Source organism: Pseudomonas sp. 65/3-MNA-CIBAN-0223 (assembly GCF_040310425.1).
Taxonomy (GTDB): Bacteria; Pseudomonadota; Gammaproteobacteria; order Pseudomonadales; family Pseudomonadaceae; genus Aquipseudomonas; species Aquipseudomonas gregormendelii.
Window position 1 is genome coordinate 1 of sequence record NZ_JBEOPV010000022.1, and the last position, 57,671, is coordinate 57,671.

At 60.3% G+C, this 57,671-nt stretch carries 47 protein-coding genes and 1 pseudogene (1 of these 48 running past the window's edge); 18 read left to right on the forward strand and 30 right to left on the reverse strand.

Annotated elements, in window-relative coordinates; translation table 11 throughout:
* Positions 1-835: 835 nt before the first annotated feature.
* Positions 836-1,088: pseudogene (locus tag AAEZ09_RS29550) on the reverse strand (hypothetical protein).
* Between the two features lie 609 nt (positions 1,089-1,697).
* On the opposite strand from AAEZ09_RS29550, the gene AAEZ09_RS22715 reads away from it, so the two are divergent.
* Positions 1,698-2,135, forward strand: a complete 438-nt coding sequence (locus AAEZ09_RS22715; protein WP_350600834.1) for a tetratricopeptide repeat protein — start codon at positions 1,698-1,700, stop codon at positions 2,133-2,135.
* A 198-nt stretch (positions 2,136-2,333) separates the two neighbouring features.
* Complete coding sequence (locus tag AAEZ09_RS22720) at positions 2,334-2,744, forward strand: pilin (protein WP_350600835.1); 411 nt, start codon at positions 2,334-2,336, stop codon at positions 2,742-2,744.
* Between the two features lie 572 nt (positions 2,745-3,316).
* On the opposite strand, the gene AAEZ09_RS29555 is transcribed toward AAEZ09_RS22720, so the two are convergent.
* A complete protein-coding gene (locus tag AAEZ09_RS29555; RefSeq protein WP_502947589.1) occupies positions 3,317-3,487 on the reverse strand; it encodes a hypothetical protein in 171 nt (56 codons plus the stop codon).
* Positions 3,488-3,654: 167 nt separating this feature from the next.
* Between AAEZ09_RS29555 and dusA the strand changes: the two genes are divergently transcribed.
* Together dusA and tal are read left to right on the forward strand one after the other, a co-directional pair.
* Entirely contained in the window at positions 3,655-4,650 is a 996-nt protein-coding gene (gene dusA, locus AAEZ09_RS22725; protein WP_350600836.1) for a tRNA dihydrouridine(20/20a) synthase DusA, read from the forward strand.
* Positions 4,651-4,925: 275 nt separating this feature from the next.
* Positions 4,926-5,852, forward strand: coding sequence for a transaldolase (gene tal / locus AAEZ09_RS22730; RefSeq protein WP_045062488.1), 927 nt, complete (start codon positions 4,926-4,928; stop codon positions 5,850-5,852).
* 84 nt (positions 5,853-5,936) lie between these two features.
* On the opposite strand, the gene rssC is transcribed toward tal, so the two are convergent.
* The 3 genes from rssC to AAEZ09_RS22745 all read right to left on the reverse strand — a co-directional run bounded on the left by rssC (position 5,937) and on the right by AAEZ09_RS22745 (position 8,667).
* Complete coding sequence (rssC, locus tag AAEZ09_RS22735) at positions 5,937-6,419, reverse strand: anti-sigma factor antagonist RssC (protein ID WP_007935262.1); 483 nt, start codon at positions 6,417-6,419, stop codon at positions 5,937-5,939.
* Positions 6,419-7,600, reverse strand: a complete 1,182-nt coding sequence (rssB, locus tag AAEZ09_RS22740) for a two-component system response regulator RssB (RefSeq protein ID WP_045062484.1) — start codon at positions 7,598-7,600, stop codon at positions 6,419-6,421. The genes rssC and rssB overlap by 1 nt, the downstream gene beginning before the upstream one ends.
* Before the next feature lie 377 nt (positions 7,601-7,977).
* Positions 7,978-8,667 carry an MlaA family lipoprotein gene (locus AAEZ09_RS22745; protein WP_045062482.1) on the reverse strand — a complete coding sequence of 230 codons (690 nt, stop codon included), beginning with the start codon at positions 8,665-8,667 and terminating at the stop codon, positions 7,978-7,980.
* A 197-nt stretch (positions 8,668-8,864) separates the two neighbouring features.
* Here AAEZ09_RS22745 and pcrP point away from each other — a divergent pair, with 197 nt between their 5' ends.
* Both pcrP and AAEZ09_RS22755 read left to right on the forward strand, forming a co-directional pair.
* Positions 8,865-9,485 (forward strand): HAD superfamily inactivated hydrolase PcrP, encoded by a 621-nt coding sequence (gene pcrP, locus AAEZ09_RS22750; RefSeq protein WP_350600839.1) that lies wholly within the window; start codon positions 8,865-8,867, stop codon positions 9,483-9,485.
* Positions 9,486-9,610: 125 nt separating this feature from the next.
* A complete protein-coding gene (locus tag AAEZ09_RS22755) occupies positions 9,611-9,874 on the forward strand; it encodes a DUF4404 family protein (protein WP_045062476.1) in 264 nt (87 codons plus the stop codon).
* Positions 9,875-9,974: 100 nt separating this feature from the next.
* Here AAEZ09_RS22755 and queF read toward each other — a convergent pair whose 3' ends face one another.
* Together queF and copI are read right to left on the reverse strand one after the other, a co-directional pair.
* The gene (gene queF, locus AAEZ09_RS22760; protein WP_350600840.1) at positions 9,975-10,805 is read right to left on the reverse strand and encodes an NADPH-dependent 7-cyano-7-deazaguanine reductase QueF; all 831 of its coding nucleotides are present in this window, start codon (positions 10,803-10,805) and stop codon (positions 9,975-9,977) included.
* A gap of 164 nt (positions 10,806-10,969) precedes the next feature.
* A complete protein-coding gene (gene copI / locus AAEZ09_RS22765) occupies positions 10,970-11,485 on the reverse strand; it encodes a copper-resistant cuproprotein CopI (RefSeq protein WP_350600841.1) in 516 nt (171 codons plus the stop codon).
* Between the two features lie 155 nt (positions 11,486-11,640).
* Between copI and AAEZ09_RS22770 the strand changes: the two genes are divergently transcribed.
* Positions 11,641-12,321 (forward strand): heavy metal response regulator transcription factor, encoded by a 681-nt coding sequence (locus AAEZ09_RS22770; protein ID WP_205893792.1) that lies wholly within the window; start codon positions 11,641-11,643, stop codon positions 12,319-12,321.
* The gene (locus AAEZ09_RS22775; RefSeq protein ID WP_350600843.1) at positions 12,321-13,670 is read left to right on the forward strand and encodes a heavy metal sensor histidine kinase; all 1,350 of its coding nucleotides are present in this window, start codon (positions 12,321-12,323) and stop codon (positions 13,668-13,670) included. Before AAEZ09_RS22770 ends, AAEZ09_RS22775 begins: the two co-directional genes overlap by 1 nt.
* A 113-nt stretch (positions 13,671-13,783) precedes the next feature.
* Here the strand turns inward: AAEZ09_RS22775 and AAEZ09_RS22780 are convergent, their stop codons facing one another.
* From AAEZ09_RS22780 to AAEZ09_RS22790, 3 genes are all read right to left on the reverse strand, one after another.
* Positions 13,784-15,028, reverse strand: a complete 1,245-nt coding sequence (locus AAEZ09_RS22780) for a lipoprotein-releasing ABC transporter permease subunit (protein WP_045062469.1) — start codon at positions 15,026-15,028, stop codon at positions 13,784-13,786.
* A 63-nt stretch (positions 15,029-15,091) separates the two neighbouring features.
* Entirely contained in the window at positions 15,092-15,775 is a 684-nt protein-coding gene (gene lolD / locus AAEZ09_RS22785; RefSeq protein ID WP_163019364.1) for a lipoprotein-releasing ABC transporter ATP-binding protein LolD, read from the reverse strand.
* A gap of 7 nt (positions 15,776-15,782) precedes the next feature.
* Positions 15,783-17,033: a lipoprotein-releasing ABC transporter permease subunit gene (locus AAEZ09_RS22790; protein WP_350600844.1), complete on the reverse strand. Its 1,251-nt coding sequence runs from the start codon at positions 17,031-17,033 to the stop codon at positions 15,783-15,785.
* 94 nt (positions 17,034-17,127) lie between these two features.
* On the opposite strand from AAEZ09_RS22790, the gene AAEZ09_RS22795 reads away from it, so the two are divergent.
* Together AAEZ09_RS22795 and AAEZ09_RS22800 are read left to right on the forward strand one after the other, a co-directional pair.
* Entirely contained in the window at positions 17,128-17,709 is a 582-nt protein-coding gene (locus tag AAEZ09_RS22795; RefSeq protein WP_045062464.1) for a PilZ domain-containing protein, read from the forward strand.
* A gap of 14 nt (positions 17,710-17,723) precedes the next feature.
* Positions 17,724-18,446, forward strand: coding sequence for a glycerophosphodiester phosphodiesterase (locus AAEZ09_RS22800; RefSeq protein ID WP_350600846.1), 723 nt, complete (start codon positions 17,724-17,726; stop codon positions 18,444-18,446).
* A gap of 42 nt (positions 18,447-18,488) precedes the next feature.
* Here the strand turns inward: AAEZ09_RS22800 and sthA are convergent, their stop codons facing one another.
* Entirely contained in the window at positions 18,489-19,883 is a 1,395-nt protein-coding gene (sthA, locus tag AAEZ09_RS22805; protein ID WP_045062459.1) for a Si-specific NAD(P)(+) transhydrogenase, read from the reverse strand.
* Positions 19,884-20,068: 185 nt separating this feature from the next.
* On the reverse strand, positions 20,069-21,127 hold the full coding sequence (locus AAEZ09_RS22810; protein WP_350600847.1) for an FAD:protein FMN transferase: 1,059 nt from the start codon (positions 21,125-21,127) through the stop codon (positions 20,069-20,071).
* Positions 21,128-21,323: 196 nt separating this feature from the next.
* On the opposite strand from AAEZ09_RS22810, the gene AAEZ09_RS22815 reads away from it, so the two are divergent.
* Complete coding sequence (locus AAEZ09_RS22815; RefSeq protein ID WP_045062457.1) at positions 21,324-22,622, forward strand: MFS transporter; 1,299 nt, start codon at positions 21,324-21,326, stop codon at positions 22,620-22,622.
* Between the two features lie 13 nt (positions 22,623-22,635).
* Here the strand turns inward: AAEZ09_RS22815 and AAEZ09_RS22820 are convergent, their stop codons facing one another.
* From AAEZ09_RS22820 to AAEZ09_RS22840, 5 genes are all read right to left on the reverse strand, one after another.
* Positions 22,636-24,045 (reverse strand): efflux transporter outer membrane subunit, encoded by a 1,410-nt coding sequence (locus AAEZ09_RS22820; protein WP_350600849.1) that lies wholly within the window; start codon positions 24,043-24,045, stop codon positions 22,636-22,638.
* A gap of 39 nt (positions 24,046-24,084) precedes the next feature.
* Positions 24,085-26,235, reverse strand: coding sequence for a glycosyltransferase family 2 protein (locus AAEZ09_RS22825; protein ID WP_350600850.1), 2,151 nt, complete (start codon positions 26,233-26,235; stop codon positions 24,085-24,087).
* A gap of 1 nt (position 26,236) precedes the next feature.
* Positions 26,237-27,481, reverse strand: a complete 1,245-nt coding sequence (locus AAEZ09_RS22830; protein ID WP_350600852.1) for a hypothetical protein — start codon at positions 27,479-27,481, stop codon at positions 26,237-26,239.
* Positions 27,478-28,683: an HlyD family secretion protein gene (locus AAEZ09_RS22835; protein WP_350600853.1), complete on the reverse strand. Its 1,206-nt coding sequence runs from the start codon at positions 28,681-28,683 to the stop codon at positions 27,478-27,480. The genes AAEZ09_RS22830 and AAEZ09_RS22835 overlap by 4 nt, the downstream gene beginning before the upstream one ends.
* A 519-nt stretch (positions 28,684-29,202) precedes the next feature.
* Positions 29,203-30,666: a glyceraldehyde-3-phosphate dehydrogenase gene (locus tag AAEZ09_RS22840; RefSeq protein ID WP_045062443.1), complete on the reverse strand. Its 1,464-nt coding sequence runs from the start codon at positions 30,664-30,666 to the stop codon at positions 29,203-29,205.
* A gap of 363 nt (positions 30,667-31,029) precedes the next feature.
* Here AAEZ09_RS22840 and mfd point away from each other — a divergent pair, with 363 nt between their 5' ends.
* From mfd to AAEZ09_RS22855, 3 genes are read left to right on the forward strand one after another with little or no spacing between them, the layout of a single operon-like run.
* On the forward strand, positions 31,030-34,479 hold the full coding sequence (gene mfd / locus AAEZ09_RS22845) for a transcription-repair coupling factor (protein ID WP_350600854.1): 3,450 nt from the start codon (positions 31,030-31,032) through the stop codon (positions 34,477-34,479).
* A 10-nt stretch (positions 34,480-34,489) separates the two neighbouring features.
* On the forward strand, positions 34,490-35,056 hold the full coding sequence (locus AAEZ09_RS22850) for a CsiV family protein (protein ID WP_122838167.1): 567 nt from the start codon (positions 34,490-34,492) through the stop codon (positions 35,054-35,056).
* Positions 35,057-35,067: 11 nt separating this feature from the next.
* Positions 35,068-37,761 carry an SNF2-related protein gene (locus AAEZ09_RS22855; protein WP_350600855.1) on the forward strand — a complete coding sequence of 898 codons (2,694 nt, stop codon included), beginning with the start codon at positions 35,068-35,070 and terminating at the stop codon, positions 37,759-37,761.
* A 142-nt stretch (positions 37,762-37,903) separates the two neighbouring features.
* Here the strand turns inward: AAEZ09_RS22855 and AAEZ09_RS22860 are convergent, their stop codons facing one another.
* From AAEZ09_RS22860 to psrA, 3 genes are all read right to left on the reverse strand, one after another.
* On the reverse strand, positions 37,904-38,641 hold the full coding sequence (locus tag AAEZ09_RS22860) for an S-methyl-5'-thioinosine phosphorylase (protein WP_045062436.1): 738 nt from the start codon (positions 38,639-38,641) through the stop codon (positions 37,904-37,906).
* Positions 38,642-38,653: 12 nt separating this feature from the next.
* The gene (gene nagZ, locus AAEZ09_RS22865; protein WP_045062434.1) at positions 38,654-39,664 is read right to left on the reverse strand and encodes a beta-N-acetylhexosaminidase; all 1,011 of its coding nucleotides are present in this window, start codon (positions 39,662-39,664) and stop codon (positions 38,654-38,656) included.
* A 158-nt stretch (positions 39,665-39,822) separates the two neighbouring features.
* Positions 39,823-40,530: a transcriptional regulator PsrA gene (gene psrA, locus AAEZ09_RS22870; RefSeq protein ID WP_350600857.1), complete on the reverse strand. Its 708-nt coding sequence runs from the start codon at positions 40,528-40,530 to the stop codon at positions 39,823-39,825.
* 229 nt (positions 40,531-40,759) lie between these two features.
* Here psrA and lexA point away from each other — a divergent pair, with 229 nt between their 5' ends.
* Both lexA and sulA read left to right on the forward strand, forming a co-directional pair.
* The gene (gene lexA / locus AAEZ09_RS22875; protein WP_045062428.1) at positions 40,760-41,371 is read left to right on the forward strand and encodes a transcriptional repressor LexA; all 612 of its coding nucleotides are present in this window, start codon (positions 40,760-40,762) and stop codon (positions 41,369-41,371) included.
* Positions 41,372-41,381: 10 nt separating this feature from the next.
* Positions 41,382-41,855, forward strand: a complete 474-nt coding sequence (sulA, locus tag AAEZ09_RS22880) for an SOS-induced cell division inhibitor SulA (protein ID WP_045062425.1) — start codon at positions 41,382-41,384, stop codon at positions 41,853-41,855.
* A 94-nt stretch (positions 41,856-41,949) separates the two neighbouring features.
* Here sulA and AAEZ09_RS22885 read toward each other — a convergent pair whose 3' ends face one another.
* The 7 genes from AAEZ09_RS22885 to AAEZ09_RS22915 form a co-directional block, all read right to left on the reverse strand.
* Positions 41,950-42,183, reverse strand: a complete 234-nt coding sequence (locus AAEZ09_RS22885; RefSeq protein WP_045062423.1) for a hypothetical protein — start codon at positions 42,181-42,183, stop codon at positions 41,950-41,952.
* 106 nt (positions 42,184-42,289) lie between these two features.
* Entirely contained in the window at positions 42,290-42,814 is a 525-nt protein-coding gene (locus AAEZ09_RS22890; protein WP_350600858.1) for a DUF6586 family protein, read from the reverse strand.
* 226 nt (positions 42,815-43,040) lie between these two features.
* The gene (topA, locus tag AAEZ09_RS22895) at positions 43,041-45,671 is read right to left on the reverse strand and encodes a type I DNA topoisomerase (RefSeq protein ID WP_350600860.1); all 2,631 of its coding nucleotides are present in this window, start codon (positions 45,669-45,671) and stop codon (positions 43,041-43,043) included.
* 114 nt (positions 45,672-45,785) lie between these two features.
* Positions 45,786-46,022, reverse strand: a complete 237-nt coding sequence (locus AAEZ09_RS22900) for a DUF1653 domain-containing protein (protein WP_045062415.1) — start codon at positions 46,020-46,022, stop codon at positions 45,786-45,788.
* A gap of 99 nt (positions 46,023-46,121) precedes the next feature.
* Complete coding sequence (gene fadA, locus AAEZ09_RS22905) at positions 46,122-47,297, reverse strand: acetyl-CoA C-acyltransferase FadA (protein ID WP_045062413.1); 1,176 nt, start codon at positions 47,295-47,297, stop codon at positions 46,122-46,124.
* 32 nt (positions 47,298-47,329) lie between these two features.
* Positions 47,330-49,477 carry a fatty acid oxidation complex subunit alpha FadB gene (gene fadB / locus AAEZ09_RS22910; RefSeq protein WP_045062410.1) on the reverse strand — a complete coding sequence of 716 codons (2,148 nt, stop codon included), beginning with the start codon at positions 49,475-49,477 and terminating at the stop codon, positions 47,330-47,332.
* A 532-nt stretch (positions 49,478-50,009) separates the two neighbouring features.
* Positions 50,010-50,447: a hypothetical protein gene (locus AAEZ09_RS22915; protein ID WP_350600862.1), complete on the reverse strand. Its 438-nt coding sequence runs from the start codon at positions 50,445-50,447 to the stop codon at positions 50,010-50,012.
* Between the two features lie 121 nt (positions 50,448-50,568).
* Here AAEZ09_RS22915 and AAEZ09_RS22920 point away from each other — a divergent pair, with 121 nt between their 5' ends.
* Positions 50,569-51,009, forward strand: coding sequence for a universal stress protein (locus tag AAEZ09_RS22920; protein ID WP_045062405.1), 441 nt, complete (start codon positions 50,569-50,571; stop codon positions 51,007-51,009).
* A gap of 168 nt (positions 51,010-51,177) precedes the next feature.
* Here the strand turns inward: AAEZ09_RS22920 and AAEZ09_RS22925 are convergent, their stop codons facing one another.
* Entirely contained in the window at positions 51,178-53,097 is a 1,920-nt protein-coding gene (locus tag AAEZ09_RS22925; RefSeq protein WP_045062403.1) for an ATP-binding cassette domain-containing protein, read from the reverse strand.
* A gap of 213 nt (positions 53,098-53,310) precedes the next feature.
* On the opposite strand from AAEZ09_RS22925, the gene AAEZ09_RS22930 reads away from it, so the two are divergent.
* Positions 53,311-55,239 (forward strand): transglycosylase SLT domain-containing protein, encoded by a 1,929-nt coding sequence (locus tag AAEZ09_RS22930; protein WP_045062401.1) that lies wholly within the window; start codon positions 53,311-53,313, stop codon positions 55,237-55,239.
* 68 nt (positions 55,240-55,307) lie between these two features.
* Here the strand turns inward: AAEZ09_RS22930 and AAEZ09_RS22935 are convergent, their stop codons facing one another.
* Together AAEZ09_RS22935 and AAEZ09_RS22940 are read right to left on the reverse strand one after the other, a co-directional pair.
* A complete protein-coding gene (locus AAEZ09_RS22935) occupies positions 55,308-56,351 on the reverse strand; it encodes a Fic family protein (protein ID WP_350600864.1) in 1,044 nt (347 codons plus the stop codon).
* A gap of 68 nt (positions 56,352-56,419) precedes the next feature.
* A protein-coding gene (locus AAEZ09_RS22940; protein WP_194690443.1) for an ABC transporter transmembrane domain-containing protein crosses the window boundary here: on the reverse strand, positions 56,420-57,671 show its 3' portion. The gene runs 524 nt beyond the window's last position; the window shows 1,252 of its 1,776 coding nt (coding positions 525-1,776); its start codon lies beyond the right edge, outside the window — the gene reads right to left on this strand; its stop codon occupies positions 56,420-56,422.

Sequence of the window (57,671 nt, forward strand, 5' to 3'; positions counted from 1 at the left end):
TTTCGACCGACGCATGTTTTTTTGAACCTCAAGTAACGAGGGCATGAAAAATCGGTGGGTACTTCAGACCTTCCCTAGGTATTTTTTGGCGCCATGAACTGACCTGTATTAAGCAGGAGCGAAGGGGGGTGATGCAAGGGCGAAACAGCGGCGGTTTTGGCCATTCTTGCAGAGCCCCGAAGAACCCATCAACGAGGAGTTCGTCATTTTGGCTTTCCAATACTTGCTGAGGTATGCTGTGTGTCGGCAGTAGTTCGGGGAAACGCTGCTCAACGCACGCGCAAATGTCTCTAACTTAATCCCGCAAGCTTGACTATATCGGGAAATAGACCGGTAGATTAATGCACCTGACAACGTTAGCTTGCCTCGCGGTCACTCCAGTTTTGGGTGCCTATCTATTTATGCCTGCAGCCTGTTTTCCCCCGCCTCTCGTATAGCCCCCCCGCAACAACTCTCCCCCTCGTCAAGGGGGGGGTTAGAACAGCAAATCACGTCATTCTCTTCTCCAGCAGGGATTATCCGATCCTCGAGATTACGCAAGGTGCACTTCCGAGCAACCAAGGAACGCCCAACACTACTCGCACGCAGGTAGACAACAAGAAAAAATATAATTTTTGGGTAGTTTTATCATTGGTATCCACCCCCATTTTCATCCAACAATGAGCGAGTTCTTGAGAGCACCAGGGCAACTCACTACGAACGAATGTCAGTCGAATCACTGCGCGTATTTCGGGCCCAGCCTGGGTTCTGCCTCTTTGTGACGGAAATGGGGCAGAAATGGGGACGGATCTATTTTTCTTCTTCAACTCCTGTGAAAGTTTGGCAAATAGCGGATTCAGAGACGAGAACCTCCGGCGAAGAATTCTTCTTGAGTTATCTCATCGCCGAAACGAAGCGCTTCATTGAACAGGCGTTTGTCGGAAGGTACTGGCCGGCTAATTTCGCAACTAACGTAAAATCGCACAAAACTTGTCTTGAACGATATCCTCGCGACAGGTGACTTCTTCGTACGGATACGCCACGAAGATATTTTCTATTTCAAAACGCTCGCCCTTACTAACCCCATTTAAACCTCTTACCGCGCTCAGTACGTCTTACTTTCTCAGCAATCCATTGCCAAGGGCATCCCCAAGTCCCAGCAGCAAAACCTTGGTAAACCACCGGCGCCCTAGCCCTTTCGATTCCAGATCCCCCAATGCCTTCAGCTGTTGCCAGACCCACAACGCTCTCCCGCCGTTTTTTCGTTGCGAGGATGATGGGTTGGATCGGTTAATGACAAGGGTCTTTGAAATAAAGGCTTGCAGCAATAATGCATTTCCCCCGTACCAATTCTGTACCAACGAACCCTTTCTTTTGACCTCTATGCCACAGACAAATGCCTTTACATCCGGCAAATAACGGCCAGAAGCTCCCATTTGAACTGGGGCGCTTTCGCCCGCGACGGCCCCTCCCCTCACGAGTTTCCATGGTTAGCTTGAGGACCAGCATTCTCCGCCGCTGGGGCATCGGCAGGATTATTGCGTCCATTTCATTTCAAATCCTCCCCCCAAGTCGACAACTCGCCTATTGTTGCAAGACGACATTCTGTTCGGCAGGAGCGGGTCTCAATACCGTTACTGCTTGCAACCAATCGCTAATGCCCATTTCAACCCAAAGGAGAAATTATGCGATCGATAGGTCTTGATTCAGCAATAGCCATGAGTGAACACAGCAAACGTACTTGGTGGCGCAGAGTGTCCGCCAATGTCGTAGGCCGTACCGGCAGCGACCGGGGAAGAACGATGGTTGCCCTGGATGACGTCCTTCCCTTCATTTCAGTCCAACTCACCCATGAGGACATTGATCTCATCATTTCGGCCGATGCGGGAAACGCCGATGCGCAAAACGATTTGGCTCAGATGTTCGATGAACATGGAAAGCATGAAGTTGCGTTGTATTGGTGGCGCGCGTCAGCCGATCAAGGGCATTCTGACGCCATGCAATATCTTGGCAACTGCTTCATATGCGGCAATGGCGTCTCCAAAGATGAGAACACTGGAATCATGTGGATCGCCAAGGCCGCTTCCTTCGGACATGTGGTGGCCGGAGGCCAAATAAACTCCCTTCTACGGTTTGCAAACACTAGAGCACGCTGAATTCGACATTCTTTGGCACAACCCTGGCTGTGCCAATGCCCAGTATGGCGTAATCAGTCCTATGCCAAGTTGACTTCGTTTGGACGCAGATTTGGTTTTTGCAGGGATAATGCTGCTCGCTGAGACTGGCATAGCCCTTGCTTCACAACAACCAGCAACACTATTTCTGCCGTTAAATTGACCTAAGGGATGTCCTAAATGAAATCTGCACAACAGGGTTTTACGCTCATCGAACTCCTAATCGTCGTTGCGATCATCGGGATTCTGGCCACATTCGCTATTCCGGCTTATTCGGATTATGTGGCCAAAGCCAAGGTCGCTGCGGCAATTGCTGAGATTTCCCCGGGGAAAACCGGGTACGAGATGATGGTAAATGAAGGGAATGTGGCCAACATTACGCCGGCTGCAATCGGACTACAGGCCAGCACTCCTAACTGCACAATAACAACCACACAGGCAGCAACCGGCATTGGCACAATCGCCTGCGCCATCAAGGACAACATTGCCGCAGTAGGTAACGTTATTTGGGCGCGAGATGCTGCCGGTGCGTGGACCTGTACGTACAGTGGCGTTGCGAAATATGCCAGCAAGGGCTGCCCTAAAGTATAACGTGCCAAATAGTTAGTAGCGACGATGCACGCTCAACAGCAATAACTGGTCAAGCGGGTCCGCATAAGACCAATAACGCTCCTCCCGACACCATCTTGGTGTCGAGAGGAGCTTTCGCTGCGGCAGTGGGCTAGCCGCTCGCGATAAATAATGAATTAGAAATTTAGTGCAACCCGCCTGCTGCCTGTAGCTAGCCCGTTGATGGATTGGCCGCACCAATCTCCTTCCCTTAAACAAAGGGCCTCAAGGTAGCTGAAGGATCCCGGTACCATTTGCTTACCAGTTCTCTGTTCAAGCGCAGGTCTCTACCCATCCGTTACTTTCCTGTAGCAGAAATCAAGCAACCAGTTTAGGTTCCAATCCCGAGCACTGTCATTGAATAACTAAACCTAGTATGTATACATACTAATACAACCAGCAATTAGACTGGAGAAATGGAGGAGAAATGGGGACCGGGGACGGATCTATTTTCTTCCTCAACCCCTGCGAAAGCTCGGCAAGTAGAGGATTCAGAGACGAGAACGTCCGGCGAAGAATTCTTCTTGAGTTATCTCATCGCCGAAGCGGAGCGCTTAATCGAACAGGCGATTGTCGAAAGGTACTGGCTGGCTGCTTTCGCAAGCACCGTAAAATCGCACAAAAACTTTTTTTGAACGATGATCCCAGCGATACATCACTTCCTGGTAAGGATACGCCAAGAAGATATCTTCTCTTTCGAACCGCTCGCCTTTACTAATTCCCATTGAGGCCTTTTACCGTGTTCGGGCATGCCTTGCTCTCTCAGCTATCGACTTTTGCCCAGATCATCTGAGAATGATTTCACCTAGTATGCCCGTTTTGGCCTCAAGCCTCAGCGGCGCAACCCTGATAAACTGCCGGCTCCCTAGCGCTGCCAATTCCAGATTCCCTAATGCCTTCAGCTATTGCCTCACCCACACCGCTCTCCCGCCGCTTCTCCGTCGCGCCCATGATGGATTGGACAGACCGCCACTGCCGCTTCTTCCTGCGTCTGCTCTCCAAACACGCCCTCCTCTACACCGAGATGGTCACCACCGGCGCGCTCCTCAACGGCGATCACGAGCGGTTCCTTCGTCACAATGAAGCCGAGCACCCGCTGGCCCTGCAACTGGGCGGTAGCGTCCCCCTGGACCTCGCTGCCTGCGCACGCATGGCCCAGGAGCACGGCTATGACGAGGTGAACCTGAATGTGGGCTGCCCGAGCGATCGGGTGCAGAACAACATGATCGGCGCGGTGCTGATGGGGCATCCGCAGTTGGTGGCGGATTGTGTGAAGGCGATGCGGGATGCGGTGTCGATTCCGGTGACGGTGAAGCATCGGATCGGCATCAATGGCCGGGACAGCTATGAGCAGTTATGCGACTTCGTTGGCACCGTGCGGGATGCCGGGTGCACAAGTTTTACCGTGCATGCGCGGATTGCGATCCTGGAGGGGTTGTCGCCGAAGGAGAACCGCGATATTCCGCCGCTGCGTTATGACGTGGCGGCGCAGCTGAAGACTGACTTCCCGGATCTGGAGATCATCCTTAATGGCGGGATCAAGACGCTGGAGGCCTGCCATGAGCATTTGCAGACCTTCGACGGGGTGATGCTGGGGCGTGAGGCATATCACAATCCTTATGTGATGGCCGAGGTGGATCAACAGCTGTTCGGCAGCACTGCGCCGGTGATCAGCCGGGCTGAGGCGCTGGCGCAGTTGCGGCCGTATATTGCGGCGCATATTGCTGCGGGTGGGTCGATGCACCATATCACCCGGCATGTGCTGGGGTTGGGTACGGGATTCCCTGGCGCGCGCAGGTTTCGGCAGTTGTTGTCGGTGGATATTCACAAGGCCAAGGAGCCCTTGGCGTTGCTGGATCAGGCGGCGGAGTTGCTGGAGGGGCGTTGATGCGGGGGGGGGGCTGATCGCAGCCGTTTTTAAAAGATCGCAGCCTCGTTTCACTCGACAGCCCCTACGCTTCTGCGCTGCTACGGCTTTTACTGCTTGGTCAGCCCGGTTGAACCAGTTCCGCATTTCGGCATCGTATTTATCAACACCGCGCCCCACCTTTCAAACAGCCGTTTTCAGGTTGTTGCCGCTGGGGCCTTCGATAGGTACACGCGCCCTTGAGTGGCTGTCAGCGCTCGGGTAATGTCATCAGATCCAAAGGACAGAGCACGCCCATGACTTCCAAGCTGGAACAACTGAAACAAATGACCACCGTCGTTGCCGACACTGGCGACTTCGAAGCCATTGCCCGGGTCAAGCCGGTAGACGCTACCACTAACCCTTCGCTGCTGCTCAAAGCCGCCGCAATCTCCGGTTATGCCGAGTTGTTGAATGCGTGCGTGCATGACTGCAAAGGTGACGTAGGGCTGGCGAGCGATCGTTTTGGCGTCGCGGTCGGGCAGGAAATTCTCAAGGTAGTACCGGGGCGGATTTCCACTGAAGTGGATGCGCGCCTGTCGTTCGACACTGACGCGGTATTGAAGCGCGCGCACCGTCTGATCGAGCTCTATGACAAGGCAGGCGTGGGCCGTGACCGCGTGCTGATCAAGATCGCTTCCACCTGGGAGGGCATTCGTGCCGCCGAGAAGCTGGAGAAGGAAGGCATCCAGACCAACCTCACCCTGCTGTTCTCGTTCGCCCAGGCAGCGGCCTGTGCCGACGCGGGCGTGTTCCTGATTTCGCCGTTCGTGGGCCGCATCTACGACTGGTACAAGAAAGCCAATGGCAGCGACTACACCGGCGCGGACGATCCGGGCGTGCAGTCGGTGACCCGTATCTACAACTACTACAAGGCCAATGACTACAAGACCGTGGTCATGGGTGCGAGCTTCCGCAACCTGAACCAGATCGAGCAACTGGCCGGCTGTGATCGCCTGACCATCAGCCCGGAGCTGCTGGAAAAACTGGCGGCGGACAACGGCAAGCTGGAGCGCAAGTTGGCCCCAGGGCATGCCGGTGAGGCGCGCCTGAGCTTGAATGAAGCGCAGTTCCGTTGGTTGTCCAACGAGGATGCAATGGCGACGGAGAAGCTGGCTGAGGGGATTCGCCAGTTTGCCCGGGATCAGGAAAAGCTTGAGGCGCTTCTGCAAGCCAAGCTGTGATCTAGTCCAAGGCAGTGCAAAAAGGCGAACCCTCAGGGGTTCGCCTTTTTTGTGTGTGAATTCCAGTGTGGGAATTTGACAGTATCAGTGGCGCTCGAGCGCGTTCACCAGGTCATGGAAGGCTTCACGGTTGGAGTCGTTGAGTCCCATCAGGATCTTGTGCGCTTCCAGCACTTTGATCCGCACCACTTCTTCCGACTGATCCTGGTCTGGCAGGTCGGTCAGGCACTCAGGGCACGGGATCGGGCGGTCAACGATGTTGAACACCTGCTCGAAGCCCATGGACTGCAGCAGACGGGTGATGTCTTCGTGGGTGGTGACGACGGTCGGCAGCAGGCCGACTTTTTGCCGCGACAGGATCGACAATTTGGCCAGCAGGCCAAGGGTGGTGCTGTCGATGCTACGGGTCTCGGTCAGGTCGATCACAATGGCGTTGAAATTCAACGCCGTGAAGATCCGCTCAATAGTCGCATCCAACGCCGAACACAGGGTCAGGCGAACTTCACCGACGAACTTCAGGACGAAGGTGCCGTCCTGCTCGGCGAACTGGATTCTACCGGTACTCATTAAAGATTCCTGCTCAACACCAACAGGGCGATATCATCCGGCATCTCCCCAAGCGTGGCCAATCCAAAAACCTGCCGCAACCCATCCAGGGTGCCGCCCGCTGCCTTGACCCGCTGGGGCAAAGCCGCTTCTTTTTCCTTCAGTGTAGGTTCTGGCAGAAGGTCCAGGATGCCATCGGACATCAGCGTCAGGCTGAAGGTCGGTGGCAGTTCCAGTACGTGGTCTTCGTAGGTGGCTTCATTGAAGAGCCCCACCGGCAGACCGCGCCCTTCCAGATAACGCACACTGTCTGGCGTGTACAACACAGGCAACGGCAAATGACCACCGATGCTATAGGTCAACAAACCTGTCTCCTCGTCGATGACTCCACCGACCATTGTGACGTGTTTACCCAGCTTACAACTGATCAGGCCTCGGTTGATATGACCAAGCACCTCTGAAGGCTTGAATTCCGGCAATGTACCGCTGCGCTTGGATTCGAACAGCAAGCGCGTGGTCATGAACTTCAACAGCACGGTGACGAAGGCTGACGAAGCGCCGTGACCGGAAACGTCCGCCAGGTAGAAGGCTACCCGACGCTCATCGACACGGAAATAGTCGACAAAATCACCCGACAGGTACAGCGACGGGATGATTTGGTGAGCGAACTGGAACTCATCGACGGTCCAGGGGCTGACCGGCAGCATGTTCATCTGCACCTGGCGACCGGCGTTCTGGTCTTCCTGCAGCAGGTTGAGGCTGGCTGCCAGCTCGCGGTTGGCCTTCTCCAGCTTCTCACGGTAGCGCTGGTTCTCCAGCAGCAGGCGCGCGCGATCCAGGGCCCGGCGCACGGAGTGCTCGAGCACGGCCAGATCTTCGAGAGGCTTGATCAGGTAGTCAGCGGCGCCCAGGCGCAGGGCCTCGACCGCGTCATTCATCACGCCGGCACCCGAAACCACAATGACCGGGGTTTGCGCAGACCGCTCGGTGACCTGACGGATAAGTTCGAGTCCGCCCATCTGTGGCATGCGCAGATCGCAGATGACCAGGTCGGGCTTGTCTTGCTCGAATACCTGAAGACCTTGCTGGCCATTGCTGGCCTGCAGGACGCTGAAACCACTGTCTTCCAAATAGGCGGCGAGACTCGCGCGCACTACTTCGTCATCATCGATTATCAGCAGCGTGGCACTGGTTTTTGGCATGTGGGCAAACGGCGCCAGAATTAGGTTGGCGTAGCAGGCGGGGTTTAGACCCGGCTCTCGCTACTGGATTCGCTTTCTAGCCTCTCTGACGCGCCGGTTTCGGGCTTTTGCCCTACGCACAGGTCACACCAGAGGTGCCCTCTAAGGCGCAGACGGTACTCCCATCCGCTGGGCGTTTCAAGCTCGTGGCGAAGGTCACTTGAGGACTTTACCTGGCAAATGACCAGTAGTTATAAGAACCGGTAAAACCGTAACTCAATGTTAGGTAGCACTCAGTACGCAAAACGCATGCTCAGCCCCATGAAACCTGGAGTTTGGGTGATCCGGACAATGAAAAAGGCGGCACAATGGCCGCCTTTCTTTATGCCGGGTCGAAATCAGAAATCGTCTTCGACCTGACCATCCTTGACCTTGAATTCACGATTCTGCAGGTAGGCGTTACGGATGAACACGTACTTGTCGCCGTTGATCAGCTTCTCGGCCGACAGCAGGCTGGCGCGGGCATCGACCACATCCAGAGCCATGAACGAGTTACGCACGGCTACGTCGTCGACGTAGCGATAGGCGCCGACGTAGGAGTCCGGGTACTTGGCCGGTGCATCGCGCAAGGTGCTCGGGCCGAGCAACGGCAGCATCACGTACGGACCACTCGGGACACCCCAGTAACCCAGGGTCTGGCCGAAGTCTTCATCGTTACGTTGAAGGCCCATGCGGGTACCGACGTCAATGAAGCCCAGCAGGCCAAACGTGGTATTGAAGATCAGGCGCGCAGTATCGACGCCCGCTGCAGCCGGCTTGGCCTGCAGCACATTGTTGGCGAGATTGCGCACGTCACCGATGTTGCGGAAGAAGTTGTGAATGCCGTCTTCGACAAACTGCGGCGTCACGTACTGATAACCCTGGGCCAATGGCTTCAGCGCATAGGTGTCGAGTACGTCGTTGAATTTGTAGATTGGGCGGTTGACGCTTTCCCAAGGGTCTTCTTCCGTGGCTGCCTGGGCAACGAAAGGCACCAGCAACACGCTGGAACACACACACAGCTGAGCTAGAAGGTTGCTCCAGCGCATAGAAAAACTCCTTGGATTGTACTGACGCGGGCTCTGGACCCAAGCGTTGAGCTGGCTAGTATAAGACGGAAAGGCCGTTTTAGGCAGTATCGCCGTGAGCCCGCGCGCAAGTCTAGGTGGCCTACGGTCGATAACAGCAGTGTCACTCAACTGTCACCCGCGTCCAATAGCCTCGGTACTATTTCAAGGATGCCGAAATGCCGCACGCCGAAGCCTTGCCCCTCGCCGCGCCCCGCCTGACCGCCGTGTTGTTTGGCCTCAGTGGCTGCCTGGTGGATTTCGGCGCGCGCACCCGCCAACACGCCGGCCATCAAGGGGAGCATGCCGAAGTCACGCCTGGCGCCCTGGACAGTCTGCACAGCTTGCAGCGACAGCAAATCCCCTGTGCCTGGCTCGATGAACTGCCCCCTGCCCTCAGCCACTCCCTGGCGCTCGCGCTGCCGGAATGGATCAAACCTTCGACACAATTTGCAACAAACAATCCATGGCCGTCCCCCCATGCCTGCTGGGAAGCCTTGATGGCCCTCAACGTTGCTCAACTGGATGGCTGCGTGCTGGTGAGCGGTGAGCCGCGGCTGCTGCAATCAGGCCTGAACGCCGGTTTGTGGACCATTGGCCTGGCCTCCTGCGGATCGCTGTGCGGGCTGGCGCCGAATGAATGGCAAGCGTTGAGCGCACAGCAGCGCGAGCTCAAACGCGGCAAGGCCACCGTGCAACTGTTCGGCCTGGGCGTGCATTCGGTGATCGACCACCTGGGCGAACTCGACACTTGCCTGGCGGACATCAGCCTGCGCCGGCTCAAGGGCGAAAAGCCCTGATTGCCGCCTCGCCACGATCAACGCATGCAGGTTGCCCGCGAGTGGATTAATCTAAAGGCAAGCCATAGACCTTTGGCGCGCTGCTGCGGTCTATGCCAGTGCCTATCGATAAAAGGAAGAACGTCATGCCTGCCCGCGAACTGCAAGAACAGCTCAATACACTGCGCGAGCAACTGGAACAGAATCCGCCACTGACGGAAGTGGAGCGTGAAGACCTGCACGTACTGATGCAGCAGATCGAACTTGAGCTTGAGCTTGAGACCAAAACCCAGGATTCAAGCTTGTCCGATAATGTGAACCTGGCGGTCGAGCGCTTCGAAATCGAGCACCCGACCCTTGCTGGCACCTTGCGCAACATCGTGCAGGCGCTGGGCAACATGGGTATCTGAATTCGCCCGAGACAAAAAAGCCCCGCCAGTGATGGCGGGGCTTTTTATTGTGCGCAGTTTGCAATGCATTCCCTGTGGGACCGGGCTCCCCATTCGTTCTTTATTGGCGGACCAGGCGGTGGTTCGGCAGTTGCACGGCTTGCGTGCTGCGATACGGGTTGATATCCAGACCGCCACGGCGCACATACCGCGCATACACGGTCAGCTTCTCGGGTTTGAGCAACCGTTGCAGGTCGAGGAATATCCGCTCCACACACTGCTCATGGAAGTCCGAATGCTGGCGGAAGCTGACGATGTACTCCAGCAGGCTCGCGTGATCCAGCGCCGCACCACGGTATTCGACTGCCACACTGCCCCAATCCGGCTGGCTGGTGACCGGGCAATTGGATTTGAGCAGATGGCTGTGGACGCTCTCCTCGACGGTACGCGAATCATCGCAACGCAGCAGTTCCGGACGCGGGTGTTCGTAGTTGCTGACACTGATATCGAGGTCGTCGATACACACCCCCGGCAATGCGACGACGCCTTCGGCCTCCACCTCTTTCAGGCTGCGGATGCGCACGCCCACCGGTTTGCCGGCGGCAGCGGACAAGTCTTTGGCCAGGGTTGCCTCGAGGCTTGCCGTGTCAGCGAATGGCGTCTGGTTCAGCGAGTTGAGGTACAGCTTGAACGACTTCGACTCGATGATATTCGGCGAGTCCGCCGGAATGCTGAATTCGCCGATCGCCACCACGGGCTTGCCGGACGGCAGCAACCACGACAGCTCAAAGCAGTTCCAGAAGTCCACACCCGTGTACGGCAGGGTTTGCGCCGTCAGGCCGAGCTCGGCCCATTTTGCGGTGCGCGGGATCGGGAACAGCAGGGACGGCGTGTAGGTGGCGATGTATTCGCTGGATTTACCCAGCGGCGAGTGTTCGGCTGCGGGATGCATGGCGGAAACCTGACTGAAGAATCAGGGGATTCTATCAGTGTTCAGTGGTTTTGTTGGGGGTTGGGAATTGGGAGTTGGGTGGTTTTGGAAAGATCGCAGCCTCGTTGCACTCGACAGCTCCTACACAGCTCCTACACAGCTCCTACACAGCTCCTGCGCAGCGCCTAAGGGGCTTCGATGGTTAGTTTGCCGACCATGCCGGCCTGGTAGTGGCCGGGGATGTTGCAGGCGAATTCCAGGCTGGTGGGTTTGGTGAAGGTCCAGGTCAGCTCGGCGGTTTTGCCAGGCTCGACCAACACGCTGTTGGGGTCATCGTGCTTCATGCCATGCCCCATGGCAGCGTGATCCATGGCCTTCATGCCGGTCGGTGTCAGCATGCCGCTTTGCTGCATCTGCAGCATGGCCTGTTGATGCTGGGCATGCATGGCTGCGTCGCCGAGGTTGAACTCGTGCAGCAACTGGCCTTTATTGACCAGGACGAAGCGGACGGTCTCCCCCGCCTTGATCTTGATGGCCCGGGGATCGAACGACATGTCACCCATGACCACTTCGATGCTGCGGGTCGCATTGGCTGCCGGGGCCGGCTGACCAAAATCGACGGATTGCGCCGGCGATGCCCACGCCGGAGCGCTCAGCGCCAGCAGGCATGCGGTCAACAGCAGGGGTTTGCGCAAAAACATGAGTCTTCTCCAACAAGATAAGGTTCAGCCTGTAGAAAACTCTAAACTGACACGACTGCCCGTAACCTGACAGGCAGATTACAACTTTGTCAGGTTGGCCTGCACTCGCGCGGCCCACGGTATAAAGCCTTCGTTCCATTGACCCCGAGCTCTCCATGAAACTGTTGATCGTCGAAGACCAAGCGAAAACCGGCCAATACCTGCGCCAGGGCCTGACCGAGGCCGGGTTCAATACCGAGTTGGTGGCCGACGGCAGCACTGGTCAACAGCTGGCACTGAGCGGCGAATACGCCTTGTTGATTCTTGATGTGATGCTGCCCGGGCGCGATGGCTGGCAAATTCTGCAAGCCGTGCGCGGCGCAGGTCTCGACACGCCGGTGCTGTTTCTCACCGCCCGTGACGCCGTAGAGGACCGGGTTTATGGCCTGGAGCTGGGGGCCGACGATTACCTGGTCAAGCCCTTCGCCTTCTCCGAATTACTGGCGCGGGTGCGCAGCCTGTTACGCCGTGGCAGCGCCCCGCCCCAGGACACCAGCTTGCAACTGGCGGACCTGCGCCTGGACCTGATCCGTCGCCGGGTTGAACGCAGTGGGCAGCGCATCGACCTCACCGCCAAGGAGTTTGCCTTGCTGGAAATGCTGTTGCGCCGTCAGGGCGAGGTGTTGCCCAAGTCGCTGATCGCTTCACAGGTGTGGGACATGAATTTCGACAGCGACACCAATGTTATCGAAGTGGCGATCCGCCGGTTGCGCCTGAAGATTGACGATGACTTCCCCAACAAGCTGATCCACACCGTGCGCGGCATGGGTTACGTCCTCGAAGAGCGTTCTGCCTGATGCCTCGACTGTCCTTGAGCAGCCGCCTGGCGCTGCTGTTCGCTGCCTGTACGGCGGTGGTGTCACTGATCGCCGGCGTGCTGTTCAGCCGTGCCAGCGAGGCGCATTTCATCGAGTTGGACCAACAGTTGCTGGACGGCAAATTGATTGGTTTGCGTCGGGCGCTGCACGACATTCAATCGAGCGACAGCCAGGCCAGGCTAGCCGATGAGTTGAGCCGCCAGGCCGACCTGGCACTGCGCATCACCGGGGCTGACGGCCGGCGCTGGTACGACAGCTCGGCGCAACTGCCGGAACAACTTCCACTGACCGCGGGCTTGTCCACCACCAGCCACGCAGGCACCGACTATCGAGTGCTGAGCGCCCCGCTCTATCCGGGCCAACCCGACTCGCCGCAGTTGACCCTGCTGCTCGACATCACCCATCACCAGCACTTCCTGCAGCGCATGCAGCGCCTGATCTGGCTGACCGTCGGCCTCTCGGCGCTGGCCACCGCACTGCTTGGAGCCTGGGCGGCGCGCAGTGGCTTGCGGCCGCTGCGGCGCATGAGTGAAGTGGCGCGCGGGGTGTCGGCCCAGTCGCTGAACGCCCGATTGCCCGAAGAGCAGATGCCACCCGAACTTGCGCAAATGGCCCATCACTTCAACGCCATGCTGGAACGTCTCGACGACTCATTCCAGCTACTGTCGGCTTTCTCCGCCGACATCGCCCATGAGCTGCGCACGCCGCTGTCAAACCTGCTGACCCACACTCAGGTCACCCTCACGCGCCCGCGACCGCTGGAGGATTACCGCGAGGCGCTGCACAGCAACCTTGAAGAGCTGCAATGGATGGCGCAGCTGGTCAACGACATGCTGTACCTGGCCAAGGCCGATCACGGGTTGTTGATGCCCACCCGCGAACCGCTCGACCTTGGACAGGAAGTGGATGTGCTGCTGGAGTTTTTCGCTCCCCTGGCGGAAGACGCCCGGGTGACATTGAGCCGTGAAGGCACTGCCAGTATGGAGGGTGATCGCAACATGCTGCGCCGCGCGCTCTCCAATCTGCTGGACAATGCCTTGCGGTTTACCCCGGCGGAGGGTGAGGTGCGCGTGCGGATCAGCCAGCAGCCCAAGGTGTTGGGACTGGTGGTCGAGAACACGGGCGAAGGGATTGCCGCCGAGCTGCTGCCGCGCTTGTTCGACCGCTTCTACCGGGCGGACCCTGCGCGCCAGGAAGGCAGCAGTGAACATGCGGGGCTGGGGTTGGCGATTACCCAGTCGATCATCAAGGCCCATGGCGGGCAGATTCGGTGTGAATCGGGGGATGGCTGGACGCGGTTTTCGATTGAGCTGCCAAAAAGAGTTTGACCCCCGCCCCGGTAGGAGCTGTCGAAGGCTGCGATCTTTTGATCCTGTTTTTTAAGAGCAAGATCAAAAGATCGCAGCCTGCGGCAGCTCCTACGGGGGAGCGGCGTCAGGACTTACGAATAACGTAGAGCATGCGCCGGCTCGATCTTCGCCGCTCGCCACGCCGGATACACCGTGGCCAAAAAGCTCAATACAAACCCCGCCGAGCAGATCAACAGCACATCACCAGCCTGCAGTTCCGAAGGCAGGTTGCTGACGAAGTACACATCCGAACTGAAGATGTGCTGCCCGCTCACCCGCTCTACCCAACCCACCAGCTCGCTGACGTTCAGCGCTGCAATCACGCCCAGCACCCCGCCAATCAAGGTCCCGACGATCCCGATCACCGTGCCCTGCACCATGAAGATCGCCATGATCTGTCGTGGCGTGGCGCCGATGGTGCGCAGGATCGCGATGTCCGCGCCCTTGTCGTTCACGACCATGATCAGGGTGGCAATGATGTTGAAGGCGGCGACGGCGACGATCATCAGCAACAGCAGGCCGATCATGGTCTTTTCCATCTTCATCGCACTGAACAGGCTGCCCTGGGTGTGGGTCCAGTCATCCGCCCGGTAGGCGCTGCCGAGACTGCCGGCAATATCGCTGGAGACCTTCGGCGCCGCGTACAAGTCCTTCACCGCCAGGCGCACGCTCTGCACCTGGTTCGGCTGCCAGTGCTGCATCTGCGCGGCATCGGCCACATGGATCAGCGCCATCGAGCCGTCCAGCTCGGCGCCAACCTTGAACACGCCCACCACGTTCAGGCGCTGCATGCGCGGCGTGATGCCGCCCGGTGCCGTGCTCACTTCCGGCACGATCAGGGTGATCTTGTCGCCCACATTCAAGCGGAAACGCCGGGCCGTGATTTCACCGACCACCACGCCGAACTCACCTGGCTTGAGCGCATCCAGGCGCCCCTGGACGATATGCTTGGCGACGATCGACACCTGGCCTTCGAGCGCCGGGTCGACGCCGCTGACCTGGATCGGCTGCATCGTGCCCTTGTAGGACAGCATGCCTTCCATCTCGGTGAACGGCACGGCGGCGGTCACTTCGGGGTTTTTCATCGCGGCGGCGGCCACCGGCTGCCAGTCGTCGATCGGGTTGACACCGACGATGGTCGCGTGCGGCACCATGCCGAGGATGCGCGAGCTCATCTCACGCTGGAAGCCGTTCATCACCGACAGCACCACGATCATGGCGAGCACGCCCAGGGCGAGACCGATCATCGAGGTCATCGAGATGAAGGACACGAAGCGATTGCGACGCTTGGCGCGGGTGTAGCGCGCGCCGATGAAGATCGATAACGGTCTGAACATTCGCTGGGGCACCGTATAAAAATAAATGACCCGAGGTCGTTGCAGACCCCGGGTTTCGACCAGTCAGATAGGCGTCAGGCGGCCTTCCTGCAGATGCAGGACGCGATCCATCTGGCGGGCCAGGTTCATGTCGTGAGTCACCACCAGGAACGCCGTGCGCATCGAAGTGCTGAGTTCCAGCATCAAGTCCTGGATGCCCTGGGCGGTGTGGGAGTCGAGGTTGCCGGTGGGCTCGTCGAGCATCACCAGGCCAGGCTTGTTCACCAGGGCGCGAGCGATGGCCACACGCTGGCGTTCGCCACCGGACAGTTCGGCCGGCTTGTGCTCCAGGCGATGGCCCAGCCCTACCCGCTCCAGCAACGCCGTGGCACGCTGGCGCGCCTCGGGGATCGCAGTCTTGCCGATCAGCAGCGGCATGCAGACGTTTTCCAGCGCGGTGAATTCCGGCAGCAAGTGGTGGAACTGGTAGACGAAACCCAGCGACCGATTGCGCAACAGGCCGCGATTCTTCTCGCTCAGGGCCGACAGCTCTTCACCGTCGAGCCACACGCTGCCCTGGGTCGGCGTATCGAGGCCGCCCAACAGGTTGAGCAAGGTACTCTTGCCCGAACCCGAGGTGCCGACGATGGCGACACGCTCACCTGGGTGCAACTCCAGTTGCAGCCCCGCCAGGACCTCGACCGATTCCGGACCTTCCTCGTAGGACTTGCCCAGGTTGCGGCAGCTCAGGATTGCTTTTTCACTCATGCCCAATTCACTCATAACGTAGCGCCTCCGCAGGCTGGGTGCGCGCGGCACGCCAGGCTGGATACAGGGTGGCGAGGAAACTCAGGATCAACGCGGCGGCACAGACCATCACCACGTCCTGGCTCTGCACTTGCGACGGCAGGTAATCGATGAAGTACACATCGGCGTTCAGGAACTTGTGGCCGATCAGGCCTTCGAGGGCCGAGATCGCTGCGCTGACGTTCAGCGCGGCGAAAATCCCGACCACGGCGCCGATCAGCGTACCGAACACCCCGATCACCGTGCCCTGCACCATGAAGATCGCCATGATGGTGCGTGGCGTCGCGCCCAGGGTGCGCAGGATCGCGATATCGCCCTTCTTGTCGTTCACCACCATCACCAGGGTGGAGATGATGTTGAACGCGGCCACGGCCACAATCAGCAGCAACAGCAGACCGATCATGGCTTTTTCCATGCGAATCGCCTGGTACAGGTTGCCGTGGGTACGGGTCCAGTCACGCGCATAGTAACGGTCTTCGCCAAGTTGCTGGGCGATGTTCCACGCGGTACGCGGCGCCTGGAACAGGTCGTCGAACTTGAGGCGGATGCCCTGCACCTGATCCGGCTTCCAGCGATGCAGTTTCGCCAGGTCCTGGAGGTTGGTGACGCCCAGGTAACCGTCGATCTCACCGGCGCCGACATGGAAAATGCCGACCACGGTAAAGCGCTTCATGCGCGGGAACATCCCGGCCGGGGTCACGGTGACTTCCGGCGCGACGAAGGTCAGCTTGTCGCCGATGGCGGCACCCAGCTTGGCGGCGGCCTTGTCACCGATGACGATGCCGAAACTGCCGGGCGCCAGGTCGTCGAGTTTGCCCTGCAGCATGAACTTGTCGATGATCGACACCTGGCGCTCCAGCGCCGGGTCGATGGCATTGAGCAGCACCTTGGACACCTTGCCGTTGTTGGTCAGCAACCCCTGCATCTGGGTAAACGGCGCTATCGCCGTCACCTGCGGGTTCTGCTTGACCTTGGCCGCCAGGCTTGGCCAGTCGCTGATCGGTTCACCGGACTCGATGGTCGCGTGGGGCACCATGCCCAGCACGCGGGTGCGCATCTCATGATCGAAGCCGTTCATGACCGACAGCACCACGATCATCACGACCACGCCCAAGGCGAGCCCGATCATGGAAGTCAGGGAAATGAACGACACAAAATGATTGCGACGCTTTGCACGGGTATAACGCGTGCCAATAAATACGAAGAGAGGTCTGAACATGTCGGGGCTTGTTCGGAGGGAAAAGGAACGTCCTTGTGGCGGGGGTCGATAACCAGCTTTACACTCAGACCACCGCCGCTACCATGGGTTCGCCATGTCGACATTAGATGAAGAAGATCGCCGCGAATACTACCGTATCGAGGACACGATCGCACTGGAAATTCGGCCTTTGTCCGCTGTCGAAGCCGCGGGCCAGGAAGTGTTGCAGGATGCTTCTCCACTGTTCAATTTGCTCAGCGAATTGCACCTGAGCGAATTCGAATCGCAACACCTGTTGCGCCAGATCAGTGAGCGCGACCGCAACCTTGCGGCATTCTTGAAATCCCAGAACAAACGCATCGACCTGCTGAGCCAGGTGATCGCCATTACCGTGCTGGGGCAGATTGGCGAGCCGCAACCGGTGATCATCTCCGAAGGGGGCGTCGACTTTCAGTACCCCACGCCGATTGCCGCCGGGGCGCGCCTGTCGATCAAGCTGGTGTTGATGCCGCAAGCCCTTGGCCTGTTGCTGCGCGCCCGGGTCACCCATTGCGATCCCAAGGGCGATGGCTACGACATCGGCACCGAGTTTGAACACCCCACCGATGCCCAGCGCCAATTGCTCGCCCGGTACATTTTGCAGAAGCAGGCCCAGGAACGTCGCCTGGCCCGCGAACAAAACGACTCAGGCCTCTAAATTAAGGAAGAACCGTGACCCTCATCTACGGCCATCGCGGCGCCAAGGGCGAAGCACCGGAAAACACCCTGATCAGCTTTCAGCAATGCCTCAAGCACGGCGTGCGCCGTTGCGAACTGGACTTGCACCTGTCCAAGGACAACGAGCTGATGGTCATTCATGACCCGACTCTCAAGCGCACCACCGAACGGCGCGGCAAGGTCGTCGAACATACGGCGGCGGAGCTTAAGACCTACGACGCGCGCAAAGGCGGCCCGGGCTGGATCAAACCGTGCCCGATCCCGACCCTGGAAGAGCTGTTCGAACAATGCGATTTCGAGCATTGGCAGCTGGAAGTCAAAAGCGCTTCGCGCACCCGCGCCGCCGCCACCGTGCTGGCGATTCGCGAAATGGCCCAGCGTTTCGGCATGCTCGACAAAGTCACCATCACCTCGAGTTCACGTGAAGTGTTGAAGGCTGCACTGGATCTGGTGCCGGACGTGTCCCGCGGGCTCGTAGCCGAGTACGCCTGGCTCGACCCGTTGAAGGTCGCGCAAAGCTATGGCTGTGAGTTTCTCGCGCTGAACTGGACCCTGTGCACGCCGGAACGCCTGGAGAAGGCGCAGCGCCAGGGGCTGCATGTGTCGGTATGGACAGTCAACGAGCCCGCGCTAATGCGCAGGCTCGCCGACTTCGGCGTTGACAGCCTGATTACAGACTTTCCCGGTTTGGCCAGCGCCACGCTCGAGAATTGCTGAAATCGGTCTCCCCGGCCGGCTCAGGCCACCGGCCGGAGCCGCTCAAAAAAGCCGGTTGAGGCCATCGTAGGCCGCTACCCGATAGGCTTCGGCCATGGTCGGGTAGTTGAACGTGGTGTTGACGAAGTACTTCAGCGTGTTCAGATCGCCCGGCTGGTTCATGATCGCCTGGCCGATGTGCACGATCTCCGACGCCTGATAACCGAAGCAGTGAACGCCCAGCACTTCCAGGGTCTCGCGGTGGAACAGGATCTTCAGCATGCCTTGCGGCTCGCCGGCAATCTGCGCGCGCGCCATGCTCTTGAAGAACGCCTTGCCCACTTCGTACGGCACCTTGGCCTGGGTCAGCTCCTGCTCGTTCTTGCCGATCGAGCTGATCTCCGGGATGGTGTAGATGCCGGTTGGCACGTCATTGACGAAGCGCCAGCTGTGGTTGTCGACGATGCTGCCAGCGGCCGAACGGCCCTGGTCATGAGCGGCACTGGCCAGGCTCGGCCAACCAATCACGTCACCGGCGCCGTAGATGTTCGGCTTGCAGGTGCGGTAAGCCTCGTCCACTTCGATCTGGCCACGGCTGTTGACCTTCACGCCAATGTTTTCCAGGCCCAGCTGATCGGTGTTGCCGGTACGGCCATTACACCAGAGCAAGGCGTCGGCCTTGATCTTCTTGCCGGACTTGAGGTGCAGGATCACGCCATTGTCCACGCCTTCGACGCGGTCGTAGTCTTCGTTGTGGCGCACGGTGATGTTGTTGTTGCTGAAGTGGTAGCTCAGGGCCTGGGAGATTTCCGAGTCCAGGAAGCTCAGCAACTGGCCGCGGTTGTCCACCAGTTCAACCAGTACACCCAGGCCACTGAAGATCGAGGCGTACTCGCAACCGATCACGCCGGCGCCATAAACGATGAGTTTGCGCGGGGTGTGGCCGAGGCTCAGGATGGTGTCGCTATCGTAGATACGCGGGTGGTGGAAATCGATATCCGCCGGGCGATAAGGACGCGAGCCGGTGGCGATGATGATGTGCTTGGCCACCAGTTTCTCGACCACGCCGTTGGCGCAGACGACTTCGATGGTTTGCTCGTCGGCGAAGCTGCCGGTGCCGAAGAACACGTCGACGCGGTTGCGGGCGTAGTAGCCGGTGCGCGAAGCGACTTGCTTGGAGATGACTTTCTCGGCGCTTTTGAGCACGTCCGGGAACGAGAACCAGCGCGGCTCACCAATGGCCCGGAACATCGGGTTGGTGTTGAACTGCATGATCTGCCGCACCGAGTGACGCAAGGCCTTGGACGGGATGGTGCCCAGGTGGGTGCAGTTACCGCCGACCTGGCGACGGCTATCGACCATCGCCACCTTGCGTCCTGCTTTGGCGGCGTTCATTGCCGCGCCTTCTCCTGCCGGGCCGGAACCCAGCACCACCACGTCGTAGTTGTAGACAGCCATGCGTACTCCTCAGAACAGGCCGCGGCGCCCTCGGCACCTGCGGCTAAATCACGCCATCTGCGGCGTGAAGGAACAATTTGGGGCCAGTGCAGAACCCGGACACAGTCTATAGAAGCGTCAACGCCGGGCACATTAACCCTTGGTCGCGTCGTAGGCTAGTTTTGCCTGCACTACAACGCCAGCGTTCATTGCTTTTTTTGGGTAGCCGCGCCACTGAGCCGCTCGAAAGCCTGATTGGTTCTTGTGACGAAACCGGTATCGGTTCGAATCACAAAAAAAGCGCCAATAGCGTATTTCTCCGCGTAGTCCCAGCCGCGTTCCGGCCCGAGAATCAGCAACAGCGTCGATAAGCCATCGGCCATCAGGGCCGAAGGATGGATCACCGTGACTGCTGCCAGGGCGTGGGAAACCGGCGCCCCGGTGCGCGCATCGAAGGTGTGGGAATAGCGCCGGCCATCCTGCTGGAAGTAATGACGGTAGTCACCCGAGGTGGACACCGCGTAGTGATCGACCGCGATGATTTTCTCCGCGACCTGGCGGTCATCCCGGGGCTCCTCCAGGGCGATGCGCCACGGACTGCCGTCGAGTTTGCGGCCGGCCGCCTTGAGTTCACCGGTGGCTTCGGCGAGGTAATCGTGGATGCCCATGGCCTCGAGTCGGGCAGCGATGGTGTCGACCGCGTAACCGGCGGCGATGCTGTTGAAATCGACTTCCACTGCAGCGTCCTTGCACAGCTGTTCGCCTTCGATGCGCAAATGCCGGTAACCCACTCGCTGACGCACCTGGGTCAGTGCTTCGGCGCTCGGGACGACTTCCTGGCGCGATTGCGGACCAAATCCCCAGAGGTTGAGCAGCGGCTCGACCGTCAGGTCGTAGGCGCCTTCGCTCTGCTGTGACAGCTGCTGGCCGACCCGGACCAGTTCGAGGACAGGCGCGGGCATGTCCTGACAGTGGTCGGCAGGCAGATGGTTGAAGCGCTCGATGTCGGAGTCGCTGCGGTAGGTCGACATTTGCCGGTCGATGCGGTCGAGGATTGTTTCCACCTGCGCCTGCACCTCAGCGGGTGCGGGCAGGCCGGCGCGGTGCACATACTTGATTGAATAGGAGCTGCCCATGGTGGCCCCCCCGAAGCTTTCCATGGAGTCACCGTTGCCGCAGCCGGACACAACCACGGCCAGCACCACAAGCCCACCCCACCGTCCAGTTAACAAATCTTCATCTCCCCGCAAAACCGCGCCGGCCATTATGGACCTCAGAGCGCAGAGGAGCGAGGGCTGCCGGCGCCCGTCAGGCAAACGCAAAACCTGCGGGAGCGAGGCTGCTCGCGACAGGGGTGCGTCAGCCAACAGCCATGCGGATTGACCCCACGCCATCGCGAGCAGGCCCGCGCCCACAGGTGCCGTGTTTTCAAACAAGATTTACCAGCGTGAGTACCTACACATGTCTACCCCCACGAGCAAAGGCAAAGCGATCTTTCGCGTTGTCAGCGGCAACTTCCTCGAAATGTTTGACTTCATGGTCTACGGCTTCTACGCCACTGCCATTGCCAAAACCTTCTTCCCCGCCGACAGCGCGTTCGCGTCCCTGATGCTGTCGCTGGCGACCTTCGGCGCCGGCTTCCTGATGCGGCCGCTGGGGGCAATCTTTCTCGGCGCCTACATCGACCGTCACGGGCGCCGCAAAGGCCTGATCATTACCCTGGTGATGATGGCTGCCGGCACCGTATTGATAGCCTGCGTCCCGGGATACGCCACCCTGGGTGTCGCGGCACCGCTGCTCGTGCTGTTCGGCCGCCTGCTGCAAGGTTTCTCGGCGGGCGTCGAGCTTGGCGGAGTGTCGGTGTACCTGGCCGAGATCTCCACTGCGGGCCGCAAAGGCTTTTTTGTCAGCTGGCAGTCCGCCAGCCAGCAAGCGGCGGTGGTCTTCGCCGGTTTGCTGGGCGTGGCCTTGAACCACTGGCTCAGCCCGCAGGAAATGGGCGAATGGGGCTGGCGCGTGCCGTTCCTGGTCGGCTGTTTGATTGTGCCGGTAATCTTCGTGATTCGTCGTTCACTGGAAGAAACACCGGAGTTCCAGGCACGCAAACATCGCCCGACCTTGCGCGAGGTGGTCCGCTCGATCGGGCAGAACTTCGGCATCGTCATCGCCGGCATGGCCCTGGTGGTCATGACCACCGTGTCGTTCTACCTGATCACCGCCTACACGCCGACCTTCGGCAAGGCCGAACTGCACTTGTCCGACCTGGATGCCTTGCTGGTGACGGTGTGCATCGGCCTGTCGAATTTCTTCTGGTTACCGGTCATGGGCGCATTTTCCGACAAGGTCGGGCGCAAACCCCTTCTGCTGGCGGCGACGCTTCTGGCGATTCTCACCGCCTACCCTGCCCTGTCCTGGCTGGTGGCCAATCCGAGCTTCAGTCACTTGCTGATCGTCGAGTTGTGGCTGTCGTTCCTGTACGGCTCGTACAACGGTGCCATGGTCGTGGCGCTGACCGAGATCATGCCGGTGGAAGTGCGCACCACCGGTTTTTCCCTGGCCTACAGCCTGGCGACCGCTACCTTCGGCGGGTTTACTCCGGCAGCCTGTACCTATTTGATTCATGTGCTGGATAACAAGGCCGCACCGGGGATCTGGCTGACGGGCGCAGCGGTACTGGGGTTGATTGCGACCCTGGTATTGTTCCGCGGCAATCGCCATGAATTGCGCACGGCGCAGGCATCTGTGGTCGGCGGCGCCTGATCGATCGCCATCATCACCGCCCTGCCACCTTCAAGGAGCCACCCCAGCCCCCACCCAACGCCTTGTACAAGGTCACCTGGTTAATCTCCCGGGCCAACTCCAGCTGGGCCCACTTCTGCTGCGAGTCAAACAGCGAACGCTGTGCATCCATGGTTGAAAAATAGCTGTCCAGCCCAGCCTCAAAGCGCAGGCGGGACTGGCGGTATGCCTCCTGATAATCCCCCACCAGTTTCTTCTGGAACTGCACCTGGGTCAGCATCTCCTGACGCGCATTCAAGGCATCGGCCGCTTCCCGAAAAGCATTCTGCACCGTGGCCTCGTACGCCGCCGTTTGCCCGTCAAACCGCGCATGGCTGGCGTCCACTTGCGCACGACGGGCACCCCCATCGATCAATGGCAACGACCCTGCCAGCGCCACGGTCCAGAACTCCGCCGGGCCGGTGAGCAGGCGCGAGAAGTCCCCGGTCAGGCTGCCCAGGGCCGAGGTCAGGGAAAAGGTCGGGAAGTAAGCGCTACGAGCGGCACCGATGTCCGCGTTGGCAGCGCGCAGCTGGGCTTCGGCCGACATGATGTCGGGGCGGCGTTCGACCAATGACGCCGGCAAACCGGCCGGCACGTCCAGCGTGGCCAACTGCTCACCGAGCACACCCGTAGGCAGCAAACCAGGCGGCACCGGCTGCCCCACCAGCACCCGCAGCGCATTGCTGTTCTGCGCCACTTGCATCCGGTAAGTGTTGACCTGCACGGCCGCCGTGTTGGTCTGCGCATCGGCCTGGTGCACGTCGATCCGGGCGCTGGAACCCAGGTTGAAACTCTTGCGCAGCAACTGCCCATAGCGGTCCTGGGACTGATAAGTATTCTGCGCCAGGTCAAGCAGATGCTGATTGGCCTTGAGCGTCAACCAGGTGCTGGCCACTTCGCCGATCAGCGCCAGGCGTGCGGCCTGGTAATCGCCCTCAGACGCTTCGAACCGGGCACCGGCGGCATTGCGCTGGCTGCGAATGCGACCGAACAGGTCCAGCTCGTAGGACGTGAAACCACCGGTGGCCTGGAAGGTGTTGGCAATACTGCCGGCACTGTCGCCGCCATTGGGCGTGCGCACCAGCGGCGGCAACTTGCTGCGTCCGGCATAGGTGTCTATGCCGATGGTAGGAAACAGCCCGGACTGCGCACTGGCATAACCCGCCCGCGCCTCTTCGACACTGGCCGCGAACTGGCGCAGGCTGCGGTTGTTGGCCAGCGCCAGGTCGATCAGCTGGCGCAGGCGGTCATCGACCACAAAGCCGCGCCAGTCCTTGTCGAACGCCTGCTTGCCCGCGCAGCATTCGCCGGCCGTGTTGGCCGGCCATTGCTGGTCGATCGGTGCATCGGGTTTCTCGTAGGTCGGCTCCAGCGAACAACCACCCAGCAGAAGCAATGACATAAAGCATGAGGTCGATAAGCAACTGTTCATGGCGCGCACCTAAAATCGTTGGCCGAGCAGAGCTCGCAAGGGTGAAAGCAGCAAAGACCAAAGGCCTGACCGACTGACGCTGACATGCGGCAAAGGCTGTCTACGCGAACGTACACTGACCGGTCGCCAGCGACGTAGCGGGGTGTAGGACGACGCCCTGGCCGGCGCAGGCAAACGCGGCGCCGCTGATTTTTCGCCAAGCAATGCACGCCGTAACAAGGTGCCGAACGCCAGCCCCGGCTCCGCCTTGCTGACGACATTGATCGTTGCATCGCTGAACAACCGCGCGATCAACCGTCGCCGCAGCGCTTCATCAAGCTCGGCAAACCTCAGGCCCAGTTGATTGTCTCCATGGTTGCGCATGACCTCGACATCGAGCCAACCCAGTTTGTCGACCCACATCTGCCCGCACAGCCCCGGCTTGATCGACGACGCGAACGCGCACTCGAACGACGCGCCGCTGAGGGAGATATCCACCAGGCGCCCGGCGAGCACCTTGCCGCCAAACCGAAACCCCGTGGGCTTGTTGAACGGAAAACGCTCTTCACCGTGCAAGCGCGGACGATCCACACAGGCGACCAGCGTTGCCAGGTTGTAGACCAGCGCGACCACAGTCCAAAACAGGTTGAACAGCATGTTGCCGTCGAACGAGGCGGCAGTGCTGATCGCGATATAGGCGCCAATCTGCGAGAACAGCGTCAAGGCAAAAAAGAACCCGAACAGCTTCCAGTGCACCATGGTTTTGGTGCGATCCAGGCCTTTGGCGGTCACTTTGAACGGGCGTCCGAAAGGCCGGATCATCGCGCTGGCGATGGTGGCGGTGACGGCCAGGGAGGCAACGATCTGTGTGACCTCAGTGAAAATCGGCAAGGTGCGCCGGTCCGTGACCCAGGTGCCGTAGCCCCAGAACGCGATCAGAGCCGGCATGCCAAACGCGAGGAAATCCATCGGCGTGGCGTAGAAACCGGCAATGCCGAAATACCAGTACAGCACCGGCGACACCAGCATCATCAGGATGAAGGGTTTGGAAAACCAGTGCATCAGCCCATGGATGTAGTGCAGGCGGTCGTTGAGCGTATAGCCGCTGCCGCGCAACGGTCCATCCTTGAGCAGCGCCACCTGGATGGTGCCCAGGCACCAGCGCCCGCGCTGGTTGATGTACTCGGTCAGGCCTTCGGCCGACAAGCCGATTGACAGGCGCTCATTCAACCAGCGGGTGACATAGCCTTTCTGCAGCAGCCGGTAGGTGGTGTAGATGTCTTCGCAGACCGAGCCTGTAGGAAAACCGCCCATCTCGTTGATCAAATCGCGCCGCACCACGAAGGACGTACCGACGCAAAATGCCGCATCCCAGCCATCCTTCGCCGGCTGAAACACGTCGAAGAACACCCTTTGCTCATCGACCCAGCACGCCGAAGTGCCCAGGTTGTGCTGGATCGGGTCGGGGTTGTAGTAGAACTGCGGCGTCTGCACCAGGCCGACTTTCGGGTCGTCGAACAAGCCCAGGGTGCGCAACAGGATCGGCTGCTGCGGCGCGAAATCGGCATCCAGCACCAATATGTACGGCGCGTTGCTGCCAGCCGCCGACTGGCGCAAGCCATTGTTCAGGTTGCCGGCCTTGGCGTGGGAGTTATCAGGGCGGCGCGCGTACTGCACGCCGACCTCGGCACAGTAATCACGCAACCAGTCCCGGCGCGTATCGTCGAGCACCCAGATGGTGAAATTCGGGTAGTCGATGGCCTGGGCGGCAATAATGGTTTTTTCCAGGATTTCCAGGCCTTCGTTGTACGTGGCGATGAAGATATCGACCGCTGGCGCACTCACGCCCTGGGCGCGCAAGCGTCGCTCGCCCGCGTCCGCGTCCTTGCTGTGATCCGAGCGACAGAGCATGACGACGATGGAAAACAGCGTGTAACCGATCGCCAGCATTTCGAAGAACAAAAAGGTGTAGGCCCAGACTGTGGCAAACCCGGAATGGCCGTCCGGCAAGGTGTCGCGAATCCGCCAGGCCGCGTAGTTGAGCAACAGCAACGCGGTCACGGCGCCGAATCCGGCGCGCGCAGCCCATTGGTCCCGATGAGTCAGGCAGGTGAATAGAATCACCAGTGCCAGGGTCCAGAAGTTGATTTGCATCAGTTGCAACGAGTCCAGTGCCTGCATGTCAGTCAGCCTCTAGCGAACCGGTAAAGGGATTGACGCCGGTGGCCGCAATCGCCGCCCACGCCGTGGCGCCCAGGTGAGGCAGGTGGTAATAGAAAAAATCGTTGGTCACCGAGTCCGGGCCTATGGCCAGCCCGGTACTGATGCGCGGTGCCGGGGTCGCGTACAGCCAGCCATTGCCGGCTTCCTGGGCCAGCAAAACACTCCACAGCGGCTGCGCCTTGTCACTCAGGCCGTTTAACTGCGCGACCGCTGCGGCTTGCGCGGTGCCTTCGGTCCACAAACCATCGGGATCGCGATTGAAGCCGTAGCCGTCACCGGACCGGTGCGCGCGATCGACAAAAGCGAACACCCGACGCCAATCCCCGGGCGGGTCGTGCAAGGCAATCAGTGGCCAGATTTGCGCATCCAGCCCGGAGCGCACGCGGTCCGACGTCTGGCCATCCGCACCGGTGCCGATCAGGAAGCGCCCTTCCGTGGCGTCCCACTGGCTGGCGACAAACTGCCGGGCGATCTGCGCCTGCCGCGCCGTGCCCTGATCCGGAGCCAGCGCATTGAGTGCCGACCACGCAGCCGCCAGGTCGACGTTATGCTCGGTGGACTTCCAGTTCTGCTGGATCTGCTGATCGAAGTACCCGTAGTAGCCCCCACTGAAGCCGGCCGGTGCCTGGGCGTCGTAGGTTTTGTCCTGCGACCAACGCAGGACTTTTCTTGCCGCTTCCAGGTAGGCGCCCTCGCCGCTTTGGCGAAAAGCCTCAAGCAACGCCAGCGCCGCCCAGGCCTGGTTCCCGGTCGCACTGCTGACTTGATAGGCGTCCTGGTTCCAGGCGTTGCGTTCGGTGCTCCAGTAGCCGGGCAGCTTCATCGGCGGCGCACCCACCGGGCCAGCAGCGTAGGCGTTGCGCAAACGGCCATCGTGATATTCGGGATCGTGGTTCGTTGCAAAGACCAGAGCATCGGCGATGCGTCGCGCCGACCCGGCCTTGCCGCAGGCGAACAAGGCAATGCTCGCCAGGGCGTTATCGTAAGTGAACGCCACCCCGCGCAACGCCAGGATCGGCGCCGGCTGACCATTTAGCGCCGGGTAACTGGCCACCAGCACAGGGCCCGCCGGCTGCGTCGCCACCGCGCGATCGAGTGCGGCGCAGGTCATTGTCGCCAGTTGAGGCCTGGCGGCTGCCGCCAATGAGGACGCGCCAGAGCCCATGACTATCACGCTGACCACCCCGCGCAAGAGGCCGTTCATGGTCGTGACACTTCGGCACTGGCCCATAGCCCGGGGTTGCAGGTCATGGCGCGCTGGCTATCGGTGAGGTCGGCGGCAAAGGTACCGACCACATACACCGAGTTCTGCTCGGCGTAGGGGAACGGCACGCTGTAGGAGTTGGCGCGAATGTCCGAAGCGCTGGATAACAACTGCACCACGCTGGCCTTGAGCGGCTCGGCAAGGCCGCGGATTTTCACGGTCAACACACTGTCACGATCGATCTTGCTTGCCATGCGCTCCGGGAACACCGCAATCACATAGCTCTGCCCGCAATCGGTGGCGCGCAGCAAAGTCGAACCGGCCTGCACCAGCGTGCCTTGGGGCGCCAGGAGCTCCTGGACAGTACCCGGCGAATAGGCCACGACATCGTACCCGGCCATCAGCTTGACCCGGCTCTGCTCGGCATCGATCAAACGGTTGAGGTTGTCGAGCTCCTGTTGATAGGTCGCCCGATTGCGCGCCTGATTTTCCAGGCTGAGCTTGAGCGTGGTCATTTGCGCCGTCAGGTCGAACATGCGCAGTTGATCCGGGTCGAGGTACACCTGCTTGTTGGCCGCACTGACGTCGCCGTCGTTGATCCGTAACTGCGAGCGCACCGACTCCGCCGCACCTTGCAAAGAGGCCAGCTGCGCTTTCGATGAAGCCACCACCGCGCCACTCACCGCCCCTTGCACGAACAACTCCAGGTTGCGCTCGACCGTTTCCTGGGCGTCCATCAACCGCGCACTGGCGGCACTGTTTTCGGCCCGCAGCGCCCTTTGGGTAAAGAGTTGCCGGGTATGAAAAGCGGTCTGGTACTGCTGGCTGGTTTTTTCCAGTGCCTCGTAATACTGCTGATCATGTTCGGCCTGGCTGGCCGAGGAAGATATCTGCTGTTCCAGAGTGAGGCGGCGCGTTTGCAGGGTCAGCAAGGTTTCCTGATTCGCCCGGGGGTTTTCCACTACGGCGATTTTCTGGCCCTGCGCAAAGGTCGCACCGGGTTTGACGTCCAACGCACTGACCACGCCATCAATGGGCGTGGTGAGCAGGATCACCGGAGCATTCAAAATCGCCCGGGTGGCAGAGGCCGACACCAGAGGCATCAGCAGTGTCGACAGCAGTAACCAGACGACAAACCCCAGGACTCCCAACCCCACCAAGCGCGGTAACAGCGACAACAACTTCGATCGTTCTTCCGCCATGTTCGACTCTCCCGATAGACCAACCGCGTAAAAGCCAGGCAATAACATGCCGTGACCGCAAAACACTTTCGGCAGGGTGAGCAATACGAAACAGGGCGCTGCACGGCAACTAAGCCGGAACAGTTTTCATTAGATTTATTGTGATGTGAGCAGGAATGAGATCCCTGTCTTTTTGGAGAGTTGTAACGCGACGCTGAAGCAGCAAAACCGACGAAGCCCGAGGCAGAGCGGGCCGTCACAGGCGACACTAGTTTCAGTGAGTGACAGTGTCAAGTATTTGGACGGAACAATTAAATGGCGCCAATTCGCCAACGCATTTTAAGTTGGATCCACTAAACCCACCCGCACCTCAAACAATCGGCAACTGCTTATTTTTGCTGGAAGTTTATGCCTGCAACTTTCGAGGCAACAAACTGGATAACGCTTAACTCCTGGGAAAAAAGTCTAAAAAGTTATAAGCAAGATACAAACAAAAACGCCCCGACCAAGGGCCGGGGCATTTTTAGTTACTTGTGAAGCTTAGCGCGGGAATGCTGGCGGGTTTACACCGGCCATGTCTTCCATCACGCGAACCACCTGGCAGCTGTAACCGAATTCGTTGTCGTACCAAACGTACAGTACAACGCGGTTATCCTGGGTGATGGTCGCTTCAGCGTCCACTACGCCTGCGTGGCGCGAGCCAACGAAGTCGGTGGAAACCACTTCCTGCGAGTTGACGTAGTCGATTTGCTTATGCAGATCCGAGTGCATGGCCATCTGGCGCAGGTACTCGTTGATCTCTTCGCGGGTGGTGGCTTTCTCAAGGTTCAGGTTGAGAATGGCCATCGACACGTTAGGCGTCGGAACGCGGATCGCGTTACCGGTCAGCTTGCCGGCCAGCTCAGGCAGGGCCTTGGCAGCAGCGGTAGCGGCACCGGTCTCGGTGATAACCATGTTCAGCGCAGCACTACGGCCACGGCGATCGCCTTTGTGGAAGTTGTCGATCAGGTTCTGGTCGTTGGTGTACGAGTGAACGGTTTCAACGTGACCATTAACGATGCCGAACTTGTCGTTCACAGCCTTGAGCACCGGCACGATGGCGTTGGTGGTGCACGAAGCGGCAGAAACGATCTTGTCGTCAGCAGTGATATCGCCGTGGTTGATGCCGTGCACGATGTTCTTCAGCTTGCCTTTGCCAGGCGCGGTCAGAACAACGCGGTCGACACCCGGGCACGCCAGGTGTTGGCCAAGGCCATCGGCGTCACGCCATACACCGGTGTTGTCCACCAGCAGCGCGTCTTTGATGCCGTACTGGGTGTAGTCCACCTCAGTCGGGTTTTTCGCGTAGATAACCTGGATCAGGTTGCCGTTGGCGGTAATGGTGTTGTTGGCTTCATCAATGGTGATGGTGCCATCGAACGGACCATGAACCGAGTCACGACGCAGCAGGCTTGCGCGCTTGACCAAGTCGTTCTCGGCGCCCTTGCGGACCACGATGGCGCGCAGGCGCAGGCCGTCGCCACCACCGGTTTTCTCGATCAGGATGCGCGCCAGCAGGCGGCCGATACGACCGAAACCGTACAGGACAACGTCGGTGCCCTTGCGAGCGGCGGCGTTCTGCTGACCAACGACGTCAGCCAGTTCTTCACGGACGAACTGCTCGGCAGTACGGCCATTGCCTTCGGTCTTGAACTTGACCGCAAGCTTGCCCAGGTCTACCGAAGCGGCGCCGAGCTTGAGCTCGCTCATCGCCTTGAGCAGAGGGAATGTTTCGTGGACGGACAATTCGCTGTCATCGGACTGGCGATGACGAGCAAAGCGGTGGGCTTTGAGAATCGCAATGACTGAACGATTGATCAGGCTGCGGCCATAGATCGAGCTCACCACGTTGTTATTGCGGTAGAGCTGACCGATAAGCGGAATCATCGCTTCTGCGAGTGCTTCACGGTCGATCCATTCACCAAGACACTGGTCGGGCTTCTGAGTCACGGGAACCTTCCACATGTAGGGGCAGAAAAAAGGGGCTACATTATGCCGCCGAGTGCCTCTTGTAGCAATGCGCGCTTGTCGTACCATCCGTAACAAAATTCCGTCAGAAAAAAATACGCCTCGCTGCAGCCCAGTAAACACGCGGCTTCCAGCGCTGTCATTTTTTTGCAGACAGCGCTGCCTTGTCCGTAACCATCCGTAACACCGGTCCGTTTTGCCACTACATATCCGGTCATTTTCCCTAAAAAAACCGCCGATTTTGTCTTTACCACTACATTTCGCCAAACCTGCGTAATAGACACAGTCTGTCACTGACAGGCGGCACCCGGGCCCGCTACAATTACCGACTTTGTCGCAACGCTTGGAGCTCAACCTTCCGTGCCCGTTCTGCGTCTACCGCTTCTCCCTGCCGCGGCAGGTAAACAGCACTGGGGCAACCTGCCCGGTGCCGCCCTGAGCCTGGCCATTGCCGAGGCTGCCAGCGCTGCCAAGCGCTTTACCCTGCTGCTCACTGCCGACAGCCAAAGTGCCGAGCGGCTGGAACAGGAGCTGGGTTTCTTCGCCCCGGATTTGCCCGTACTGCATTTCCCGGACTGGGAAACCTTGCCTTACGACCTGTTCTCGCCGCACCAGGACATCATCTCCCAGCGCATCGCTGCCTTGTACCGGCTGCCAGAGCTGAGCCACGGCGTGCTGGTGGTACCGATCACGACCGCCCTGCACCGCCTGGCGCCGACCAAGTTTCTGCTCGGCAGCAGCCTGGTGCTGGACGTCGGCCAGAAGCTCGACGTCGAGCAGATGCGCACCCGGCTCGAGGCCAGTGGCTATCGCTACGTCGATACCGTGTACGAGCATGGCGAATTCACCGTGCGCGGATCGCTGATCGACCTGTTCCCGATGGGCAGCAAGCTGCCTTTCCGTATCGATCTGTTCGATGACGAAATCGAGACCTTGCGCACCTTCGACCCGGAGAACCAGCGCTCCATCGACAAGGTCGACACCGTGCGCCTGCTGCCTGCGCGGGAGTTCCCGCTGCAAAAAGATGCGGTCACGCGCTTCAAGGCACGCTTTCGCGAACGCTTCGACGTCGACTTCCGGCGCTGCCCGATCTTCCAGGACTTGAGCAGCGGGATCACCCCCGCCGGCATCGAGTACTACCTGCCGCTGTTCTTCGATGAAACCTCGACCCTGTTCGACTATCTGCCCCAGGACACCCAGGTGTTCTCCCTGCCAGGCATTGAACAGGCGGCGGAAAACTTCTGGAACGACGTGCGCAACCGCTATGAAGAACGCCGCGTCGATCCGGCCCGACCTCTATTGCCACCAGCGGAGCTGTTCCTGCCGGTGGAAGACTGCTTCGCCCGCCTGAAAAACTGGCCGCGCGTGGTGGCCAGCCAACAGGATGTCGAAACCGGCGCTGGGCGCGAGCGCTTCCCGGCCCGCGAACTGCCCAACCTGGCCATCGAAGCCAAGGCCACCCAGCCACTGGCGGCGCTGGCCGGCTTCCTCGACGAGTTTCCCGGGCGCGTGCTGTTTACCGCCGAGTCCGCAGGCCGTCGCGAAGTGCTGCTGGAACTGCTCGAACGCCTGAAGCTGCGACCGAAAACCGTCGACAGCTGGCCAGACTTTGTTGCGGGCAAAGAGCGCCTGGCGATCACCATCGCGCCGCTGGACGAAGGTCTGGTGCTCGATGACCCAGCCCTGGCACTGGTAGCGGAAAGCCCGCTGTTCGGCCAGCGCGTGATGCAGCGCCGCCGTCGGGAGAAACGCGCCGACGCGAACAACGACGCCGTCATCAAGAACCTCACCGAGCTGCGCGAAGGCGCGCCGGTGGTGCACATCGATCACGGTGTTGGGCGTTATCTGGGGCTGGCGACCCTGGAAATCGACGATCAGGCCGCTGAATTCCTGACCCTGCAATACGCCGAAGGCTCCAAGCTCTACGTGCCCGTGGCCAACCTGCACCTGATTGCCCGTTACACCGGCAGCGACGACGCCCTGGCGCCGCTGCACCGCCTTGGCTCCGAGACCTGGCAGAAAGCCAAGCGCAAGGCCGCCGAGCAAGTGCGCGATGTGGCCGCCGAATTGCTCGACATCTATGCCCGTCGAGCTGCACGGGAAGGTTATGCCTTCGAAGACCCGAAAGCCGACTACGCGACCTTCAGCGCCGGCTTCCCGTTCGAGGAAACCCCGGACCAGCAAACCACCATCGACGCCGTGCGCGCCGACATGCTAGCGCCCAAGCCGATGGACCGCCTGGTGTGCGGCGACGTGGGTTTCGGCAAGACCGAAGTGGCCATGCGCGCCGCCTTCATCGCTGTGCATGGCGGGCGTCAGGTGGCCATCCTGGTGCCGACCACCCTGCTCGCCCAGCAGCACTACAACAGCTTCCGCGACCGCTTCGCCGACTGGCCGGTGAGCGTGGAAGTGATGAGCCGCTTCAAGTCGCCCAAGGAAGTGAATGCGGCCATCGCCGACCTCGCCGAAGGCAAGATCGACATCGTCATCGGCACCCACAAGCTGCTGTCGGACGACGTCAAGATCAAGAACCTGGGGCTGGTGATCATCGACGAAGAACACCGCTTTGGCGTCCGCCAGAAGGAACAGCTCAAGGCGCTGCGCAGCGAAGTCGACATCCTGACCCTGACCGCCACGCCGATTCCGCGCACGCTGAACATGGCGGTGTCGGGCATGCGCGACCTGTCGATCATCGCCACGCCGCCGGCCCGTCGCCTGTCCGTGCGCACGTTCGTCATGGAGCAGAACAAGAGCACGGTCAAAGAGGCCCTGCTGCGTGAGTTGCTGCGCGGCGGCCAGGTCTACTACCTGCACAACGACGTGAAGACCATCGAGAAATGTGCCGCCGACCTCGCCGAACTGGTGCCGGAAGCACGCATCGGCATCGGCCACGGGCAGATGCGCGAGCGCGAACTCGAACAGGTGATGAGCGACTTCTACCACAAGCGCTTCAACGTGCTGATCGCCTCGACCATCATCGAGACCGGCATCGACGTGCCGAGCGCCAACACCATCATCATCGAGCGTGCCGACAAGTTCGGCCTGGCACAGCTGCACCAGCTGCGCGGCCGCGTTGGACGCAGTCACCACCAGGCCTACGCCTACCTGCTCACGCCACCGCGCCAGCAGATTACCGCCGATGCGGAAAAGCGCCTGGAAGCGATCGCCAATACCCAGGACCTTGGCGCGGGCTTTGTGCTCGCCACCAACGACCTGGAAATCCGCGGCGCCGGCGAGCTGCTCGGCGACGGTCAGAGCGGGCAGATCCAGGCCGTGGGTTTCACCCTGTACATGGAGATGCTCGAACGCGCGGTGAAGTCGATCCGCAAGGGCGAACAACCGAACCTCGACCAACCCCTGGGTGGCGGTCCTGAAGTCAATCTGCGGGTACCGGCGCTGATCCCTGAAGATTACCTGCCGGACGTGCACGCCCGACTGATCCTCTACAAGCGCATTGCCTCGGCCACCGACGAAGACGGCCTCAAGGATCTGCAGGTGGAGATGATCGACCGCTTTGGCCTGCTGCCGGAACCGACCAAGAACCTGATGCGCATCACGGCCCTGAAACTGCAGGCCGAACTGCTCGGCATCAAGAAAGTCGACGGCGGGCCGCAAGGGGGTCGTATCGAATTCGCGGCGCAAACACCGGTCGACCCGCTGACGCTGATCAAGCTGATCCAGGGACAACCCAAACGCTACAAATTCGAAGGTGCCACGGTGTTCAAATTCATGGTGCCGATGGAGCGCGCAGAAGAGCGCTTTAATACTGTGGAGGCGCTGCTTGAGCGCCTCATCCCGAAAACTGCTTGAAGGACGCCGCATGCGCCTGTTTTGCTCACTGACCTTGCTGATGACCCTGGTCGCCCCCTCGGTGTTTGCCGACGACATGTATCAAGTGGAAATGGTGCTGGTGCGGCAGAACGCCGTGCCGGCCATCGTCAGCCGTGCCGCACCGGAAGACTGGGCAGCCGGCGCGCAACGCGTGAGCCCGCAAAGCCTGCGCACGCCAAGCCTGACTCGCGAGGTGGAAAAACTCACGGCCAGCAATGAATACACAGTGCTGCTGCACAAGGCGTGGCAACAGACCCTGGGCGAACAAGCCAGCAAGTTCGCGATCAGCGACGGCGCGGAACAGTTCGGCCAGTTCCCGATCGAGGGCACCCTGAGCCTGAAACTGGGGCGCTTCACCGACGTCGACGCCGACTTCTGGGTCAACCAGATCGACGCCAATGGCCTGGTCACCTCCAGCGAGCGCCTCAAGCAGGAAAGCCACACCAAGAACGGCCAGCTGAATTTCCTCGATAACGGCCACCTCGGCCTGCTGATAAAAATCACTTCATTGACCGCCCCCGCACCTCGGCCAGTCCCCGATGAAATTCCGGACTGATTGAAGTCCTTATGTCCACGACCCTGAGCAAACCCCTGGCACCGTCCTGGGTCAGCCGATTCAAGGAACAGAGCCTGGAGCGTGGCCGCCGCTACGCCCTGGAGAACCGTGTCAGGATCGTCGAAGTGGGCGACGCCACGATCGTTGCCGCGTGCGAAGGCTCTGGCGGCAACGTCTACCGCCAGACCATTCGCCTGCGCGAGTCGGCCAAGTCCACCCTGCTGATGGTCGATGCCACCTGCAGTTGCCCGGTGCGCAACAACTGCAAGCATTGCGCTGCGGTGCTGCTGCAGGTGCAGGAAACCCTCGACTATCCAGCCGCCGCCAAAGACGCCGAACTGCTGGAAAAACTCTCGGCCGTACTGGAAAACCGCAACCCCAAAAGCGTGCCTCAGGTGCTGGTGGAGAATGTCCAGCCGGTGCCGCGCCTGTGGCTGGCGAGTATCGAATTCAGTGCATTCGAGCCGCGCAACGGCAAAATGCAGCGCTACATCCAGCATCGCGCCGCGCTGTCGTTCAGCTATCTGGATGAATACGTCTCGGGTCAAAAAAACGCCGACATTCTCATCCGCCAGGAGACCCAGACCCTGCGGATCAAGCGGCAACCGGAAGTGGAACAGTCCTACCGGGAACACCTGCGAATCCTCGGCTTCAAGATCGCCACCCGCCAAAGCAAGGCCCTGCCGGAAAGCGCGGGCGAGCTGTTCGAAATGGTCAACGACAGCGCCTGGCTGACCTTCACCCTCAATGAACTGCCGAAGCTGCGCACCCAGGGCTGGGAGTTGCAGATCGACGAGGAATTCGGCTTCGACCTGACGGCCGTGGACGACTGGTACGCCACCGTCGAACAGGCGCCGGAACGCGACTGGTTCGACCTCGAGCTGGGCATCATCGTCAATGGAGAGCGCCTGAGCCTGCTGCCGATCCTGTTGAACCTGATGCGCTCGCACACCGAAATCCTCAACCCGGAACGCCTGGCACGGCGTCGGGACGACGAGCTGATCCTGGTCAACATTCCCAATCGGCCCAACTCCGAGTACGGCCCGCTGCAAGTCGCCCTGCCCCTGGGTCGGTTGAAACCGGTGCTGGCGACCCTCGGCGAGTTCTACCTGCAGGAGCCGGGCGAAACCACGCTGCGCCTGAGCAAGGCCGATGCCACACGTCTCAACCCGCTGGAAGACATGCCACTGCTCTGGGAAGGCGGCGAGCAGATCCGCACGTTTGCCCAGCGCCTGCGCGACATCAAGGACTTTACTGCGACCGCGCCCGACGGCCTCAACGCCACCCTGCGCCCGTATCAGCTGGAAGGCTTGAGCTGGATGCAGTCGTTGCGCCAGCTGGAAGTCGGCGGCATTCTCGCTGATGACATGGGCCTGGGGAAAACCCTGCAGACCCTGGCGCATGTGCTCAGCGAAAAGAACGCCGGGCGCCTCGATCGCCCGTGCATGGTGGTGATGCCCACCAGCCTCATCCCCAACTGGCTCGACGAAGCGGCGCACTTCACCCCGCAGCTCAAGGTGCTGGCGCTGTGCGGTGCCAGCCGCAAAAAACATTTCGCCCACCTTGGCGACTACGACCTGATCCTGACCACCTATGCACTGCTGCCCAAGGACATCGAGCACCTGGCGGCGCAACCTTTGCACGTGCTGGTGCTGGATGAGGCGCAGTACATCAAGAACCCCAACAGCAAAGCCGCCCAGGCTGCCCGCGAACTGAACGCGCGCCAGCGCCTGTGCCTGAGTGGCACGCCATTGGAGAATCACCTGGGGGAGTTGTGGTCGCTGTTTCACTTCCTGCTGCCCGGCTGGCTGGGCGACGTGAAGAGCTTCAATCGCGATTACCGCGTGCCCATTGAAAAGCGCGCCAGCGAAGTCCGGCTGCAGCACCTGAACGGGCGGATCAAACCCTTTCTGCTGCGCCGCACCAAGGAGCAGGTGGCGACAGAATTACCGCCGAAAACCGAAATTATTCACTGGGTCGAACTCAACGAAGCCCAGCGCGACGTGTACGAAACCATGCGCCTGGCCATGGACAAGAAAGTGCGCGACGAGATCACCCGCAAAGGCGTGGCCCGCAGCCAGATCATCATTCTTGAAGCGCTGCTGAAGCTGCGCCAGGTGTGTTGCGACTTGCGCCTGGTCAGCGATGCCGCGCCGCCGACTCGCGGCAGCACCTCGGGCAAACTCGACAGCCTGATGGAAATGCTGGAAGAACTGTTCGAAGAGGGCCGGCGGATTCTGTTGTTCTCGCAATTCACTTCAATGCTGGCGCTGATCGAGGTCGAGCTGAAGAAGCGCGGCGTGGAATATGCCTTGCTGACGGGCCAGACCCGCGACCGCCGGGCGCCGGTGAAAGACTTCCAGAGCGGCAAGCGGCAGATCTTTCTGATCAGCTTGAAGGCCGGCGGCGTGGGCCTGAACCTGACCGAAGCGGACACGGTGATTCACTACGACCCCTGGTGGAACCCGGCCACGGAAAACCAGGCGACTGACAGGGCCTATCGCATTGGCCAGGAGAAGCCGGTGTTCGTCTACAAGATGATTGCCCGGGGCACGGTGGAGGAGAAGATCCAGCACCTGCAAAAGGAAAAATCCGACCTGGCGGCGGGCGTGCTGGATGGCCGCAGTGCCGGGGACTGGAAGTTGCAGAGTGATGATATCGAGGCGCTGTTTGCGCCGTTGCCGGATAAGCTGGAGAAGCGTTGAGAGTGTCGGCGCCTGTCAGGCCGTCATCGCGGGCAAGCCCGCTCCCACAGAGATTGTTGTTGGCCCGGCAATGCGGGGCTTGCACACATTTCCTGTGGGAGCGGGCTTGCCCGCGATGGGCTCACCCCGGTCCCAAAAGTGATTAGCCCTTGAGCACCCGCGCCAGAGTCGATTTCACCTTCCCCATCCCGTCATGCAAAGCCTGCTCGATCTCGGCCATGGTGATGATCGCCGTCGACTTGCCCGCCGCCGGGTTCACCACCAGCGCCAGGCAGGCGTAATCCAGCTCCAGCTCCCGCGCCAGGGCCGCTTCAGGCATGCCGGTCATACCGACGATGTCGCAGCCATCACGCTCCAGCCGGGTAATTTCGGCAACCGTTTCCAGGCGCGGTCCCTGGGTGCAGGCATACACGCCCTGGCTGCTGTAATCGACGCCCTCTGCAGCCAGCGCCGCGATCAATTGCTGGCGCAACGGCTCGCTGTAGGGGTAGCTGAAATCAATGTGGGTCACCTGCTCCAGGTCATCGGCAAAGAAAGTGTGCTGACGCCCGCTGGTGTAGTCGATCAGCTGGTGCGGCACGCAGAAATGCCCGGTGCCCATCGCGCTGTGGATCCCGCCGACGGCATTGACCGCCAGGATCGCTTCGGCGCCGGCCTGCTTCAGTGCCCAGAGGTTGGCGCGGTAATTCACCTGATGCGGCGGGAACCGGTGCGGATGGCCGTGACGGGCGAGGAACAGCACTTCCTTGCCGGCGTATTCGCCAATCTGCACCTCGGCCGACGGCGCGCCGTAAGGCGTGTCCACGGCCAGGGACTGACGAATGTTCAGGCCTTCGAGCTGGGTCAGGCCGGTGCCACCGATGATCGCGTAAACCGTCATAACGTTGAATCCTTATTCAATCAGTTGAGCTTCTTTGAGCGCGCCGATGGCAGCCAGCCAGCGTGGCTGCTGACGGTATTCGGTACCGACGAAGGCTTGCCCACGCATCCGCGCAATGCGCTGAGAAGGGGTGACTTTCAGGCGCTGTGCCGCCGACAGGGCAAGCTCTGCCGCTGCGCGGTCGTTGCACACCAGGCCCATGTCGCAACCGGCCGTCAGCGCCGCTTCGATCCGGCTGGCCGCATCGCCAACCACATGGGCACCGGCCATGGACAGGTCATCACTGAAGATCACACCGTCAAATTGCAGCTCGCCGCGCAAGATGTCCTGCAACCAGCGGCGGGAGAAGCCGGCCGGTTGGGAGTCGACTTGCGGGTAAATGACGTGGGCCGGCATCACTGCCGCCAGCTGCTTGCTCAAACGGGCAAACGGCACCAGGTCGTTGGCGCGGATCTCGTCAAGGCTGCGCTCATCGTTGGGGATGGCCACATGGGAATCTGCTTCGGCCCAGCCATGCCCGGGGAAATGCTTGCCGGTGGCGGCCATGCCGGCGCTGTTCATGCCGCGAATGAACGCGCCGGCCAGCAAGGCGGCGCGTTGCGGATCACCTTCGAACGAACGGGTGCCGACGACGGCGCTGCGCTGGTAATCGAGGTCCAGCACCGGGGCGAAACTCAGGTCCAGACCCACAGCCAGCACTTCAGTGGCCATGATCCAGCCACATTGTTCCGCCAGGTATTCGGCATTCGGGTTATCGGCAATGGCGCGCATGGCCGGCAGGCGCACGAAGCCCTGGCGCAGCCGTTGCACCCGCCCGCCTTCCTGGTCGACTGCCAGCAACAGGTCGGGACGCACCGCGCGAATCGCCGCGCTCAATTCACGCACCTGGCGCGGATGTTCGATGTTGCGGGCGAAAATGATCAGCCCGCCCACTTCCGGTTGACGCAGCAACTGGCGATCTTCAGCCGTCAGCCAGGTACCGGCGACGTCCACCATCAACGAGCCTTGCAGGCCAGCAGTCATAGAGATTCCTTGATAACGAAAAACCCGGAGCGTGCAAAATCGCCAACCTGGGCGAGGCCAGGCAGGTCGACGAGTGCAATGGGGAGCGGGTTCAGAACGAGAGTCGGCATGGGCGGCTAGCTTAGCGGATGTCAGCTGCCGCGCCCACCCGTACGCGGTTAAACCTTGGCGGCAACCTGTGTCGATTTGCTGCGTGGACGCAACTGCGCGGTGGCCATGGCGGAGTCTGTCACGCCGGTTTCGGCGCGCATGCCGGCGGCCAGGAACGGCACCATCAGGCGCATGACCTGCTCGATCGACGTGTTGACGCCGAAATCGGTCTCGGCAATCGCCCGCAGCGCCTTGATCCCCGACATGCTGAACGCAGCGGCACCGAGCATGAAGTGCACGCGCCAGAACAACTCGATCGGCGGTATACGCGGCGCAGCTTCGTTGACCAGCATCATGTAGCGGCGAAACACCTTGCCGTACATGTCTTCCAGATAACGACGCAAATGGCCCTGGCTCTGGCTGAACGCCAAGCCCAGCAGACGCATGAAAATGGACAGGTCGTTACCGCTGCGCGGCTGCACGACCAGGGCCTGCTCGACCAGGATCTCCAGCAGCTCTTCCAGCGTCGGCTTGTTTTCCGGCTTGGCCTGGCGACGCTCAAGCTCTCTATCGAGGCTCAGGCAGAACGGCCCGAGGAAGCGCGAGAACACCGCCTGGATCAGGGCTTTCTTCGAGCCGAAGTGATAGTTCACCGCCGCCAGGTTGACCCCGGCCTTGCTGGTGATCAGGCGCAACGAGGTTTCGGCGAAACCTTTTTCCGCGAACAATTGCTCGGCAGCATCGAGAATGCGTTCAACGGTTTCCGACTGGGCCATGGCTACTCCGCCTGACAAACACTTGTTTGAAACATACGTTTCAGACCCTGTCTTGTCAAGCCTGGCGGTTCGTTTTGGGAATGGTCGGTCAGCTATTTAACCATACAACTGCAAAGCTTCAATCAGGGCTCGGATCGACCGTCCAGCGGCGGGTAAAAAAACGGGCATTGCCAAGACCGTTCCACTGTATATAATCCCAGTCACTGTATAAAAAGACAGAGCGATCAATATGCTAAAGCTGACGCCACGCCAAGCAGAGATTCTGGCCTTCATCAAACGCTGCCTCGAAGACAACGGCTACCCGCCGACCCGTGCGGAAATCGCCCAGGAACTGGGCTTCAAATCGCCTAATGCGGCGGAAGAACACCTCAAGGCCCTGGCCCGCAAGGGTGCAATCGAAATGACCCCGGGCGCGTCCCGTGGCATCCGTATTCCGGGCTTTGAAGCCAAGGCCGCCGACGATTCCACCCTGCCGATCATTGGCCGGGTGGCTGCCGGTGCGCCGATCCTGGCCCAGCAGCACATCGAGGAATCCTGCAACATCAACCCGGCCTTCTTTCATCCACGCGCCGACTACCTGCTGCGCGTCCACGGCATGAGCATGAAGGACGTCGGCATTTTCGACGGCGACCTGCTGGCGGTTCATACCACTCGCGAAGCCCGTAATGGCCAGATCGTAGTCGCGCGGATCGGCGATGAAGTGACCGTCAAACGCTTCAAGCGCGATGGCAGCAAAGTCTGGTTGCTGGCTGAAAACCCCGAGTTCGCCCCTATCGAAGTCAACCTGAAAGATCAGGAACTGGTGATCGAAGGCTTGAGTGTCGGCGTCATTCGCCGCTAAAGGAGGCTTTATGCAATTCCCGCACACATCACAGCAAGCCCAACTGCCGTTGTTCGAGGCGTTCATGGTGCAGCCGTTGGCGCCCATCCTCAAAGACGTGGTCGAATCGCCGTGGAGCGCCGAACCGGAAGTCTTCAGCGAACTGTCACTGCGTGGTGCAGCCGGGAATTGCCTTAACCTTCTCGCCCCGATCCTCAGAGAACTGAGCCAGGACCAGGACGCCCGCTGGCTCACCCTGATCGCCCCGCCCGCCAGCCTGACCCAGGCCTGGTTGCGGGACGCCGGCCTCAACCGCGAGCGCATCCTGCTACTGCAACCACGGGGCACCCAGAGCGCTCAGCAGCTGACGTGCGAAGCACTTCGACTGGGCCGCAGCCACACGGTTGTGAGCTGGCTCAATCCGCTGGGTTCAACCCAACGGCAACAGTTGATCAGCGCCGCCCGGATCGGGGACGCGCAAAGTCTGAATATTCGACTGGGATAAGCGAACCTGCTGCGCGCAAGGATCATGCGCGGGGCTTCTCAAAGGACAGAGAAGCCGAACCGAAGCGGTGTCTGCAGAAACCGACGGGCGGGGATCAATGAAGAACCCGCGACCCCTCTTCCTGCTCTAATTCGCCTTCAACCATGCGACCGGCCATCTGCACGCCGACGCTCAACATCGCCTTGGCGACTTCCACGTGCTGGCCTTGCAGGAACGCTTTGGCATCTTCGGAAAAATCCAAAGTCACCAGAGAACCCTCGTCCTCAGCCCTGCGCAGCTCGATACGGCCGTCAGGCAACTCGACAATTTCCAGAAACGACGTTGGCATATAAGTCTGTTCTCCACGAAAGGCGGGGATTATATAGGCATCGGCCATGCTTCGCTCGGGATCTTGACCAGCAGCGCCATTGACAGCACCGCTGAATCCCCAGCCATCAGCACTCGTTCAAGCCTTCACGAAAACGAATGGCCAGGCCTTTGAGGTGCTGCCGCCAGCTCTCCAGCTCTTCGCGGCTGAGCTCCTGAGACGCCTGTTCTTCATCCAGGTTGATCGCCTGGATCAGCGGCTGGGTCACGTCACCCTTGGGCTTGTGCGGGGCACGCGGTGGCTGGAACAGCGCCGAGTACGCGGCCAGCAACCTGGCCAGCCATGTTTCCGGGTTTTGCGCCAGCTCGACCATCTCGGCCATTTCCGGAATAGCGATGGCTTCGAGCACTTCGCGCGTCAGCAGCATCTCTGCGCGCGGGGCGTTGGCCTGCGGCAGACGGTAGAAGCCGGCGATCTCATGGCACAGGCCCAGCAGCGCGCCATACAGATGAAACAGCGCCGATTCACGCCCCGCCTGGATCAACGCGAGGGAGTTCATCGCCCGCCCCTCTTCGGCTTTGCCCAGCGCTTCGAGCGACAGGCCGGCGAAATAAATCTTCTGGTTGGTGCGGGTATAGAGTTCGTGGGCCATGACGGCAGCCTCCACAACGAAATAATTGCTTCATGCAGGTCGGACAGTGTCGTGGATACACCTGGCCTGCGGCAAGTAAATCAAGATCAAAAGATCGCAGCCTTCGGCAGCTCCTACAGGAACCTTATGTAGGAGCTGCCGAAGGCTGCGATCTTTTGATCTTTCCTGCAAAAAAAACCGCATGAGGACCCTCGGGCTTCATGCGGTTTTTTATATCAGCGCCGAATCAAGCCTTGGCTTTCGCCGGGCGCTTGTCTTCTACCGTCCACTTGCCGCCGTCGTAGTAAGCCTTCCAGCCAGTCGGCTTGCCGTCGACTTCTGTCTGCACGTACTGCTCCTTGGTCTTGCGGCTGTAACGAATCACCGCCGGCAAGCCATCCGGGTCCTTCTTCGGTGCTTCGCACAGGAAGTGATACTTCGGATCGATCTCGTCCTTGTGCGGAATGATCTCCATCACCAGGGGCGCACGAGTCTCACGGTTTTTCGGGAACTGGCTGGCGGCCAGGAACAACCCGGAAGCACCGTCGCGCAGGATGTAGGTGTCGTTGACCTTCTCGCATTTGAGCTCAGGCATCTTCACCGGGTCCATCTTCGGCGGCGCCGCATCACCGCTTTTCAGCAGCTTGCGGGTGTTCTTGCAGGTCGCGTTGGTGCAGCCGAAGAACTTGCCGAAACGGCCGGTCTTGAGTTGCATCTCGCTGCCGCACTTGTCGCATTCCAGGCTCGGACCTTCGTAGCCCTTGATGCGATAACTGCCTTCTTCGATCTCGTAGCCGTCGCAGTCCGGATTGTTGCCGCAGATGTGCAACTTGCGCTTCTCGTCCAGCAGGTAGGCGTCCATCGCCGTGCTGCAGATCGGGCAGCGATGCTTGCCACGCAGCACCAGGGATTCGGACTCGCCCTCGTCGTCTGCGGCAATTTCATCGCCCGGCACCAGGTTGACGGTGGCCTTGCAGCGTTCTTTCGGTGGCAGGCTGTAGCCGGAGCAACCGAGGAACACGCCGGTCGATGCCGTACGAATCTGCATCGGACGACCGCACACCACGCACGGGATGTTGGTCATCACCGGCTGGTTGGCGCGCATGCCACCTTCGGCGCTTTCAGCTACTTCGAGTTTCTTCTTGAAGTCGCCGTAGAACTCGTCCAGCACGCTTTTCCAGTCGCGCTCGCTCTTGGCCACGTCATCGAGGTTCTCTTCCATGCCGGCAGTAAAGCCGTAGTCCATCAGGTTCGGGAAGCTCTCGGACAGGCGCTCGGTGACGATGTCGCCCATTTTTTCCGAATAGAACCGGCGGTTGTGCAGCGCAACGTAGCCGCGGTCCTGGATGGTCGAAATGATCGCGGCGTAAGTCGAAGGACGACCGATGCCGCGTTTTTCCATTTCCTTGACCAGGCTCGCTTCCGAGTAACGCGCAGGCGGCTTGGTGAAGTGCTGGGTCGGATCAAGCTTGATCAGCTTCATCGAGTCGCCCTGGGCCATGTCCGGCAGTACATCGTCATCGCCAGGCTTGGCGATCTGCGGCATGACGCGGGTGTAACCGTCGAACTTGAGGATACGGCCCTTGGCGCGCAACTCGAAATCACCCGCGCCCACGGTAACGGTGGTCGACAGGTATTGCGCCGGCAGCATCTGGCATGCCAGGAACTGGCGCCAGATCAGCTCGTAGAGGCGCTCTGCATCACGCTCCATGCCCGCCAGCTTGCTTGGCTCGGTATTGGCGTCAGAAGGACGAATCGCTTCGTGAGCCTCCTGCGCGCCTTCCTTGCTGCTGTAGACGTTCGGGTTTTCCGGCAGGTACTTCTTGCCGAACTCGGTCTCGATGTAGCTGCGCGCCATGGTCACGGCATCAGCCGAGAGGTTGGTGGAGTCGGTACGCATATAGGTGATGTAGCCGGCTTCATACAGACGCTGGGCCATCATCATGGTTTTCTTCACGCCGAAGCCCAGGCGGTTACTCGCGGCCTGCTGCAGGGTGGACGTGATGAAGGGCGCAGACGGCTTGCTGCTGGTCGGCTTGTCTTCACGCTTGACGATGCTGTAGCTGGAAGCCTTGAGCTTCTCCAGCGCGGCCATGGCCTGGGTTTCGTTAAGCGGCTTGAAGGCCTCGCCTTTCTCGCGAGCGACGTCAAAGCGCACGGTGGCGCCCTTGGAGGTGCCGAGGTCGGCGTGAATTTCCCAGTATTCTTCAGGGTTGAACGCACGAATTTCGCGCTCGCGATCCACCACCAGCTTCACGGCAACCGATTGCACGCGACCGGCAGACAGGCCACGGGCGATCTTGGCCCACAGCAGCGGCGACACCATGTAACCCACCACGCGGTCGAGGAAGCGACGCGCCTGCTGGGCATTGACGCGGTCGATGTCCAGCTCGCCGGGCTTGGAGAAGGCTTCCTGAATCGCCTTCTTGGTGATTTCGTTGAACACCACGCGCTTGTAGCGGCTGTCGTCGCCACCGATGGCTTCGCGCAGGTGCCAGGCAATGGCTTCCCCCTCTCTATCCAAGTCGGTTGCGAGATAGATGGTGTCAGCATCCTTGGCGAGCCGGCGCAGCTCTTCGATGACCTTTTCCTTGCCCGGGAGGATCTCGTACTTGGCTTTCCAGCCGTTATCGGGATCGACGCCCATGCGGGAGACCAGTTGCTTGCGCGACTTCTCTTTCGGCGTGAGCACCGGGCCTTCGCCCGCAGCGGCCTTGCCGCGCTTGGCGGCAGGCTCTTTGCTGGCGCTAGCCGAACCGCTGGTGGGCAGGTCTCGGATATGGCCGATACTCGACTTCACCACGTATTGGTTACCCAGATACTTGTTGATGGTCTTGGCCTTAGCCGGGGATTCCACAATGACCAGCGATTTGCCCATGGATCAGAAAATTCCTGAATTCTAGAAGTGAAAGGCGGTTGGCGCCTGACGCGGCACCGCTATATATAGTGGCTACAAGATGAGGTCAAGCGCAGGGTTCGGCGCGCACTCAGCTTATACCTTCGAAAAAACACTCGGTTCGGCCTGCACCAAAGCAAAGCGTGGCACCTGTTCGCCGTCAACCTCGACCGACTCCAGGAACATGCTCAAGGGACGCACCCAAAAGCCGTAATCACCATACAGGGCTTGGTAGAAGACCACTTCTTCTTCTGTTTCCGAATGTCGCGCAATGCTGAATACGCGGTACTGCGGACCTTTGTAATGTTGGTAGAGCCCAGGTTGTAAAAGCATGGTTTGGCCCTCGCACAAATCTTTTCAAAATAAAAATAAAAAAAATTTCAGAAAAACAAAAACCGGGGCACTTGGCCCCGGCTTCCATCAACGTAACGCTTAAACGCGTTCGAAGACGGTGGAGATGCCTTGGCCGAGACCAATGCACATGGTGGCAACCCCGAGGCTGCCGCCATTTTGCTTCATCACGTTCAGCAGAGTGCCGGAGATACGCGCTCCGGAGCAACCGAACGGGTGACCCAAGGCGATCGCGCCGCCGTGCAGGTTAACCTTCTCGTTCATCTTGTCGAGCACTTTCAGATCTTTCAGCACTGGCAGGGCCTGTGCGGCGAAAGCTTCGTTGAGCTCGAAGAAGTCGATATCGTTGATGCCAAGGCCGGCACGCTTAAGTGCTTTCTGGGTGGCCGGTACTGGACCATAGCCCATGATCGCCGGGTCCACACCCGCCACTGCCATCGAGCGAATCACCGCCAGCGGCTGGATGCCCAGGTCCTGTGCACGTTGCGCCGACATCACGATCATGCACGAGGCACCATCGGTGATCTGCGACGAAGTACCGGCTGTCACGGTGCCGCCCTTGGGGTTAAACGCTGGCTTCAACGCCGCCAGGCTTTCCAGGGTGGTTTCCGGACGAATGGTTTCGTCGTAGTCGAACAGTTTCAGGAAACCGTTCTCGTCGTAGCCCTGCATCGGGATGATCTCGTCCTTGAACTTGCCTTCCACGGTCGCCTTGTGAGCGAGCTGGTGGGAGCGCACGCCAAAGGCGTCCTGCTGTTCGCGAGTAATGCCGTGCATCTTGCCGAGCATTTCCGCGGTCAGGCCCATCATGCCCGAGGCTTTCGCCGCGTACAGCGACATGTGCGGGTTCGGATCGACACCGTGCATCATGCTCACGTGACCCATATGCTCGACGCCGCCAACCACGAATACGTCACCGTTGCCGGTCATGATCGCTTGCGCAGCAGTGTGCAGCGCGCTCATCGAGGAGCCACACAGGCGGCTGACGGTCTGGCCGGCAGCGGTGTGCGGGATCTGCGTCATCAGGGACGCCATGCGGGCGATGTTCCAGCCCTGCTCCAGGGTCTGGTTGACGCAGCCCCAGATCACGTCTTCGACTTCGTTAGGATCAACCTTGACGTTGCGTTCCAGCAGTTTGCTGATCAGGTGCGCCGACATGTCTTCGGCACGGGTGTTGCGGTGCATGCCGCCCTTGGAGCGGCCCATCGGCGTACGACCGAAGTCGACAATCACGACGTCTCTTGGATTCAAGCTCATAAAATTTCACTCTCGCTCAAGTGTTGGGACGCTTAACCGAAGAACCGCTGGCCAGTCTTGGCCATTTCACGCAGTTTTGCGGTCGGGTGGTACAGCGCGCCCAAATCAGCGTACTGGTCAGCCAGGGCAACGAACTCGGCAACACCGATCGAATCGATGTAGCGCAGCGCGCCGCCACGGAATGGAGGGAAACCAATACCGTAGACCAGACCCATGTCGGCTTCGGCGGCGGTTTCGACAATGCCGTCTTCCAGGCAACGCACGGTTTCCAGGCACAGCGGGATCATCATCCAGTTGATGATGTCTTCGTCAGTGACTTCGCGCTGCTCGTAAACGATCGGCTTGAGCACTTCCAGCACCGACGGGTCGGCCACTTTCTTCTGCTTGCCCTTCTTGTCGGTCTCGTAGGCGTAGAAGCCCTTGCCGTTCTTCTGGCCCAGGCGCTTGGCTTCGTAGAGCACGTCGATCGCCGAACGGCGGTCGTCTTTCATGCGATCCGGGAAGCCTTCAGCCATCACGTCACGACCGTGGTGACCGGTGTCGATGCCGACCACGTCCATCAGGTAAGCCGGGCCCATCGGCCAGCCGAATTTTTCCATGACCTTGTCGATGCGCACGAAGTCCACACCAGCGCTGACCAACTTGGCGAAACCGCCGAAGTACGGGAACAGCACGCGGTTGACCAGGAAGCCCGGGCAGTCGTTGACCACGATCGGGTTCTTGCCCATTTTCTTGGCGTAGGCAACGGTGGTGGCAACAGCCAGCTCGCTGGACTTCTCGCCACGGATCACTTCAACCAGCGGCATCATGTGCACCGGGTTGAAGAAGTGCATGCCGACGAAGTTTTCCGGACGCTTGAGGGCCTTGGCCAGCAAGGTGATGGAAATGGTCGAGGTGTTGGACGCGAGGATAGTGTCCTCTTTGACCTTGTCTTCCACTTCGGCCAGTACGGCCTGCTTGACTTTCGGGTTCTCGACCACGGCTTCGACCACCAGGTCCACGTGACCGAAGTCGCCGTAGGACAGGGTTGGACGAATGCCGTTGAGCACTTCGGCCATTTTCGCCGCCGTCATGCGGCCTTTATCAACGCGGCCAACCAGCAGCTTGGCGGCTTCAGCCAGGCCCTGCTCGATACCGTGCTCGTTGATGTCCTTCATCAGGATCGGCGTACCTTTGGAAGCCGACTGATAGGCGATGCCGCCGCCCATGATGCCAGCGCCCAATACGGCAGCCTGCTTCACGTCGCGAGCGATTTCGTCGTAGGCCTTGGCCTTTTTCTTCAGTTCCTGATCGTTCAGGAACAGACCGATCAAGCTCTGCGCAGCAGAGGTCTTGGCCAGTTTCACAAAACCTGCCGCTTCGACTTCCAGAGCCTTGTCGCGACCGAAGTTCGCGGCTTTCTGGATGGTCTTGATCGCTTCAACCGGCGCCGGGTAGTTCGGGCCAGCCTGACCGGCCACGAAACCTTTGGCAGTTTCGAAGGCCATCATTTGTTCGATCGCGTTCAGCTTGAGCTTTTCCAGCTTCGGCTGGCGCTTGGCCTTGTAGTCAAACTCACCGGAAATGGCGCGCTTGATAAGTTCAAGGGCCGCTTCCTGCAGTTTCTCAGGAGCCACCACTGCGTCTACAGCGCCAACTTTCAGCGCGTCTTCAGCACGGTTTTCCTTGCCGGCGGCAATCCATTCGATGGCGTTGTCGGCACCGATCAGGCGCGGCAGGCGCACGGTGCCGCCGAAGCCAGGGTAGATGCCCAGCTTGACTTCCGGCAGACCGATCTTGGCCGAGGTGGACATGACGCGGTAGTCCGCCGCCAGGCACATTTCCAGACCGCCACCCAAGGCGATACCGTTGATCGCGGCGACAGTCGGGACGTTGAGGTCTTCGAAATCACTGAATATCTTGTTGGCTTCGAGGTTGCCTGCAACAAGCTCTGCATCGGGCAGCTTGAAGTTCTCGACGAATTCGGTGATGTCGGCGCCGACGATGAAAACGTCCTTGCCGCTGCTGACGATCACACCCTTGATCGAAGCATCTGCCTTGATGGTGTCTACGGCCTGACGCAGTTCGTTCAGGGTTAGACGGTTGAACTTGTTGACGGACTCACCCTTGAGGTCGAATTTCAATTCGACGATGCCACTTTCAAGAGCCGTAACCGTGATGGCTTTACCTTCGTAAATCATCAACTGATCTCCACGATATGGAAGCTGAACAGTACACGTCGGACGCAGGCGAATGGCTTGGCAGGACGTTATTCGTCGATGCTACGCCAATCCACCCGTCACACCCGCCAACGCGATAGTCGGGATTCGTAGGAGCGATGCGCAATGCAAACGCTCAATTCATACGCCCGTTTGATTTGGGTACGTCACCTTCACGGAATTTCAGACAATTGTCAATCGCCCAAAATAGGGGCGCAAATGCGACTTTGCGGTCATTTCCGTTACGCGAAGATCTTCAACACGCGGGTGCATGTGTGGCCATTCATAGAATCAATAGTTAGAAAAGTCGCCCTAATTCGCGGCAGCTTCCGTTTAAGAGGCTACGCTGGCGGGGACCTGGAGGAAAATTTATCAACGCTTGGACGAATGCCAAGCGTAAGATCAGCCCACACCGTTTTCCGGCCTGCCTGGCCAACCCGGCCCGATGTTGATGTCGGGCTTTTTATTGTCTCGGGAAATGTGGATGCAACACCGCAGGCCAGGCAGATCGGTTTCAGGCCAGGGCTTTGAGGGTGGCGTCGATTTGTTGCAAAACACTTGCCTCGCCCTTCTCCCCCCAATACAAGGTGATCATTTGCTGATCCGCCTCGATCTTGTAGACGTTGTCTGGCAATTTTTCGAAATGATTCAGCAGCGCCTGATCCTCGCAGACTTCCTGCCACTGATTCACCCAGACCCCAGGGGCTTTTTGCCAGTAACTCCAGCAGGCCGGCTGCTTGCCGCGTCGTGGCCGATGGTACTGCGCGCACGGGCTTGGCGGCTCCTGGCTGAGCCAGTGCGGCCACTCCACGGGCGCCAGTTGCATGGCGAGGCCCATGCGTCGCGCCTCCATGCGCAGGGCCATGCGACCGCTCTGGCCACGGGACGGCCGCAACCATGCCAGCGGACTCAAAACCACCAACAGGATTGACACCACTATCCAGACCGTCATATCAGTACTCCGTTTTTACAGGCATCGTTTTTTTAAATGAGCGCGTCCGGGTCACTTTGGAACCGCTGCGCTTGAAACCAGCCATACTTATCACTATTGCCATTCTCAGGAGGAGCACCTCATGCCCTACCACCATATTCTGGTCGCTGTAGATCTAACCGAAGAGTGCGACCCTGTAATTCACCGTGCTCGCGAACTGTCGGTGAGCAACGGTGCCAAGCTGTCCCTGGTGCACATCGTCGAACCGATGGCCATGGCCTTTGGCGGCGACGTGCCCATGGACCTGTCGCAACTGCAACAACAGCAGTTTGACCAGGCTCGCGAGCGACTTGACCGGTTGATCATCAAGTACCCGGAGCTGTCCAAGGAATTCAGCCACCTGACCTACGGCCAACCGCGCCAGGAAATCCATCACCTGGCCAAGGAGCAAGGCTGCGACATGATCGTGGTGGGCAGTCATGGCCGCCATGGCCTGGCCTTGCTGCTGGGCTCGACGGCCAATGACGTGCTGCATGGCGCGCCCTGTGACGTGCTGGCGGTGCGCCTGGCCAACAAGAACTGACAACACAATCCCCTGTAGGAGCTGCGATCCTGGGCTTGGTTTTTTAAAGCAAGATCAAAAGATCGTCCGAACGCGGCCCGAGCCTTCGGCAGCTCCTACGGGATCGCGGTACATACGAAAAGCCCGGCGCTCATCACTGGACGCCGGGCTTTTTTATTGCGGGGTTAATCAGGCGTCCAGCTCGGCCCAACGCTCCACCATCACTTCCAGTTCCGCCTGCAACTGTTCCAGCTGAGCAATCACCGCTGCGGTTTCCGCCGCAGGACGCTGGTAGAACGCGCTGTCGGCCATTTGCGCTTCAACCGCGGCGATCTGCTGCTCCATGGCTTCGATCTGGCCCGGCAAGGCTTCCAGCTCGCGCTGCAGCTTGTAGCTGAGTTTCTTCTTCGCCACTGGCGCTTCAACCGCAGCAGCCACAGGCGCCGCCTCGGCAGTCACCACCGCCGACGTCAGGTCGGCTTTACCCGATTTGCTCTCGGTCACGCCCAGCAGGCGCGGCGAGCCACCCTGGCGCAGCCAGTCCTGATACCCACCGACGTATTCGCGAACCTTGCCTTCACCTTCGAAGACCAGGGTGCTGGTCACCACGTTGTCGAGGAATGCCCGGTCGTGACTGACCATCAGCACGGTGCCGTTGAAGGTCAGCAGGACCTCTTCCAGCAACTCGAGGGTTTCCACGTCGAGGTCGTTGGTCGGTTCGTCGAGCACCAGCAGGTTGGCCGGTTTGCTGAACAATTTGGCCAGCAACAGACGCGCACGCTCACCACCCGACAGCGCCTTGACCGGCGTGCGGGCACGCTGCGGGCTGAACAGGAAGTCGCCCAGGTAGCTCAGCACGTGGCGGCTCTGGCCGTCGATGTCGATAAAGTCGCGGCCTTCGGCCACGTTGTCGATCACGGTCTTTTCCAGGTCCAGCTGATGACGCAACTGATCGAAGTAGGCCACGTCGATGCGCGTGCCCTCCTCCACGGTGCCGCTGGTAGGCTGCAGGCCGTTGAGCATCAGTTTGAGCAGCGTGGTCTTGCCGGTACCGTTGGCGCCAAGCAGGCCGATACGGTCGCCGCGCGCCAGGACCATCGAAAAATCCTTGATCAGGAACGGGCCGCCCGGATGCGCGAAGCTCACGTTCTCGAGGACCATCACCTGCTTGCCGGACTTGTCGGCAGTGTCCAGCTGGATGTTGGCCTTGCCGGTGCGCTCACGACGCTCGCTACGCTCGACGCGCAATGCTTTCAATGCGCGAACACGGCCTTCGTTACGGGTACGACGGGCCTTGATGCCCTGGCGGATCCACACTTCTTCCTGGGCCAGCTTCTTGTCGAACAGCGCGTTGGCGGTTTCTTCAGCGGCCAGCGACGCCTCCTTGTGCACCAGGAAGCTGGCGTAGTCGCCGTTCCAGTCGATCAGGCCGCCGCGATCCAGTTCCAGGATGCGGGTCGCCAGGTTCTGCAGGAAAGAACGGTCGTGCGTGATGAACAGCACGGCGCCCTGGAAATCCTTCAGCGCTTCTTCAAGCCAGGCGATGGCACCGATGTCCAGGTGGTTGGTCGGTTCGTCGAGCAGCAGCAGGTCCGGCTCGGAAACCAGGGCCTGGGCCAGCAGCACGCGACGACGCCAGCCGCCGGACAACTGGGACAGGGTCTTGTCGGCCGGCAGTTGCAGGCGGCTCAGGGTACTGTCTACCAATTGCTGCAAGCGCCAGCCGTCACGAGCTTCGAGGTCTTGCTGGACGTGCATCAGCTTGTCCAGGTCGGCGTCGGTGACGATGTTCTGGCTCAGGTGGTGATACTGCGCGAGCAGCTCACCAACGCCGTCCAGGCCTTCAGCCACCACGTCGAACACGGTCCGCTCGTCGGCTACCGGCAATTCTTGCGGCAATTCGCCAATCTTGAGGCCGGGGGCACGCCAAACGGAGCCGTCATCCGGCTTCTGGTCGCCCTTGACGAGCTTCATCATGCTGGACTTGCCAGTGCCGTTGCGGCCGATGATGCACACCCGCTCTCCACGGGCGATCTGCCAGGACACCTTGTCCAACAACGGCGTAGAGCCGAAAGCAAGGGACACATCGCTGAATTTGAGCAGGGTCATGAGCTTCTCCAAAAACCGGGCGCGCATTCTACCTGACTTGAGGCTGCAAAAGGCCGGCAATTTCAATGTCGGGGCACTCTGCATGACAAATGTTGCGAACTGATGCCAAGAGGCCGGCAAAGCTTTCGCCGGGCGCGGGCAAAAGGCTAAGCTACAGATTATTCAGTGGGGGTCCTGCCCGCACTTGTCATGATTTCTCTGCCCGGATGTCTCATGCGCAGTCGCCTTTTCAGTCTTTTTTCATGTTTGCTTCTTTCTGCCTCTGCCATCCAATCAGCCCAGGCGGTGGACCTGTCCACCCAGCGCCAATACTACGACGAAGCCAAGCGCGCGCTGGCCAAGGGCGATACCGGCCCTTATATGCGCTACAGCCAGGCCCTGGCCGATTATCCGCTGGAACCTTACCTGGCGTATGACGAACTGACCGCGCGCCTGAAAACCGCCAGCAATGCCGAAATCGAGAAATTCCTCGCCGAGCACGGTGACCTGCCCCAGGCCAACTGGATGAAACTGCGCTGGTTGCGCTGGCTGGCCGAACGCGGCGACTGGGCACCCTTCGTCAAGTATTACGACCCCAAGCTCAACTTCACCGAGCTGGACTGCTTGAACGCGCAATACCAGATCGGCCACAACCAGAAATCCGAAGGCTACGCCAACGCCAACAAGCTGTGGCTCACCGGTAAATCCCTGCCGGCCGCCTGCGACGGCTTGTTCGGGGTGTGGGCCGCCGATGGTCAACTGACTGAACAGAAACGCTGGGAGCGCACCAAGCTCGCGGCCCAGGCGCGCAACTATCCGCTGGCCAACAGCCTGGTCAACGGCCTCACCACCCTCGCCCCACGCGGCCGCCTGCTGGTGGATGTAGCGCAGAAACCCGAGCTGCTCAACCAGCCGTCACGTTTCACCCCGGCCGATGAGCCGATGTCCGACGTCGTCAGCCTTGGCCTGCGCCGCCTGGCGCGCCAGGACCCGGACAAGGCCATGGCCCTGCTCGACGGCTATGCCAGCAGCATGCATTTTTCCCGCGATGAAAAAGTTGCCATTGCCCGGGAAATCGGCCTGACCCTCGCCCGCCGGTTCGACGCCCGGGCGCTGGAGGTGATGACCAAGTACGACCCGGAGCTGCGCGACAACACCGTTTCCGAATGGCGCCTGCGCCTGTTGCTGCGCCTGGCGCGTTGGGATGATGCCTATCAGCTGACTCGCCGCCTGCCCCAGGACCTGGCGACCACCAACCGCTGGCGCTACTGGCAGGCCCGCAGCCTGGAACTGGCCCAACCGCAGAACCCGGAAGCGCAGACGCTGTACAAGGGCCTGGCCCGCGAGCGTGACTTCTATGGCTTCCTGGCCGCCGATCGTTCGCAATCGCCCTACTCGCTGAACAACAAGCCGCTGGTGTTGAGCCAGGCGCTGATCAACAAGGTGCGCAATACACCGGGCATTCGCCGCGCGCTGGAGTTTCATGCTCGCGGGCAGATCGTCGACGGTCGCCGCGAGTGGTATCACGTCAGCCGCCACTTCAACCGCGATGAAATGGTCGCCCAGGCCAAACTGGCCTATGACCTGAAATGGTATTTCCCGGCGATCCGCACCATCAGCCAGGCGCAGTATTGGGACGACCTCGATATCCGCTTCCCGATGGCCCACCGCGAAACGCTGGTGCGTGAAGCCAAGGTCCGCGGCCTGCATTCGAGCTGGGTCTTCGCCATTACCCGCCAGGAAAGCGCCTTCATGGACGACGCCCGCTCCGGCGTCGGCGCCAGCGGCCTGATGCAGCTGATGCCAGCCACCGCCAAGGAAACTGCACGCAAGTTCAGCATTCCCCTGGCTTCGCCTCAGCAAGTGCTCAACCCGGACACGAACATCCAACTCGGCGCCGCCTACCTGAGCCAGGTCCACGCCCAGTTCAACGGCAACCGCGTCCTCGCCTCCGCCGCCTACAACGCCGGCCCGGGCCGCGTACGCCAGTGGCTGCGCGGTGCCGATCACCTGAGTTTCGACGTGTGGGTGGAGAGCATTCCGTTCGATGAAACCCGGCAGTACGTGCAGAACGTGTTGTCGTATTCGGTGATCTACGGGCAGAAGCTGAATTCGCCGCAGCCGCTGGTGGATTGGCATGAGCGGTATTTTGATGATCAGTGAGGGTGGATTGATCCGCTGAAAAAAATGCCCGCATTGCGAAATGCGGGCATTTTTTTCATCTGCGAAATCTATTTGGGTTTCCGTCGCGCCGCCCGCTCCCCGGTTTCGGTGAGGCGGTACCTCTGGGCAGGACTGCGGGGGGAATCGGGATCTGTCATTTCAATCAGGCTCAAAGCCAACGCTGGTTTAAGATAGTTGGCACGAAAGGTCGCTTTATGAACCAGAACGAGCGCCGCCATCAGATCATTTACTTTGAGCGCTGGGGATCCACGCAGAACCGTTAGCAGCCTGGCTACTTGGTCGGTTACTTGGTCGCTTACATAGTCGGTTACTTGGTCGGTCGCTGCCTCGCTCCGAGCCGCTTCGGCAAGTGCAACACTCAACGCCTGAAGCATGAACTCGACAAAAGGCGTGGATTCAGCCATCTGATCCGCCGCCGACAGTGCAGCGTAATAATCATCCTGCTGCTCTCGAATCACGGCCTCGACAGGCAAGTACGCCAATACCGGTCGCCACTGGCTGAGTATCAAGGTTTGCCAGAGTCGCCCCATCCGACCGTTGCCGTCGGCAAAAGGGTGGATAAACTCGAACTCGTAATGAAACACGCAACTGACGATCAGCGGATGCCAATCTGACGCGCCGAGCCATGCCAGCAGATCTTCTATCAGGTGCGAAACACGGCTTGGCGGCGGCGCCATGTGGACCAACTTCTCGCCTCGGTAAATCCCTACACCGGCCTGGCGGAACCGCCCGCAGTCATCAATCAAGCCACCCATCAGCAACTCATGCGCGTGCAACAGGTCGGCGCGGCTGCTCGACGTCCAATCAGGCATGGCTTCATACGCTGCAAAGGCGTTACGTACTTCCTGGATTTCACGAGGCAGGCCAAGTACTCGCTGCCCGGCCAGAACGGCCGTGACCTGCTCGACACTGAGGGTGTTGTTCTCGATGGCCAGCGAAGCCTGAATCGTACGAATGCGATTGCTGCGCCGCAATTGAGGAGTTTGCAGGCGTTCATCCAAGGCCGCGAGCTGACCGATCTGTTCGCTGATCTGCGCGATCAGGCCCAGCATGTTGGTCGTCAGGGTCAACGGTGGTTGGTAACGGCTCATATCCTCATCCAGGCTAGCAACAGAGGCCCACATAATGCCCGAACCCGACTCCATTCAGCAGCTCTCATTCACGCCCCGTCATGCCCATCACTGAACTGCAACGCCGCCAACCGCGCATACAGCGCATTCCCTGCGATCAGCTCCTGATGCGTCCCCACGGCGACCAATTTGCCCTGATCCATCACCGCGATGCGGTCGGCGTTTTTCACCGTGGCCAGGCGGTGAGCGATGACCAGGGTGGTGCGGTTTTTCATCAGGCTAGGCAGCGCCTGCTGGATCAGGTGTTCGCTCTGGGCATCGAGGGCGCTGGTGGCTTCGTCGAGCAGCAGGATGGGGGCGTCCACCAGCAAAGCACGGGCGATGGCCAGGCGTTGGCGCTGGCCGCCGGACAAGCCCAGGCCGCCGTCGCCGAGGTGGGTCTGGTAGCCGTCGGGCATCTGTTCGATGAAGTCGTGGGCATAGGCGATTTTCGCCGCTTCCTGCACCTGGGCCAGGGTGGCGTCCGGCCGGCCATAGCGGATGTTCTCTTCAACGCTGCCGTAAAACAGCGCCGGGTTCTGCGACACCAGCGCGAAGCAGCGGCGCAGGTCCAGGGGGTCGAGCTGGGTCAGTGGCACGCCATCGAGCAGGATGCGCCCGGCGATGGGGTCGTAGAAGCGCAGCAGCAGGTCATACACCGTCGACTTGCCCGCCCCCGAAGGCCCGACCAGGGCCAGGGTTTCGCCGGCATGGATGGTCAGGCTCAGGCCATCGACCGCGTAGCTTTCCGGCCGCGAGGGGTAGGAAAAACGTACATCCTCCAGCACCAGATCGCCGGCGACCCGCTCGGGCAAGGTCACCAGCCCCGAGGTCGGCGGCTGGATGATGTTTTCCGAGCGCAGTAACTCGGCAATGCGCTCGGCGGCGCCAGCGGCGCGTTGCAGTTCACCAATCACTTCGCTCAAGGTGCCGAACGCGCTGCCGACGATCAGGCTGTAAAAAACGAAAGCCGCCAGCTCGCCCGCGGAAATCCGCCCGGCAATCACGTCCATGCCGCCCACCCACAACATCACGCCCACCGCCCCCAGCACCAGCACGATCACCAGGGTAATCAGCCAGGCGCGCTGGAAGATCCGCTTGCGCGCGGTCTCGAACGCCTGCTCCACGGTCACGGCAAACCGTTGCTCGTCCTGCACCTGATGGTTATAGGCCTGCACGGTCTTGATCTGGCCCAGGGTTTCGGACACGTAGCTGCCGATGTCGGCGATGCGGTCCTGGCTCATGCGCGACAGGCTGCGCACCCGGCGACCGAAGATCAGGATCGGCGCAATCACCAGCGGC

Bases quoted from the DNA above. Each gene is read 5' to 3' on its own strand.
- AAEZ09_RS22810 (WP_350600847.1), bottom strand. From the start codon at position 21,127: ATGGCCGGCGCGGTTTTGCGGGGAGATGAAGATTTGTTAACTGGACGG.
- fadB (WP_045062410.1), bottom strand. From the start codon at position 49,477: ATGATTTACGAAGGTAAAGCCATCACGGTTACGGCTCTTGAAAGTGGC.
- lolD (WP_163019364.1), bottom strand. From the start codon at position 15,775: ATGAGTGAAAAAGCAATCCTGAGCTGCCGCAACCTGGGCAAGTCCTAC.
- psrA (WP_350600857.1), bottom strand. From the start codon at position 40,530: ATGGCCCAGTCGGAAACCGTTGAACGCATTCTCGATGCTGCCGAGCAA.
- rssC (WP_007935262.1), bottom strand. From the start codon at position 6,419: ATGAGTACCGGTAGAATCCAGTTCGCCGAGCAGGACGGCACCTTCGTC.
- tal (WP_045062488.1), top strand. From the start codon at position 4,926: ATGACTTCCAAGCTGGAACAACTGAAACAAATGACCACCGTCGTTGCC.
- queF (WP_350600840.1), bottom strand. From the start codon at position 10,805: ATGCATCCCGCAGCCGAACACTCGCCGCTGGGTAAATCCAGCGAATAC.
- AAEZ09_RS22850 (WP_122838167.1), top strand. From the start codon at position 34,490: ATGCGCCTGTTTTGCTCACTGACCTTGCTGATGACCCTGGTCGCCCCC.
- AAEZ09_RS22930 (WP_045062401.1), top strand. From the start codon at position 53,311: ATGCGCAGTCGCCTTTTCAGTCTTTTTTCATGTTTGCTTCTTTCTGCC.
- fadA (WP_045062413.1), bottom strand. From the start codon at position 47,297: ATGAGCTTGAATCCAAGAGACGTCGTGATTGTCGACTTCGGTCGTACG.
- AAEZ09_RS22855 (WP_350600855.1), top strand. From the start codon at position 35,068: ATGTCCACGACCCTGAGCAAACCCCTGGCACCGTCCTGGGTCAGCCGA.
- AAEZ09_RS22840 (WP_045062443.1), bottom strand. From the start codon at position 30,666: ATGTGGAAGGTTCCCGTGACTCAGAAGCCCGACCAGTGTCTTGGTGAA.
- nagZ (WP_045062434.1), bottom strand. From the start codon at position 39,664: ATGACTGCTGGCCTGCAAGGCTCGTTGATGGTGGACGTCGCCGGTACC.
- AAEZ09_RS22885 (WP_045062423.1), bottom strand. From the start codon at position 42,183: ATGCCAACGTCGTTTCTGGAAATTGTCGAGTTGCCTGACGGCCGTATC.
- AAEZ09_RS22790 (WP_350600844.1), bottom strand. From the start codon at position 17,033: ATGTTCAGACCTCTCTTCGTATTTATTGGCACGCGTTATACCCGTGCA.
- AAEZ09_RS22715 (WP_350600834.1), top strand. From the start codon at position 1,698: ATGAGTGAACACAGCAAACGTACTTGGTGGCGCAGAGTGTCCGCCAAT.
- AAEZ09_RS22925 (WP_045062403.1), bottom strand. From the start codon at position 53,097: ATGACCCTGCTCAAATTCAGCGATGTGTCCCTTGCTTTCGGCTCTACG.
- AAEZ09_RS22795 (WP_045062464.1), top strand. From the start codon at position 17,128: ATGTCGACATTAGATGAAGAAGATCGCCGCGAATACTACCGTATCGAG.
- AAEZ09_RS29555 (WP_502947589.1), bottom strand. From the start codon at position 3,487: ATGGGAATTAGTAAAGGCGAGCGGTTCGAAAGAGAAGATATCTTCTTG.
- AAEZ09_RS22835 (WP_350600853.1), bottom strand. From the start codon at position 28,683: ATGGCGGAAGAACGATCGAAGTTGTTGTCGCTGTTACCGCGCTTGGTG.
- AAEZ09_RS22860 (WP_045062436.1), bottom strand. From the start codon at position 38,641: ATGACGGTTTACGCGATCATCGGTGGCACCGGCCTGACCCAGCTCGAA.
- copI (WP_350600841.1), bottom strand. From the start codon at position 11,485: ATGTTTTTGCGCAAACCCCTGCTGTTGACCGCATGCCTGCTGGCGCTG.
- AAEZ09_RS22890 (WP_350600858.1), bottom strand. From the start codon at position 42,814: ATGGCCCACGAACTCTATACCCGCACCAACCAGAAGATTTATTTCGCC.
- pcrP (WP_350600839.1), top strand. From the start codon at position 8,865: ATGCCGCACGCCGAAGCCTTGCCCCTCGCCGCGCCCCGCCTGACCGCC.
- AAEZ09_RS22900 (WP_045062415.1), bottom strand. From the start codon at position 46,022: ATGCTTTTACAACCTGGGCTCTACCAACATTACAAAGGTCCGCAGTAC.
- AAEZ09_RS22935 (WP_350600864.1), bottom strand. From the start codon at position 56,351: ATGAGCCGTTACCAACCACCGTTGACCCTGACGACCAACATGCTGGGC.
- AAEZ09_RS22755 (WP_045062476.1), top strand. From the start codon at position 9,611: ATGCCTGCCCGCGAACTGCAAGAACAGCTCAATACACTGCGCGAGCAA.
- AAEZ09_RS22745 (WP_045062482.1), bottom strand. From the start codon at position 8,667: ATGCGCTGGAGCAACCTTCTAGCTCAGCTGTGTGTGTGTTCCAGCGTG.
- lexA (WP_045062428.1), top strand. From the start codon at position 40,760: ATGCTAAAGCTGACGCCACGCCAAGCAGAGATTCTGGCCTTCATCAAA.
- AAEZ09_RS22820 (WP_350600849.1), bottom strand. From the start codon at position 24,045: ATGTCATTGCTTCTGCTGGGTGGTTGTTCGCTGGAGCCGACCTACGAG.
- dusA (WP_350600836.1), top strand. From the start codon at position 3,655: ATGCCTTCAGCTATTGCCTCACCCACACCGCTCTCCCGCCGCTTCTCC.
- AAEZ09_RS22815 (WP_045062457.1), top strand. From the start codon at position 21,324: ATGTCTACCCCCACGAGCAAAGGCAAAGCGATCTTTCGCGTTGTCAGC.
- AAEZ09_RS22775 (WP_350600843.1), top strand. From the start codon at position 12,321: ATGCCTCGACTGTCCTTGAGCAGCCGCCTGGCGCTGCTGTTCGCTGCC.
- AAEZ09_RS22770 (WP_205893792.1), top strand. From the start codon at position 11,641: ATGAAACTGTTGATCGTCGAAGACCAAGCGAAAACCGGCCAATACCTG.
- AAEZ09_RS22830 (WP_350600852.1), bottom strand. From the start codon at position 27,481: ATGAACGGCCTCTTGCGCGGGGTGGTCAGCGTGATAGTCATGGGCTCT.
- AAEZ09_RS22825 (WP_350600850.1), bottom strand. From the start codon at position 26,235: ATGCAGGCACTGGACTCGTTGCAACTGATGCAAATCAACTTCTGGACC.
- AAEZ09_RS22780 (WP_045062469.1), bottom strand. From the start codon at position 15,028: ATGTTCAGACCGTTATCGATCTTCATCGGCGCGCGCTACACCCGCGCC.
- sthA (WP_045062459.1), bottom strand. From the start codon at position 19,883: ATGGCTGTCTACAACTACGACGTGGTGGTGCTGGGTTCCGGCCCGGCA.
- sulA (WP_045062425.1), top strand. From the start codon at position 41,382: ATGCAATTCCCGCACACATCACAGCAAGCCCAACTGCCGTTGTTCGAG.
- topA (WP_350600860.1), bottom strand. From the start codon at position 45,671: ATGGGCAAATCGCTGGTCATTGTGGAATCCCCGGCTAAGGCCAAGACC.
- AAEZ09_RS22920 (WP_045062405.1), top strand. From the start codon at position 50,569: ATGCCCTACCACCATATTCTGGTCGCTGTAGATCTAACCGAAGAGTGC.
- AAEZ09_RS22720 (WP_350600835.1), top strand. From the start codon at position 2,334: ATGAAATCTGCACAACAGGGTTTTACGCTCATCGAACTCCTAATCGTC.
- AAEZ09_RS22915 (WP_350600862.1), bottom strand. From the start codon at position 50,447: ATGACGGTCTGGATAGTGGTGTCAATCCTGTTGGTGGTTTTGAGTCCG.
- rssB (WP_045062484.1), bottom strand. From the start codon at position 7,600: ATGCCAAAAACCAGTGCCACGCTGCTGATAATCGATGATGACGAAGTA.